This is a genomic window from Rhodocytophaga aerolata (assembly GCF_030503435.1).
Lineage (GTDB): Bacteria > Bacteroidota > Bacteroidia > Cytophagales > 172606-1 > Rhodocytophaga > Rhodocytophaga aerolata.
Genome location: NZ_JAUKPO010000013.1, coordinates 1 through 57,671, shown reverse-complemented (window position 1 = coordinate 57,671; position 57,671 = coordinate 1). Strand labels below are relative to the sequence as shown.

The window sequence follows — 57,671 nt, the reverse complement described above, 5'->3', positions numbered from 1 at the left end:
CGTCTACAAGGTGAACAATTAACCGGAACGATGACTATGCCAAATGGCAACAAAGTAAACTGGACTGGTACCCGTGCCCCATCTTTACGTAGAACCGGTACACCTACCTGGGATAAACCCATTACCTTGTTTAACGGAAAAAACCTGGATGGATGGCACGCACAAGGCGAAAATCAATGGCAAGCAGTAGATGGCATTTTACGCAGCCCCAAATCTGGCAGCAATCTGATAACCGATCAGTCTTTTACAGATTTTAAGCTGCACATTGAATTCCGCTACCCCAAGGGAAGCAACAGTGGGGTGTATCTCCGGGGACGTTACGAAGTCCAGATAGCTGATAGCACCACCACACAGCCTTCTAATGATTTGTTTGCAGGAGTTTATGGATTTATTGCCCCAAGCGAAATGGTGAATAAGCAACCCGGCGAATGGCAAACGTTTGATATTACCCTGGTAGGAAGAATGGTAACGGTAGAAGCCAATGGCAAAATGGTGATCTGTAACCGGGAGATTCCTGGTATTACCGGCGGAGCACTGAATAGTAAAGAAGGAAACCCCGGCCCGCTGCTGCTGCAAGGCGACCATGGCCCCATTGAGTACCGGAATATTGTGCTGACTCCAGCAAAAAAATAAAGCTGGCACTGAACTCGTAGTCAAATAATCCTGTATAGACTTTTTACGTATACAGATTTTTTATATCATATAATTGGATTATGAACGAGTACAGCATTAAAGAACTGATTAGAGAGGATGGGATGGGTAAGGTATACCTGGCTCATCACCTCCCCTCAGCTACGTTGGTCACTATCCGGGTTTTGCCTCCTTCGTTGGTCAATGAAAACGTTTACCAGAATCTGGAAAATTTACAAGCTGCGTTAACCGCTCTAAATCATCCGGCCATTGCCAGATTTTACACCTGCTTGCGACAAGACGATCAAGTATATCTAATCTCTGAACACATCCTTGCTACTCCTCTCTGCCAGTATTTAAAGACAAGTGGCTATACTTTGTCTGAAGAAAAGATTTGGGACCTTTTTTCGCAATTAACGGATGCTTTTCAGTATGCCCATTCCAGAGGAGTTCTTCATATGGCCATCTGTCCGGAAAACATCCTGGTTACACCTGCGGAAGAGGTAAAAATATTAGATTTTGGTATGGCCAGTTTATGGGTTAACCAGGTAGATAAGGCAGTAGAGTTGGAGAACCTGAATATATTCCCTGTTCAATACAGAAGTCCTGAACATGTACAGGGGGAAAACCTGGATGCCAGAAGCGATATATATTTGTTGGGTTTACTATTCTTTGAATTATTAACCAGGCAGTGTGCCTATCCGCCGGTATTATCTACGGAAGAAATAAATAATAAAATACGTCAGCATTCTTTGCCGCCTATAAAACTATATACCAAGGCATTTGGCCATAGTTATACTATGCAAGCGATTATAGATAAGGCAACGGCAAAAAACCCTTTCTATCGTTTCCAGGACTTCCAGGAACTAAAAGAGACCTTTCTGGAGGAAAAAGATGAACGGGAAACGTTAATCGTTCAGCAATTAATGCAGGAAGTTAACGACAGAAGTTTGTTAAGTGCCTCAGAGAATATATCTACCATCAAACTAGCCAGGCGACGGGAACGGGTAAAACGCATTGGGCAATCGCTGGTTGTACTCACGTTAATGGCAGGTGCTTTGGCTCTTGGTATAAATGTAAAGAATACTGCTTCCAGGGAAGCCACTCTCAGCCTGAATGAAGAAGCAGAAACAAGGGATACGCTGGATAAACAACCCGAAACCCCAACAAAACCAGTTGACTCAACAAAACTACCTTCTGCTGTAGTCCCCTCTCCATCAGAGTTGGCGCAGGCAACTAAGGAAGCGGAATCAGAGCAAACAGCAACCATGCATGAGAAGCAGCCTAGCAAAACTCCTCAAACAGCCGTAGCACATGCTGGCTTTTCGATGGAAACCAGTCCGGTAGTGAGTGTGTCGCCGGAACAGCTTCAAAACAGAATTGAAGATTTTTATGCGGCTTTGCGGTCGAAAGAACTAAACCTGGCAACCAATTTTTATGCACCCAGGTTGACTCAGTTCTTTAGTGAACAAAATGTAAATGAAAAGAAGTTACACAAATTGCTTTTAACTGCCTGGAAAAGAACACCTGAGGATAAACATGAGATTCTATGGGATACCTTTCGTTATTCTCAGGATGCGGACGGAATGTATACCCTGGAATTTTATATGAATTATGTATACCGGCGGGCGAATAAAAACTGGCGGAAACGCAAAATCTTCACCCAGATAAGAATGGACCAGAATCTGCAAATCTTTTCTATGACAGGTGATTAGATAAAGTAAAGCAGAAGGGTTTATTATTCATCCTTCGCCTGCACGCTATAAACCTGAAAATAAAAGCCGCTTTTCATTAGAGAAAAGCGGCTTTATATCTGTGGGATGTAAGGGATTCGAACCCATGACCTCCGCCCTGTCAAGGCGGCGCTCTAAACCAACTGAGCTAACATCCCATTAGGTAATTCTCTGCTAAAATAGGAGATTTTGCTTTCCAAATCAATCAACAATTGGTGGAATTTTGCAGTTGAATCTAATTTTTACCATAATCTCAAATGTCCTCTCTTGAGTAACTATTGATTTTACTATTCATGCCATTATTTATTTTAAGTATCTTCACTTTTCAAACCTACAAAAACCAGTGTAATCAACCCATTCATGAAGTATTTACCTTTATTCGTTCTTGGCTGTATGCTGATGGCCTCCTGTACAAGCAAACAAACCGATACTACCCAAGAAACCACTACCCCACCTGTGTCTATGGATTCTCTTGCCACCGCCTATGTACAATTAGTCTTGAATATAGGCCAGTATAACCCCGATTATGTAGATGCCTATTACGGTCCCGATTCCCTGAAGCCAGATCCACAAGGCAAGCAAGCCACTTTTCCAGCAGAAACCTTGGGTAAACAGGTAGAAACATTGCTTTCAAAGCTGGAAAGTATTGAGGTAGGCAACCTATCTGCTTCCGACAAAGCCAGACATCATTCTTTGCTAACGCAACTCATTGCTGTACAGGCAGAGATAAATATCTTGTCTGGAAAAAAATATTCATTCGACGAAGAATCAAAACTGCTCTACAATGCCGTGGCTCCCACCCATACAGAAGCACATTTTCAGCAATTGATCCAGGATCTGGATAAAGCTCTTCCGGGTAAAGGTACAGTTACTGACCGCCTGAATGAATACAAAAAAGGCTTTGTTATTCCCAAGCAAAAGCTGGATACGGTTTTTAAAGCTGCCATTGCCGAAGCCCGCAAACGGACTTTACCCCAGGTAGATTTGCCTTCTAATGAAAATTTCACGGTGGAGTATGTAACCAATAAAGCCTGGTCTGGCTACAACTGGTATAAGGGGAATAGCTTTAGTTTAATCCAGGTAAATACCGACCTGCCAATATACATAGACCGGGCCATAGATCTGGCCTGCCATGAAGGATATCCCGGCCACCATGTTTACAATGCCTTAATGGAGAAAAACCTAGTGCGGGGTAATAACTGGATCGAGTTTTCAGTATATCCCTTATTTAGCCCACAATCCTTAATAGCAGAAGGCAGCGCTAACTACGGAATAGATGTGGCTTTCCCGGGCGAAGAACGGGTAGGCTTTGAACGGGATGTATTATTTCCACTGGCCGGATTGCCCAAAGAAAAAGCTGCCGACTACTACCGCATTCAGGATCTGACGAAAGGTTTGAGCTATGCAGGTAATGAAGCAGCCAGGCAATACCTGGATGGAAAAATAACCAGGGAAGCAGCGGCTGACTGGCTGGTGAAGTATGGGTTAATGGCACCCGACCGGGCCAAACAACGCATGGATTTTATCGACAAATACCGCAGCTATGTTATTAACTATAACTATGGGCAGGATCTGGTAAAGCAATATGTGGAGAAAAATGGCGGAACAGCACAAAACACTGCTAAGCGTTGGGAGCTATTTAAAGAACTGTTATCTAATCCACATACACCATCGCAGTTGCAGTAAGTATTCTTTCTATCGGTAAATACCTGCCGTAGAAGAACTTTATTGAGCAGTAATAAGTATAGGATGTATACGTATATATTATTTATTACATGCGCCACCAACTAAAATTTTTGTTTATCACCATCAGTGTGCTTGTACTAACCGCTTTTGTGCTGTTTGTATTCAATCAACTGATGCAGGTGTATACTTATACCAGTGCGTTTAATCCGTTGCTCGGAAAAGCCGTACTGGCCAGTCTGACCTTACTTTTTCTGGCCTTATTTATTCTGCCGGTCCTTTTGTATTTGCGTTTACCCAAACCCATTACGCCTCCGGCAAATGAAGCAGAGAAGCCGTTGTATCTGGAGAAACTAGGTAAACGCTTATCCAAAAACCCGCTGCTTCGGGAAGGAAACTTTGATTTTAGCAAAGAAGCGGACATACAGCGGGCTCTGGATCTGTTAAGTATAAAGGCTGATACCGTTATCCAGAACACAGCCAAAAGTGTGTTTTTGACTACGTCTATCTCACAAAACGGAAAACTAGATGCCCTAACGGTGTTTATCACCCAATCAAAAATGATCTGGGATCTGGCGCATATTTATTACCAGCGGCCGGCTCCCAAGGACATTGTCGCTTTGTATGCCAATGTGGGAGCTACCACTTTTCTGGCTGCCCAGATTGAAGACCTGGATTTTTCTGAACAGCTGGAACCTGTATTTGGCACTATTCTTCAAAATTCAGCCTTAAAATCGGTACCCTTTGTTAGTTCTATCACCAATGTTATTATGGATTCTTTGCTGGAAGGGACCATTAATGCTTTCCTGACTTTGCGGGTAGGCGTGGTAACTAAACGGTATTGCGGTACGACGGAAACCTTCCAAATGAGGCAAGCCCGGCGGGCCGCTTTCAAAGAAGCGTCTGTTATGCTAAAATCCATTGTCATGCAAAGCTCAGGTCAGGTAGTTTCATCCATTGTGAAAGCTACCAGAAAAGCTGGTTCCAATACCGTAAAAACTGGAATGATTGCTGCCAACAGGGCTACCAGTAATGTCCGTTCCGGCCTGGCAACATTAGCTAGCCGCATCAGAGGGGTGGCTGAATAAGTAAGGCTGTCTAAGTTTAACCTGCCTCTGCCCTTTTGTTTAACAAAAATCTGGCAATTACTAAATAAAAAGGCTGCTCTGCAATGCAGAGCAGCCTAAACTTATATCTTTTTATACTATTCGTCTATCCGTGTGTTTGTTCTGGGCTTTGTAGACCGGATGGCTCTGTTGATCGATTCTGACCGGTGTATTTTTTTCCGGTCATAGATAAAGGGCAGCAAATGCTTTCTTCTTCTTTTTGCGCCTTTAGCTTTTACTTTTCCGGTTGTAGCCATATGCAAAATCATTAATATTGTGCCAATAGTCATAATCACCGCCAGGAAAATAAGCGGCAATAACGATTGGTAATCCATGAGTTTCATTCCAATGGTCACTAAAATAAAAACCACCAGAGCTATTCTCAATATTTTAACAGTAACGCTTTGCATAGTATCAGGTGATGATTGTATCGCTGATTGTATTTTCATAGAAGATAAATATACTAAAAAATTAACAATAATTTAACATTTTCTTAACATTACGAAATAAAAATTTTTATTGTTATAAAAAAACTTCTTTTCTCTCTATTTATTACATAAAAATTGTACCAATATTATCTTGCTATGAAGCTATCTCTTTTTACTTTGCTGTTTTGTACCATTTATTTTTTTGCTCACTCTCAGGAAATTGCCATCACCTTTGATGATGCACCGTTAGGCGATGGCAACCATTACTCAGGCAGCGAAAGGACTGATGTATTAATCAAGAAATTAAAAAAACTTAACATTGCTGAGGTGGCCTTTTTCTCAACTACCAGCCATATAGATAGTGATGAAAAAAAACAACGTTTACTTGCCTATGCCAAAGCCGGGCACTTACTTGCCAACCATACCCATACCCACCGGGGAATTAAAGTACTGGGCACACAAGCCTACATTCAAGACATTCAGCAGGCACATCAGCTGTTAGAAACTATGCCCAACTTCCGGCCGTGGTTCCGTTTTCCTTTTCTGGATGAAGGACGGACCATTCCTACACGGGATTCTCTTCGCCAGGCCTTATCTGCCCTGGGATACACCAATGGCTACGTAACGGTAGATAATTATGACTGGTACATTAATTCCTTGTTTCAACAGGCGTTAGCGCAAAAGAAAAAACTGGATTATACGGCTTTAAAAACTATGTACATTACGCATATCTGGGAAAGTATTCAGTTTTACCATCGCATGGCTATTCAAAATTTAGAAAGGTCACCCAGGCATGTGTTATTACTGCATGAAAACGACCTGGCGGCTTTGTTTATAGACGATCTGGTGAAGCATATCCGTAACCAAGGTTGGAAAATAATTTCCCCTACAGAAGCTTATCAGGACCCCATAGCCTCACACATCCCGGATGTATTATTAAATGGGCAAGGCCGGGTGGCTGCTATCGCCAAAGAAAAAGGATACAAAGGTCCGTTTGTACAAGATTCCGAAGACGAAGAATACCTGGATAAATTATTTAGCCAGATGAACATTGTAAAATAAACCCAACTTTCTCTTGAAAAGAGATAAGAGCATAAAATTATCTATCAAAATAAATTTGATTTATAAAATACAATTTGTAAAGTTGCACTCCTATGTTTAAAAGGCCGGTATTCGATATTTTTTCTTATACAATTTGCCCTTCCGTAAAAAGAGCATCGTCCTGCATTTATACCATCTCCAATCGTAGCTCCATTGGCACGGCAGCTATTATTATCACCATTATTACAACCCTTTAGGGGGTTGGCTGCACACATATCGTCATCTGGGAACTGTCCCGCATTAAGTAAAACCAGGCTTTTGCTTTTTCATTCATAAACTAGTCTATTTTTGTATTCAGGCATACCATTCATCTAATACCTTAACTCTCCCATGAAAGTCTTAAAATTTGGAGGCACTTCTGTAAAATCTCCCGAAATGATCCGCAAGGTAGGTTCTATTGTAAAGGACGCCCTTGCGCAAGAACCTGTTGCCCTGGTTTTTTCAGCCATGTCGGGAGTTACCGATCAGCTGGCAAATGTAGCCATGCTTGCCAGCCAGGGAAACGATACCTATATTCAGAGCTTTAAAGAAATAGAAAAAAGGCATATGAGTGCCGTTAGTGAGTTGCTTCCGGTGCATAACCAGAGCTATGTGCTGGCAGATGTTAAAGTATTGCTCAACGAACTGGAAGATGTATTACAGGGACTTTTCCTGCTCAAGGAACTCACCCCCAAGAGCCGCGATTTTGTGATGAGCTTTGGAGAACGGCTCAACTCCTCTATTATTACCGAATATTTTAAAACCTTAGGCTTGCCAGCCGAACTAGCCGATTGCCGGAAGTTGATCCTCACAGACAATAACTTCGGAAATGCCGCTGTCAATTTCGAGGTAACCTACAAGCGCATCGCCGACCATTTCAACGGAAGCGCAAACCTTCTGATATTTCCAGGATTTATTGGCGCCACTGAACTCAATGAAACTACTACCCTGGGCCGCGGCGGCTCCGATTATACGGCTGCTATTATTGCAGCTGCGATTAATGCTTCCCTTCTCGAAATATGGACCGATGTAGATGGCATGATGACGGCTGACCCCAGAAAAGTAAAAAAGACGTTTACCTTAGAACAGCTCTCCTACAAAGAAGCCCTGGAGTTATCCCACTTTGGTGCGAAGGTATTATATCCGCCTTCTGTGCAGCCAGTGCTGGCAAAAAATATTCCGCTGAAGATTAAAAACACCTTTAATCCATCTGCCCCGGGAACCCTGATAACCGAGCAAACCGGACATAGCAACTTAGCCATTAAAGGTATATCGTCTATTGATTCTGTAGCCCTGGTTACACTTAACGGAAGCGGCATGGTAGGTGTCTCCGGATTTGCTATGCGCTTGTTCAGCGCGTTGGCCCGAAAAAGAATTAATGTGATATTAATTACGCAAGCCTCCTCTGAACATTCCATTACAGTGGCTATTGCTCCAGTAGATGCACCGGCAGCCAAACAACTGATAGAAGAAGAATTCAGCCGGGAACTACAAGCAGGCCAGGTAGAACCGGTAGTAGTGGAAGAAGGCCAGAGTGTGTTGGCTATTGTTGGTGAGAATATGCGAAACACCCCAAATATATCCGGTAGGCTTTTTTCTGCCCTAGGTAAAAATGGCATCAATGTGCGGGCGATTGCACAAGGTTCCTCCGAAAATAACATCTCTTTCGTCATTAGCCAGACAGACAGCAGGAAAGCCTTAAACGTGATTCATGAAGCTTTTTTTCTTTCCGGAACCAAAGTGCTAAATATTTTTCTGATCGGCACTGGCCTGGTAGGTAGCACCTTGTTGGAACAATTGCAAAGCCAGGCAGACTATCTGCTTACCAACCACTCCGTAGAAATCCGTGTGGCAGGCGTGGCTAACCGCAGGAAGATGTTTTTTGAAGAAGAAGGCATTCACCTTTCCGAATGGAAAAAAGCCCTGGAATCATCGAATGAACCTATGGAGCGGGCAATCTTTGCCAAAAAGATGCACGAATTAAACCTTCGCAACAGTATTCTAGTAGACTGCACAGCCAGTGCTGAAATTGTAGAATTGTATGAGGCAGCTCTAAAACACGGTATTTCCATTGTTACCCCCAACAAAGTTGCTTGTTCCGGCCCTTATGATACGTACCGCCACCTTAAACAATTAGCCAGCCGCAGAGGAGTAAAGTTTCTGTATGAAACTAATGTTGGCGCAGGGTTACCTGTTATCAAAACATTAAATGACTTAACCCAGAGCGGCGATAAAATTATCCGTATCGAAGCTATTTTATCTGGTACGTTAAATTTCTTGTTCAATGAACACAAGGCAGGTGTTTCGTTTAGCAGTGTAGTTAAACAGGCGCAGGAACTCGGCTATTCCGAGCCCGATCCCAGAATAGATATGAACGGTGTGGATGTAGCCAGAAAAATACTCATTTTATCACGCGAGGCAGGAGCCAATTTAGAATTTTCGGATGTGGTTTCTGAAAATTTTCTCCCGGACGACTGCCGGAAAGCTACTTCCGTGGAAGAATTTTTCCAGATATTGCCCAGATATGATGAATACTTTGAGAACATCCGCCGGAAAACAGAAAGCGAAGGCAGAAGACAACGCTATGTAGCCGTCTATGAAAATAACACAGCTAAAACAGGTTTACGGACAGTAGATCAGAGTCATCCGTTTTATCAGGTAGAAGGTAATGATAATATGGTATTATTTACGACGGAAAGGTATAAAGCCCGCCCGTTAATTGTGAAAGGTGCTGGTGCCGGTGCTGCGGTAACGGCAGCCGGGGTATTTGCCGATATTATCCGTATTGCTGATTTTTAATCACTTACTGAATCCCTGCCACCCTAGTGGAAAGGCAGGGAGTTAACAATAAATAAGCCATCTGTTCCCATGGAAAAAGAAATAAAGCTTTTTGCTCCTGCTACGGTTGCCAATGTGGCTGCCGGTTTTGATATTTTGGGTTTTGCTTTAGAAAAACCCGGCGATGAAATAATTATTAAAAGGAGTAATACACCTGGTATCCGAATCATAAACCAGAGTAGCTTTACTTCAATGCCTTTGGCTCCTGAAAAAAATACGTCGGGTGTAGCTCTTCAGGCTTTTTTGAATCATCTAGAAAGTAAACAGGGCTTCGAAATTACCTTTCTGAAAAAGGTAAAACCCGGCAGTGGCATTGGAAGCAGTGCCGCCAGTTCTGCTGCAGCCGTTTTTGGAGCCAACGAATTGCTGGATAGGCCTCTTTCAACCAAAGATCTGGTAATTTTTGCTATGGAAGGGGAACGGTGTGCCAGCGGGTCTGCGCATGCAGATAATGTAGCCCCTGCCCTACTCGGTGGTTTTGTGCTGATCAGAAGCTACCGCCCCCTGGATATTGTGCCTCTGCCAACCCCTGAACAATTATATTGCAGCATTATTCATCCGCAGATTGAGTTAAAAACCGAAGATGCCCGGAAAGTTCTCCGGAAACAAATTACGCTGCAGGATGCCATAACCCAATGGGGAAATACCGCCGGGCTTATTGCCGGATTATTTATGGAAGATTATGGATTAATTGGCCGCTCTCTGCAGGATGTTATTATCGAGCCTATCCGTTCGGTATTGATTCCAGGCTATGAAAATATGAAAGAAGCAGCCATGACTGCCGGAGCCCTGGGTTGCAATATTTCAGGTTCTGGCCCTTCTTTATTTGCCTTCAGTACCTCATCTGATAAAGCCACCCATATTGCCGAATCTATGCAAAAAGTTTGCAGCTCCCTGAATATTGATAGTGATATTTATGTGTCCAGGGTGAACAAAAAAGGCCCGGTAATTACCGGATAACAAAACATTTTTTTCAAGCATCGCCATATACCTACTTTTCTTATTATGCAATACTACAGTACCAACTTACTTACACCTCCTACCACCTTTCAAAAAGCGGTAATTGAAGGGCTTGCCAAAGATAAAGGCTTATTTATGCCCGAACATATTCCAACCTTGCCAGATGATTTTTTTAAGAGGCTGCCAGACATGAGTTTACCCCAGCTTGCCAAAGAGGTTGCCCTGCCCTTTATTGGCGATGAACTGGTAAAAGAAGAAATATCCCAGATTATTGAAGAAGCCTTAAACTTTGATATTCCGCTGGTACAGCTTAATGAACACACACACATTCTGGAGCTCTTTCACGGGCCAACAGCTGCCTTTAAGGATGTAGGTGCCCGGTTTATGTCCAGGGTAATGGCTCACTTGCTAAAAGATGTAGGTAAAAAAGTGTATGTTCTGGTGGCTACATCCGGCGACACTGGCAGTGCAGTAGCCCAGGGATTTTATAAAGTTCCCGGAATTGATGTGGTTATTCTCTACCCATCCGGAAAAGTAAGTAAGGTACAGGAAATGCAGTTTTGCACCTTAGGCGAGAATATTACAGCCCTGGAGGTAGACGGCACCTTCGATGATTGTCAGCGGCTGGTCAAAACCGCTTTTTCTGATGCTCACTTGCGGGAGAAATTATATCTGACTTCTGCAAACTCTATCAATATAGCCAGGTTATTACCACAGTCTTTTTATTATTTTTATGCATATGCCCAGCTCCGCCGCAAAAGCAGCGATCCGGTAGTATTTTCTGTACCTAGCGGCAACTATGGCAACCTGACTGCCGGTTTATTTGCCCAGCAAATGGGTTTGCCTGTACATCATTTTATTGCGGCCAGCAATGCGAACGACACCGTGCCTCTTTACCTGAATGGAAACCCATATAGCCCCAAACCTTCCGTGGCTACCATTTCGAATGCCATGGATGTGGGTGATCCAAGTAATTTTGCCAGAATGCGGACTTTGTTTAGTGATTCTCTTCAGAAAATGCAGCAACACATTACTGGCTTTAGTTTAAAGGATGAGGAAACCAGGCAAACAATGCAGGATATTTTTGAGCAGTACCAATATATTATTGATCCTCATGGAGCAGTAGCGTATAAAGCTTTTCAACTGTATCAGCAACAAAATACACAAGCCGTGCAAGGTATTATTTTAGGCACTGCCCACCCGGCTAAATTTGGGGAAGTAGTGAAAGACACCCTGCACATTGACCCTCCGATGCCCTCCCAGCTTGCCAGTTGTCTAGGTAGAGAAAAAAAATCAATACCGATGGCTGCCAGTTTCGAGGAGTTGAAAGCCTTCCTCTTAGAACAAGTGTAAGGTAATGCTACATCCGTTAAAACCTCTTCTGTGAGTCTAACACAGAAGAGGTTTTCATTTAGAAAGAGGATAGCACAGGTGCAATTTTCATTTTCAAATAATGAGTATTCAACCTTTTTGCAGTATAATTTATCAAAATTCAGTATTGAGGTAAAAATTAAGGGCAGCAAGTATGAAAACCAGCCACGCCCCAGCAAAACCCTTTTAGTCAAAGGCCCGTAAACAAATATTCCCCCTTCTTTTTTTACTTTGCTCTTTCAACTATCACCTTCCAGATAACATCAGTTTATATAATTTTTTTAATATAAAAGCTACAAAATACGTTTTCCATAATTTGCTCTTTTCTTAAGTAAACTACAGAATAGATCTGCAATTTTTATATAAAACATAAAAATTGGAAACATACTCTATTGAATTTACGTAAAAAATAGCGATTTATACTAATCAATATGAGAAGGTAATAAAAATTGACGAATATCATTTTTTTATTACAATTCTAATATTATGTTTGCATAGATAAAATGTGAAAGAGCTATGAGAAAGATATTTACCAGTTTATGTATTGTAACTACCCTTGGGCTTTCTGATATACAGGCGCAACATGAACATGAAATCTGGAGAAATGACCCAACGTATTCTGTAAATAATTACAAACACCCGAATAAAGCTGCGGCTGCCAAAAACATTCAGCAGCCAGGAGGAGTGAAAGTGCTTACAGTACACGAGCCGGTAGAAGGGCTAACCACCCCAAAAGTAATGATCCCTGCCAGAAGAATTCTAGCAACTGATAAAACTAAAAACGGCAAAATAAAAACTCCATTAGCCATCCGGAGAAAAGCTTCAGAAAAGCTGCCCGACTTTGTTATGGAGTCTGAAACAGATCAGCAACAAATGGACGACTAAGTGATTGACATAAAATTATTTCCTGCTAGCCTCTGGCATTTTTTGGCAGGTTTTGTATAGAAAAGGCATCCCATAGGATGCCTTTTACCTTTTATTCCAAAAAATATTCTCTTTTTTATTGTTTCAACAGAAGCGGATGTATACATTCGCCTTTTGCCTAAACACCTATGAATATACTAATCATTGGAGCCGGAAATATGGGAGGCACGTATGCAAAAAGCTTCCTGGCTTCTCATTTTGCCACCCCTGAAGAACTTTTTATTCTGGAAAAGTATCCTGTATCTCAGAAACAATTTCCTGAACTACTCCAAAACAATATTCACCAGCAACCTGGTGATTTCATTGGTGAGGCCGATATTGTGGTAATTGCCGTAAAACCACAGGATTATACAGCTTTGTATCCAGCTATCCTCCCCTTTATTCATGCCGAGCAAATCATGTTATCTATTATGGCCGGGGTAAGTTTGGCTACGCTATCCTCCACATTAAGTGTCCCAAAGGTAGTCCGGGCCATGCCTAACCTTCCTGCCCAGATTGGCATGGGCATGACCGTATTCAGTTGTAGCCCTGATTTGTCACGCAAAGAATTATTTATTATCCAAAACTTGCTGAATGCCACAGGCAAATCATTATATGTAGAGGAGGAAAAGTTGATAGATGCTGCTACCGCTGTATCTGGCAGTGGTCCGGCTTATGTTTATTATTTTATGAATGCGATGATCAAAGCCGGTGTAGAGTTAGGTTTTACACCTGCACAGGCGGAACTGCTCGTCAACCAGACATTTATGGGATCGGTACACTTGCAGAACAGAAATGGGCTTACCTGTGAGGAACTCATGAAACGGGTTGCATCCCGGGGAGGTACCACAGAGGCTGCTTTCAATGTATTTAACGGACATAACCTGGAGACTGAAATTATGGATGGTCTTTTTGGTGCATTTAAACGTTCGGTGGAATTGGGGAGATAATCCTACTATACACATAGCTGGGTGGAGTAACAAATTACTGAATTATTTTTCTGCTCTTCAAGCTTGACAAATAAAATGAGCCTTCGTAAAAGCCTATAAATTCCTTGAGTCTTAATACATTTGTATAAACAATAGAAGAAATAGCATTATTCCCTTCCAGTTAATTTTTTACGTCAAACTAGTTGTTGCCCTTTGAGAAAATATATACTTAGTATCCTTTTTTTTCTTTTAAGCCTATCGATTTTTGCCCAGAAAAAAAATGAAGCCTATCAGCTGAACATACAGCGGACTACCCAACCAATGGAAATTGATGGGATTATGGATGAACCGGGATGGCAGGAAGCCCAGGTTGCTACCGATTTTTATATGGTTCTTCCCATGGATACCAGTTCTGCCAAGGTCCGTACCGATGTAAAAATGACCTATGACGACCACAATCTTTACCTGATTGCCATTTGTTACCATGCCTTGCCAGGTAGGTATATGGTAGAGTCGCTCAGAAGGGATTTTGCCTTTGGAAAGAATGATAATTTCCTGCTATTCATGGACCCATTTGACGATCAGACGAATGGTTTCTCGTTTGGGGCGAATGCCGCCGGTGCTCAGTGGGATGGCCTCATGTATGAAGGAGGCAAAGTAGACTTGAGCTGGGACAATAAATGGACGTCTGTTGTAAAAAACTATGAGGATAAATGGATTTTTGAAATGGCCATTCCATTTAAAACCATCCGATACAAAAAAGGCATTACCAAATGGGGAATAAACTTCAGCCGGTTGGACCTGAAAACAACAGAAAAATCAAGCTGGGCCCCGGTACCCAGGCAGTTTCCAACAGCTTCTCTGGCGTATTCTGGTATATTGAACTGGGATCAGCCCCCTCCTGCTGCCGGTGCTAATGTTTCTATTATACCCTATGCGTTAGCCGGCGTTACTAAAAATTATGCGGTTGATACTAAAAATACTTTCCGTCGGGATGTAGGCGTAGACGCCAAAATTGCCGTAACATCTTCTCTTAACCTGGATCTAACTGTAAACCCTGATTTTTCGCAGGTAGATGTAGACAGGCAAGTAACCAACCTGGACCGTTTTGAGCTGTTTTTTCCTGAACGCAGGCAATTCTTTATAGAAAACGGCGATTTGTTTACCAATTTCGGCTATCAAAATTTACGTCCTTTTTTCTCCCGGCGCATTGGCCTCGGCACCCCTATTCATTTTGGGGCCAGGTTAAGTGGCAAGCTTGATAAAAACTGGCGGCTGGGTGTTATGGATATGCAAACCGGAGCAGTGGATGAACTCAACCTTCCGACACAAAATTTTGCCGTAGTAGCATTGCAGAGACGGATTTTCAGCCGTTCCAATATCGGCGCAATCATTATCAACAAAGAATCTATCAACTACGAGCCTATAGCAGATATTACCAAACCTAGGTATTCGAGATACAACCGCAATGTTGGGTTTGAATATAATCTGGCTTCATCCAATAATGTCTGGACTGGCAAAGCCATGGTTTTAAAATCGTTCAGCCCAGGTGTTTCCGGTGAGGATATGGTATATGCCGGCAACTTGTTGTACGCTGGTAAAAGATGGAATATAGGAGCCCAGTATGAATATGTGGGGAAAAATTTTAATCCGGAAGTGGGCTATGTTCCCCGCCGCGGATACATGAAATTGAATACACAAATCAAACATTTATTCTTTCCTAAAGGCACCAAAATTCTTAGCCATGGTCCTACCTTGAACTCTACCAATTTCTTTAATACTTCATTTCGAGCTACTGATAACGAAAATTATTTACTTTACTCTATAACTTTCCGCGATCAGAGTGTGTTAGGTGCCTGGGTTGCACACGATTATGTGCAAATTTTCGAATTATTTGATCCAACTAGATCAGGTAAGGATAGTCTTGCTCTATTCTCTAGACATAGCTGGAACTCTTGGGGAACTGAATTTATTTCCAAGCCACAAAGTCTATTTACGTATGCTTTTAGAACTAGATATGGGGGATATTATGCTAACGGTACCCGTCTCAATATCACTGGAGAAATAGGCTACCGGTTTCAACCTTATGTAAGCCTTTCTGTTAGTTCTAGTTACGATGATATTAATTTGCCTGAAACCTGGGGCCGCACTGATTTCTGGTTGGTTGGGCCGCGCCTGGATGTAACCATGACTAATACACTGTTCTTTACAGCCTTTTTGCAGTACAATGAGCAAATAAAAAATGTCAATGTAAATACAAGGTTGCAGTGGCGGTACAAGCCTGCGTCCGACTTGTTTATTGTTTATACCGACAACTATCTGCCTGCTCCTTTTGCAGTGAAAAACCGGGCTTTGGTGCTTAAGTTAACGTATTGGTGGAATCTGTAACCTGTAGCATATTGTACAGGGCAGTTCATATAATGTTACTTCATAACAAATGTAATCTGGATAGCATAATACGCATAGGTATTCCTTAGTTACTCATATAATTAATTTGTAGCCAATACCCCGGATATTTACAATCTGAATTTTAGGATCTTGTTTCAGGTGATGGCGGAGGCGGGTGATAAATACATCCAGACTGCGGCCATTAAAAAAACTATCGTCTCCCCAGAGTTCCAGCAATACAGCAGTGCGTTCCAGTACCTGGTTTCTGTTCTGATAAAGCCGTTTTAATAACTCTGACTCTTTATAAGATAAAGCACATTCCTGGGTTTTGAAAAGGAGTTTCTGTTTAGGATAATCAAATACATACTGACCAATAGAGTAAGATTCTGGTTCAGGACAAGGAATGCCAGATTGGCGGTTCAGCAACGCTTTTATCCGGACAATCAGTTCGTCCATGCTGAATGGCTTTTTAAGATAATCATTGCCTCCAAGTTCAAAGCCTTTTACTACATCTACGGTTTGTGAACGGGCAGTAAGGAAAATGATAGGAACGAAGGCATTCTGTTCCCGGATTTTTTGGGCCAGAGAAAACCCATCCAGCTGTGGCATCATCACATCCAGTACTACTACATCAGGTTTTTGTTGAGCAAAAAAAGTTAAGCCCTGCATTCCATCGGTTGCATGTTGCACCTGAAAGCCTCTTACCTCCAGACTATCCTTAACTATCTGCCCGAGAAACACTTCATCTTCTACCAGTAATACATTCGCCATAGGTTATTTGCTATAAAACTTGAATTCAGTTGCCTAGTGGGAACCAAAGCACAAATTCACTGCCCTGAGTAGGCTCACTGTGCACTTCAACATACCCCCCATGTTTTTCCACCACTTGTTTGACATACGACAAACCCAGACCAAATCCCTTTACCTGATGCAGATCACCGGTTGGAACCCGGAAGAACCTATCAAAAATAGCTTTCTGGTAGCTTTTGGGAATGCCAATGCCACTATCTTTCACCGATAAACACCAGGCGGTATGCGCCTTCCGGCTGCTGATATGAATGGTAACTTGTTCATAGGAATACTTAATCGCATTATCTATAAGATTCGTTATGGTGTTTCCCAGATGCACCTTGTCAAGAATTACAGTGTCTTCTTCCTCCGGTAAGTCCATGACAAAGTGGATGGGCTTGGCGGCCTTTAACTGGTATTGAGACACAATTTCTTTAATCAGGATAGAGGGAAACAGCGGTTCGGGGAGTAATTCAAATTCCTTTTTTTCTTCTACCGCAATATTCAATACTTTCTCCACCAAATCGGAGAGCCGTTGCAATTCATTTTTAGAGATGGTAAGGTACCGCTGGGCCTTCTGCGTATCTTGAAGGGCACCAAAAGATAACATACCTTCTACAGCTGCTGATACGGTGGCAAGTGGGGTTTTCAGCTCATGTGTCATGTTATTAATAAAATCATTTTTTACCTCCGAAAGCCTTTTTTGCTGAAGTATGGTAGAAAGCATATACAGGAAACACCCAGTAGTAAGCACCAGCAGCAACACTGAACCCACTAATAGCCAGCCCATTTTCTTGAGAATATAAGGAAAAGGCTTTTTAAAAGAAGCTTGCAGGTATACCTGGTGAATTGGATTAACCAGCACTGGTTGTAATTGCACTGGAAAGGCAGCGGCAGCCTGGCTGACAAACTCCGGATTCCCATAAGAATTAGTTACCGGATGGATAGTATCAAGTTTAAAAGTGGCCTCCATGCCCCGTAATTGAAGCTCTGCGTTGAACGTAGAATCCATTTCTGGCAAGTTAACCACTGAATTGCTTGTCCAGTTAACAATTATTCTATTAGAAATACGTCTGGCAAGTGTATCTGCCGGAACAAGCTCCATGTTTAGGGGAGGAGCCAATTCTTGCCGGAACCTGAGCACATCTCTGGTTTCCCGAATATCAGTAGGTGTCTGGGCTAACTCTTTTTGGGTACTATCCACCCGTTCATAGATGATACGTACATTTGATCCTGGCCGCCTTTCACCCAATTCTCTGTAAATCGTTCTGGGACGTCCGGAAGCTGATTGTCCATGGGCAAAAAGTTTATCTGCATCCATTTCCTGCCTTTTTTGCAATGATACCAGTAAGGTTTCCATAGCCGTGCGGGTAAACTGCTGATGCTGCAACCTATAGGTAGTATACAGCCAGTAGCCCTGGAAAATATTAATTCCCAGTATGCAAGCAGTCATCAAAATGAAGATGGAGCGTATCCGGCGTTTCATGTTTTATAAGCTGTAAAGTAAATATACTATCCTTCGTGCAGCTTTTTGAAGGCCTTAACACTATTTAACACTAGATAACAGTACTTAACCACCTAGGTAAAAAAAACTTTTCACCTTTGCCTTACTACGCATTGCCAAGTATCCACCTTATCTCATAAAGTTTAACCTCTATTCCTATGAAACAAACAAGCACATGCTTATGGCTCATGCTGATAATTGTCAGCCTGGGCACTCCCCTATTTGCTCAAACTACCTCTGGCATCATAACGTATGAAGGAATGCGCAAACTAGATCCTTCACAAATCAGAGTGGTAATCAATGGTGATGTTGTGCAACCAGGCAGCCCAGATGCACCACCAGATTTGCCAGATGTGGTAAATTTCTCGCAACAATTAGTATTTGACAAAAATGCAGCAAAAGAAATCCGGGAAAATTCTGGGCCGGTAATCCGGCGATTTGAAGGCGGCCCTGGAGGGCCGGCTACCCGGGAAACCATTAAAGTAGAACCACCTTTTACTGAAAACACCTACATAGATTTAGGTACTCAGAAATACATTCGTTTGCTGGAGATCAAAAAAGATGCTCAGGTACAGACGTACCGGACTGAAGAACCCTTTAAAAAGACTGCGGGTTGGCAGGAAGCCGGAAAAACCAAGAAAATTGCCGGATATACCTGCAAAAAAGCTACCTGTCCCTGGAAAGGCGAAACCTATACGATCTGGTATACCACGGATTTACCCTTTACCTATTCTCCTATCAATGGACTTGCTCCGGAAAAGGGAGTAGTACTGGAAATAGAAGGTTCAGGCGAAGCTTTTAAAGCTACCAAAGTAGAAAACAAATCAATTCCTGAACGTAAACTCTCATTTTCATCCGATGCCCAGGTACTCCCTGCTGATCAATACGAAGATGTACGCAACAAAGCAATGGCCGATTTCCGCCAAAAAATGTTCTCCGGCGGCTTGCCTGGAGGTAATTAACTATTTGTTGGCAGGAATGTAGTTAGCTGCATTCCTGCTCCATTCCTGTATTACAAAACCCCCACCTACCTTTTCACCTTTGCTTCCACTCCTATGAGATGCGGCCTTCTATTCCTATGGTGTTATTTTACCTCTGCTTTGCTGTTTGCTCAATCAGTTGGCACAGGAACAATTCAAGGTACCGTTATTGACTCTACCACCAGGCAAGCTGTACGGGAAGCAGCGGTTTCGCTACTCCAAGCCAAAGATTCTTCCTTTGTTACCTATACCATCACAGGGGGTGAAGGGAATTTTTCGTTTACAAAAATCCCTTTCGGTCAGTACCGGCTGTTAATCACTTTTCTCGGGTATAAAAATAGCTCAACCCTGGTAACCCTAACGCCAGATAACCCACTTGTTGACTTGAACAATCTTTTACTAGTGCAGACTTCTATTGAATTAAGAGAAGTAACGGTTTTGCAAGAGAGAGCCCCCATTATTATTAAAAGTGATACAGTTGAATTTAATGCAGGCTCGTTTAAAACGAAACCTAATGCACAGGTTGAAGAGTTGTTGAAAAAACTTCCCGGCATAGAAGTTAGCCGCGATGGCACAGTTACCGCACAGGGTGAAGAAGTTAAACGTATTCTAGTAGACGGAAAGCCTTTTTTTGGAGACGACCCAAAAGTAGCTACCCGGAATCTTCCGGCAGAGATTATTGAAAATATACAGGTATTTAACCAGCAATCTGATCAGTCGTCTTTCTCTGGGTTTGATGATGGGAGCCGTGAAAAAACAATTAATCTGACAACGAAAAAGGACAAACGGAAAGGCGTATTTGGACAAAACAGTCTGGGTATTGGTACAAAATCCCGTTACCAGGGAAAACTAAATGTAAACCGGTTTAATGACAAGCAGCAAGTTTCACTTATTGGCTTAGCCAACAATATTAATCAGCAGGGATTTACTATTCAGGATATGTTCAACTTTGGTGCTGCTTCCAATAGCAGCCAGAATGGCTTTTATGGAGGTGGCGATACACCTGGGGGTATGGGTGAAACAGTATCGGTGATGCCTGGCGGCCGCTTTAATGGTGGAGGAAATAATGGCGCAAATGCAAATGCTATTACAGAATCGTGGGCTGGCGGTCTGAATTTTAGAGATACCTGGGGGAAAAAAATAGACATTACGGGCAGCTACTTTTTAAACCGGTCTGCTGTTGCTACCAAACAAACAAGCGTACGGCAAACAATGCTACCAGATACCTCTTTTCTCAATCACCAGGAAAATCAGTCTGACAATGTAACGACTGGTCATCGTCTGAATCTGCGTGTAGATTACCAAATAGATTCCCTTAATTCCATCCGTATTACGCCTGGTTTTACCTGGCAACAGGCCAAGTTTACAAATTTTAGCCATTCCCGGGCTTTTACATCGGATAATCTTCCGTTGAATCAAAGCGACCTACAAAATCAGGCAAATGGCGTTGGCATCTATGGGACCAACAACCTCCTCTACAAGCATAAATTCCGAAAAAAAGGGCGTACATTTTCATTGAATCTGCAGACCGTAGTAAATAATCAGGACAGAGATGGAATAAACAAGTCAGAAAATCTTTTTTTCAACGCATCACCAGGACAAGCAATTGGCAGATCATTTAATCAGAAAGCAAATCAAGCATCTACATCTGTGAGTAATACAGTCAATGTATCCTATACTGAGCCGCTTTCCATTCGCAAAACGTTGGAATTTCATTATGTAGTTGGCAACAACACCTCTACGAATACTAAAGATGTAAACGACTATTCGGAATTATCTGGTAACTATGATCAGGTTAATGATCAACTCAGTAACCGTTTTTCTAATGGCTTTATGACGCAACGAGGCGGTGTGGCGTTACAAACCCGTAGACTAAAATACACATATGCTCTTGGGCTTGACCTGCAAAAAACAGATGTAGATTCACGTAATCTTTCTAAAGAAAATTCCCTGAGTAAACACTATGTAAATCTGCTGCCTAATGCATTGTTTACCTATAACTTTGGAAGCAACCGCACCCTGCGTATCAATTTTAGAAGCCGTATCAATGCACCTTCCATTTCCCAGCTACAACCTGTACCAGACAATACCAATCCATTAGTTATTTTGGAGGGAAATCCGGACTTAAAACCTGAATATATGAATACGGTGATGGCCATGTATAATCAGTTTAACCCAAGTAATTCCCGCAGTACCATTGGCGTAGTAAATCTGAGTCAGACATTTAACAAAATAAGCACGGCTGCTCGTATTTCTCCTGACGGCTTACAAAATACCAGTTTTATCAATACAAATAGCTATGTTCAGGCAAACGGATTTATGTCGGTCAGCCGGCGCATCAGGCCACTAAAGTCAAGTATTAGTTTTAACTCCACCATCAGTTATACTACCGGGCAGAGTTTTATTAACAACCAGGCGAATCAGGCCAAACGCATGTTAGTGGGCCAGGGAGTGGTGCTTACTTCAACATTGAGCCAAGCCTTCGATTTTAGTATTTCAGGAAAAATAAATTATCAGCGGGCTGGGTATTCTTTACAAAGAACACAAAACACATCGTTTTTCAATAAAACCCTCTCTCTGGATTTATTTTACCAATTACCCTGCCACTTTGCTTTTACGACTGAAGTAACCTACAACAATACCAGTGGCCGCTCAGCCGCCTATAATCAGAATTTTATTCTATGGAATATGGGTATTGGCAGGCAATTTTTCAAACAAAAACAAGGAGAAGTAAAGCTAAGTGTATATGACTTGCTCAACCAGAACCGGAGCATTGTCCGCAATACAAGCGACACCTATATTGAAGACGTGCAAAGCCACGTGTTGCAGCCATACGTTATGCTAAGCTTTACCTATAACCTTCGCAAGTTTGGCGGCAATTCAGTTTTTGCACCTTCCAGATCTGGCTTATCCCCGCTTAATACCCGGCAAAAGTAGGTTGACCTGTATACTCTACCCAAACCTATATTTTTATAAAACTAAATAGCTTTTGTTTGCCAAAAAATAAATGCAAAAGTAGTTGCAACTTTATAACTAAATAATTAGTTTTATTACTAAACATTTAGTTATATGAAAGCATTCTTTTTCCTTTATCTTCTGGAAGCTAATGCAATGGTTGGGATATCGGTTATTGTTTATCTGATCTTTCTCCGCCACGAACATCATTTTCAGCTTAAGCGCCTATATATAGTAGGCATGCTTTTTTTATCTATTGTGTTGCCTTTTTTTCAATTCAGTATTCAGTCAGATACGCTTCCGGCAATTTCACAGTTTATTGAAGCATATACCTTACCTGAGGTAACTATAACCGCTTTGCAAAATTCATTGTCTTCGGCAGAAAGTTTCAGCGCTTCTTTTCAACTCCTGGATGTATTAACTTATGTGTATATAGCCGGTCTGGGTATTTTCTTTATAGTATTTTGTATCAGGCTGACTACCCTTTTATGGCTACTAAAAAATACGCCTGTTTCTTTCCGGCAAGGCAACTACCGGATTTTGGAATCTACCAAACCTATCGCCAGTTTTTCATTTTTCCACTATGTGTTTATTAGCCGGGTACACGGATTTGGCCACCAGGAAAAGGATCCTATTATTACCCATGAACTGGCCCATGCGTCCAAGTATCATTCATTAGATATACTCTTTATTGAAATAGTGAAGATCGTATTCTGGTTCAATCCATTTGTTCATCTGTCAAAAAATATACTTACAGCTATTCATGAATACCAGGCAGATCAGCAAACGGTACAATCCTACAACCGGGAATACTATTGCCAACTTTTAGCTAGGGAAGCGTTGCTATCAGCTAATTTTACGCTTGCCAGCCATTTTAACCAATCTCTCACCATAAAACGTATTGCCATGATTAAATCTGTAAAGAAAAAATTGAACGTGTGGAAGCTGGCTGTCGTAGTACCAGTACTCACCGGAAGTGTATTTGTGGTTGCCTGCCAGGACCAGGCCATGAAAGAAGTAATGGATACCAATAAAACACTTTCCCAGGTAAATGAATCAGAAATTCCAGCCGAATTACAAGCAGAGGTGAATAAAATTAAGCAAAAAGATCCCAATGCCAAGTTTACGTATATAGAAGGCGATCAGAAAGAAGTAGCTGACCTGGTAGAAAAATATAAAGAGACTAAAAAACCGTTGGCTATCCTTGCTGATCCGAAAAAAGGAACCACAGGCATTTTACTGCAAGATGTGAGCAACCATGCAGAAGCGTTAAGAGATACCAAGGGTGTATATTCCGTTGTAGAAGAAGCTGCTTCCCCGGTAGGTGGCATGGCTCAATTAATGAACTACTTACAAACCAATATGACCTATCCGGCAACAGCCAGAGAGGCTAATATTCAAGGGAAAGTATTTGTTCAGTTTGTGGTGCAGGAAGATGGTACAGTAACAGATGTTGAAATTTTGAAAGGAATAGGCGGCGGCTGCGATGAAGAGGCTGTCCGGGTAGTAGCTTCTTCAAAATGGAATCCAGGCAAACAAAAAGGTGTACCTATAAAACAGCGGATGAGTATTCCTATTCAGTTTTCCCTTGGAGAAAATACCACGCCCAATCCGGTTGGTAAAAGTTAACCTACTGGGTTCGTTTAGCTTTCGTTACTACTATCTTCAACTTTAAAAGGTGTACAATCTATACGTTTGTACACCTTTTCTTTTATGCCATCCTCTTAAAATCTGAGTAGATAATGGGATACGTAGCCGGATAAGCAGCATCACATATGTTCAGGAAACAAAACCTGTATATTTAAAGTATATTTCCCAGATTACTTGCGATTTTTCTACTACTTCACCTTACCTTAGTTACGTATCTATTTAGTTGTTTTACCTGTTACCCTATAAACTTAACTACTTATCCAATTTATGTAACCTAACTTTTATCTAACCATGAACCACCCACATCAATTAACTATCTGTGCGGTATTCCTAGCGTTGCTAGCCTTTATTCCCGGATATACCCAAAGTTTACAAGGAAAGGTAACCGATTCACAAAGTGGAGAGCCTTTGCCGGGGGTATCGGTAGTAGTGCAGAGTAGCAATCAAGGTGTTAGCACGGATGCGCAGGGTAACTATACCTTGAATCTGGCAGCAGGTACCTATCAAATACAATTTTCTTATGTAGGGTATGATGCGCAAACCAGAAATGTAACCATTGCAAGTACGGATGTTACATTGAATGTTGGCCTGGTAGAAAACATACAAACCCTTTCGGATGTAGTAATTGTAGGTTCCCGGTCCACCCAAGTCCGCTCCAGTGTAGAAACGGTAGCCCCGGTAGATGTAATTTCAGCTCGGGAACTTCAAACTACCGGGCAGATTGAGCCTACTCAAATGATAAATCTGGTAGCTCCTTCCTTCAACTCTGCCCGGCAGACCATTGCCGATGGCACAGACCACATAGATCCAGCTACCCTGCGTGGCTTAGGACCCGACCAGGTATTGGTGCTCGTTAATGGGAAACGCCGCCACAATCAGGCATTGGTTAACGTTAATGGCACTGTAGGCCGGGGGTCGGTAGGAACCGATCTTAATACCATTCCTACCTCGGCCATTGACCGGATAGAAGTACTCCGCGAAGGAGCAGCCTCCCAGTATGGGTCAGATGCTATATCTGGGGTAGTGAACGTAGTATTGAAAAAAGATACCGGTACTACAGCCAATCTGCATGTTGGGCAGTTTTATGAAAGAGATGGTAGTAATGCTCAGTTTGGCGCTTATCATGGATTTAAAATTGGTAAATTAGGTGTTATTGGAGCGGCTGTGGATGTTCGTTTCCGGGAAGGCACCAACCGGGCTGGAACGTATACCGGGCCAGTGTATGTAAACTGGAATGCAGCAAGAGGAGCCAATGAAACGGAGGCAGACTGGCTTGCCCGCCGGCAAAACCTCTATCTTCAGGATGAGGCACTCATTGAAGAACGGGGATTTAGCCGGGAAAATAATATGCAAATTGGTAACTCAGCTGTAAACAATTTTGGAGGTATGCTTAATGGTGAACTTCAGGTAACACCCAAAACCCAGGTTTACTTTTCCAGCATCCTGAACCACCGGAAAGGGCAAGCGGCCGGGTTTTACCGCTATCCTTTTCAGACTACGCAAGTAATTCCTGAATTATACCCAAATGGCTTTCTGCCAGAAATTCATTCAACTATATGGGATTTATCTTTTCTGGCTGGTGTCGGGGGAGAAATAGGAAATGGCTGGCGTTGGGATGTGTCTAGTGTATTTGGAGGAAACTCTTTCCGCTTTGACGTAGAGAATTCAAATAATGCTTCTCAGTTTGCCAGGGGAGCCAATGCGCAAACTGAATTTTATGCAGGTACCATCAAGTTCAATCAGAATACGACCGATGTTGGAATTTCTAAAGATTTTGGAAAAGCAATAGGGTTGACCTCTTTTAATATAGCTGCAGGCTTGTCATACAGGTTGGATAATTATGAGATTGAACCGGGAGAAGAGGCTTCCTACCGCAATTATGATTTAAACGCAAGTCCGTTACGGGCAGGCGGCGCACAGGTATTTCCAGGTTTTCAGCCAGAAAATGCAGTAAACGAATCGAGGAACGTTTTTGCAGGCTACCTGGATATTGAGACTGATATCACTGAAAAACTTTTGCTGAATGCTGCCGGCCGGTATGAAAATTACAGTGACTTTGGAGGAAATTTGGCCGGAAAGTTAAGCGCCAGGTATAAATTTGCTGATTTTCTTTCGTTACGGGGTACACTTTCTAATGGATTCCGGGCTCCCTCTATTCATCAACGGTATTTCAGCGCCATTTCTACCGTTTTTGTTTCCGTTGCCGGGCAAGGGCTGCAACCACGGCAGCAAGGTACATTTCCCAATGGAAGCCCTGTGGCGCAGGCTTTTGGTATCCCTTCATTAACGGCAGAAAAATCAATTAACTATAGCCTGGGAATTACTTCTCAACCGGTGTCAAATTTAAGTATTACTCTAGATGCCTATCAGATTGATATAGATGACCGTATTGTACTCACCGGACAATTTGCCCGGGGCACCAGTGGCATAGGACCTCAGGTAGCACAAATCCTGGACGCTGCCGGACAAACCGAAGTGAATGCTGCCGTTTTCTTTACAAATGCTGTCAGTACCCGCACGCAAGGCATTGACGTGGTAATTTCCAATGATATTACTATGCCCACAGGCATACTAACCCTAACTCTGGCTGGCAACATTAACCAAACCAAGGTGCAGGGTGAACCAAAAGTCTCTGAGACATTGCCGGCAGATGTATTTGGCAATGCCTTATTTAACCGGCAGGAACGTTCACGGCTGGAGTGGTCGCAGCCACGAAATAAATTTACCTTTGGCGCCAACTACAGAGCAGGAAAATTCGGTGCCAACGCACGCATCACAAACTATGGCGTAGTAAAGGCTTTTGACATCAGCAACCCAGCCTTGGATGAAACCTACAGACCCAAAGCCCTTACTGACTTGAGTGTTAGTTATCAGGTAACTAAATTTTTGCAAGCTACCCTGGGAGCGAATAATTTATTCAATGTCTATCCAGATGAGATACAGGTTAGACAATATCCTACTCCCGGCGATCCTACGAATTTAGACAATTCTTCCTTTGGCCGGTTTGTATATAGCCGTGCCGCTACACAATTTGGGTTTAATGGTGGCTATTATTTTGTGAATCTTTCTGCCAGATTTTAAGTAGTTCAGTTTCTCAAATAAAAGCCTGACACATAGTAGTGCCAGGCTTTTATTTGAGAAACGATTGAGCTTATAAAGAAACCTTTTCTTCTGCAGCTAATAGTACGGTTGTGTAGGGAGTTGTCAATTCAACTTTCCCATTTTTCACCTCTACCGGTTTACCCGAATAGTATTCTATCAGCTTTGCCCCATTCTGAAAAACATTTCCTACTGATATACTTTTGTTGCCTGCCGGTGCATCCAGGGCTACAACCACCTGATCCTGATAGCCATTCTGGGCATATGTTCTGGAAAATGTATACGGAGTGTCCTGTAGTTTGGTATGTTTACCATCGCCAATGGCTATATGTTCTTTTCTGAATCTCCCCAATTTAGACCAATGATCAAAGGTTGCTTTGGCCAGTGAATCTTTTTCCAACGCCTCCCAGTTCATCACTGACCGTAAGTTAGCGTCCCCTTCGGCTCCTGGAATGACCAATGGCCGGGCTATTTCGTCTCCATAATAAACTTGAGCAGCTCCGCCAGCCAGCAAAAGTTTAGTACCAGACTCAAGTGGTTTTTGCCTTTGTTTGTCAAACGGATCGCCATCGTCGTGGGAGGCCAGGTAGTTCAATACATTTAGTCCTTCTAGTGACCCTCCGTGCAGAACTGTATCATATTTTGTAAACAAACTGTCATACACACCTTTTGCATCGTATTTAAAAGCAAAGTTGATCATAGATTCAAAGCCATTGTCATAAAAGTCTACTTTCTTGTCGCCATAATCATAGGCTCTGCCGGCTCCTGCGCTGAATCCATATACCTCTGCCACCATAAAAAAGTCAGTATCATCCAATTTGTTTCCAGGATTATTTGCTTTCCAATCATCAAATGCTTTTTGTGCTTCTTTCTCCAGTTCTGCCCAGATGCTGGCTTCCGTATGCTTGGCCGTGTCTACCCGAAAACCATCTATTCCATACTTACGCACCAGATCAGTGAGCCATTTAATAATATAGAATCTGGGTGCTCTTGGATAATTGGTTTTACTAAAAAATTCATCCAGCTCTTTAATTTCCTTTTCTAGCCTGCCTTCTTGTTGCCATTTTTGCTTCAAGCTTTCAGGCAATTCTACCGGCTGATTGCTTTCAGTATGGATATCGGGTAAGTTTTTTACTAATGTACACTCAACAGTTGTTTGATAATCTTTGTAAGAACAAACAGGGCTTTGTCTTACCCATGAATCTGGCCACGCCGGATCTTTATCTGTTACTGGTCCTGTATGATTGATCACTACATCAAACAAAACCCGGATTCCATGTTCATGTGCTACATTTACCAGCTCAAGCAATTCCTGCTCCGTACCAAAGTTGGGATCTAAGGAAGTCCAGTCTTTTGCCCAGTAACCGTGATAGCCATACGTTGCCCCAGTTCCCTCATCTGTTTTACCATGAATTTGTTCTACCAACGGTGTTAACCAGAGAGCGGTTATCCCCAACTTATCGAAGTAGCCATCTTTAATTTTCTGCGTAACTCCGGCTATATCTCCTCCTTCAAACCCACGCAAATTTGCTGCTTTTGAGGTACGGTTAAAGTTTACATCATTCTTAGGATTACCATTATTGAATCTGTCGGTAAGCAGAAAATAAACAGTGGCATTACGCCAGGAAAATGGCTTCTCTTTGGCTACTGACTGAATAGTGTCTTCTGATTTTTGCTTAGCTGACTCTGTACATTGTGTAAGAGCAAGAGCAAATAAAACTGGCAGGATTAGTTTATGGCTCATGTTGTGTGGTAGACTGAAGTGATCGTTGGATAAGTTTGGGAATAACAAAGATACTACAAGTATCCATATCTCCCAGACCACATCGGTTCCGCAGATGAGAATTTAGAGAACATATACAGTGGCTTTATCGGATAAGAAGCCAAGCTTTACGTTATGAGCCCAAAGACTGTTTGCACTGGTTTTATGCTGGGATTTTGCTCGGTTATTTCAAAACAACTCCTGCTAATTAACACAAAAAGTGCTTTTGTCAGATCGTTGACCTGACAAAAGCACTTTTTGTGTTATTGAATTAAGGTACGAATTACATAATAGATGAAGGTACCCGTTCTACCCATGACTGATATATTTCAGTGAAAGTAGTAGACAAATCTTTAGTAATACCCCAGTTTGGATAGTGGCTTTTCATTTTGCTTAAATCGGAAATGTAACACATATGGTCTCCCTGCCTGTTCTGGTCTACGTATTCGTAAATCATTTTCTTACCAGAAATATTTTCAATAAGACTAAAGGCTTCCAGAATAGAAATTGAGTTTTCGCGGCCACCCCCTATGTTGTACACCTCTGCTACCCTAGGTTGAGCAATAAACTCTTCCATAAACCGGACTACATCAAATGAATGAATATTATCGCGTACCTGTTTTCCTTTATAGCCATAAATATTGTATTGACGCCCTGCCAGGTTGCACTTAATTAAGTAACTAAGGAATCCGTGTAATTCTACCCCAGAATGGTTTGGGCCTGTCAGGCACCCTCCTCTTAAACAACAGGTTGGCATATTGAAATACCTTCCATATTCTTGCACTAATACATCGGCAGCAACTTTGGATGCACCAAATAACGAATGTTTCGACTGATCTATAGTAAACGTTTCTTTGATGCCATTGTAATAGGCGGAATCAGCAAAATCCCAGCGGGTGTCTTTTTCTACAAGTTTCAGATTATTGGGTGCATCCCCGTAAACTTTATTAGTAGACATATGCACAAATACAGCTTCGGGACTGGCTTGCCTGGTTGCTTCAAGTAAGTTGAGTGTACCTACGGCATTTACATCGAAATCGTCGAAAGGACGGCTGGCTGCCAGATCGTGACTGGGCTGGGCTGCCGTATGAACAATAGCATCCGGGCGTATCTCTTTTAAGGTAGACAATACCTTGTTTCTATCCCTGATATCCAGTTCGATATGTTCGAAATTCGAATATTTTGCCGATAATTTTTTCTGATTCCAACGGGTATCGCCATTAGGGCCAAAAAAATCTGCCCGCATGTTGTTATCTACTCCAAATACTTTCCAGCCATTCTGGCAATAATGTTCCACTACTTCACTTCCAATAAGCCCACTAGACCCTGTTACAATCAACTTTTTCATTCAGCTATTAAATTTGTATAAAAAATTTTAATTAAACCGTATCAGCCCGAGCTTTTGCTTCAAACACAAGTAAACAAATTGAGAATTTGTAGTTAAATACCGTTTCCATAACCGGTTGGGTTCCAGATATAATCTATATACCCATTCCAAAGAAAGGTCTCTGGCCCATTGTGGAAGCCTTTTCTCAAGGCCGGCATACACCAAAAAAGCCTGGCCAACACCCAGCATACAGGCATTAACTTTGTTTTTATGGGCAGCCATCCATTTTTCCTGTTTAGGGCAACCCAAGGCTACAAAAACCAAATCTGCCTTTGATTGATTAATTGTCTGTACTATATGCTGATCTTCCTCTTCGGTGAGCGTACGGAATGGTGGAGAATATGCTCCGGCAACCCTAAGATTGGGTAGTTCGGCTTCAATACGTTTGAGCATAGCATTTAATACATCCTCTGTAGATCCATAAAAGTACACGGATTTATTTCTTTTGGCTGCTTCCCTCAGTAACACCGGCAGTAAATCCATTCCACACACGCGTTCCTGCTTGAATTTATCTATCAGCCACATAACTTTAGATATAGGTGCTCCATCTGGTGCAGCCAAATCTGCTTCATTGAGTATGCTATTAAAATTTTTGTCTTTATATGCTTCAATTACCATGTGTACATTGGCAAAGCACACATATGAAGATTTTTTTTCTTCTGTTAACCGAAAAATAGTCTCTGTAAAATCATTAAAAGTGCCTGTTGAAATCAAAGAAGTCAACACTTTTCTTTTTTCCATAGTAATCTGCTGAGGTCTGTATAGCTAGGTGTCTGACAAAATTGCTTTTATCTAGTAGAGGTTTGATGCATTGTATATATCTTCTTAATATGCATTTTCCTCACCTTTTATCATATTCCATACAGTAAGGAAGATGATTTTTAAATCCAGGAAGAAACTCCAGTTTTCCATATACATTACGTCGTACTCCACCCGTTTTTGCATCAGTTGCACCTGTTTGGTTTCTCCCCGGTATCCATTAACCTGAGCATAACCAGTTATCCCTGGTGAAACAAAGTGCCTGACTGCATATTTATCAATTATTTTTGAATATTCTTCCAGCTGGGTAATCAAATTAGGTCGTGGACCAACTACGGACATATCCCCTAACAGTACATTAAAAAATTGGGGAAGTTCATCTAAACTTGTCTTTCTCAAGAACTTACCTACTTTAGTTACCCGGGGATCAGCTTTAGTAGCCTGTAATTCTGTTTGGTTATTAACCCGCATAGTCCGGAATTTATAACACTCAAAAAGTTTGTTTTTCCTACCTGGGCGAAGCTGTTTAAAAAATATTGGGCCTTTGGATTCCAGCTTAATCAGAAAAGCAATGACAGGTACGATAAATGGGAATATGAAACAAATAACCATTAATGAAAATGCTATATCAAATGCCCGCTTAACTACCCTATTAAAAGCTATTCCTAAAGGTTCTCTGCGGAAGGTCATGATGGGAATATTTTCATAAAAATCAATATTCACCTTTTTCTGAACAAGCCCTCTGAAATCCGGCGCAATCTTGAAATAAATGAAATTGTCATCACAAAAATCTGCTAGATCTTTTATTAGATCATTAGAGGTAAGTGATAATGCATAATAAATTTCATCTATATTTTCTTTAATGCAATAATCCTTCAAATGCTTGATTTTTCCCTTAATCATCAGGCTTGGAATTTCGGGAGCATCATCGAAAAAACCCATAAACCGGTAACCCAGGCTTTTGTCTTTTATAAAATAGTGATACAACTCGTTTCCTGCGTAACCGGCACCTACAATTACTACCCTTTTCTCATTGATACCAGCCATTTTAAAATACTTCAGGAAAAGAATAAAAATAATCCGGAAGAAAATTATGGCATCAAACGCTAGAATATAGGAATAAAATAAGAATAACCGGGCAAAGTCATGTTCTTTGAAGCTTATTATATAAGAGAACATAAGCAATGCATGGAAAACGAATGCATAAAAAATCTTCGTAAGCAGTACTTTGAATTTAAAAAGTGTTTCCAGATTGTACACATTATTGAATAATGCTGAAGCAATCCAGGCCAGATTAAAGATTACAAAGAGAGATACATAGTAATCTTCATGATTCGTATTACTCCCGAAACGTAGATAATAAGCCAGCTTACATGAAAAATCAATGATAATAAAATCAGCTATCAACAAAAAGATACCTACAAACTGAGAATATGGTAAGTTTTTTTTCATATATTATTCTTATATCTTTTACTGTTCCTAAGCATCGTCTGCTATACTTTTTTTAACCTTTTACGTAAAGGGCAATATTTGCGAACACAGGATATGACAGCAGGATTTTATTCTAATATGTTACACATGCAAGTGACGAATAAGTGGTATAATTGCCAAAATTATTACATATATAATATATACCTACTTGGTGTAATAAGTAAGCTTAGCTGAGATGAATCTAATTTATTTTTTTTATTAGAAGTGATAGTACAAACTATTCTATAAACACATTTAATATTCAATGTTACTACTAATTTTCATTTTTTAATAGTATTTATTTTTTTAAGAAACGAAAAAAAATATAAATCTACATTCTTATTCATTCTCCAGCCAATCTACGTATGACTAAATAATTTTACATGAAAATAAAAAAATTAATATTTACTTTAATGAATTTATTTTCAATAAGAGTTATTACCTTAGGTTTTATTATATTCTTTTACAATTACTTAATCTACCTAACAAAGGGTTTTTAACTCAAACCAGATGCCAGTGATCTCTCATTATTTTTATTAATATCAAGTAATGCCAAACTTTATTTCTACAATTATCTATAGTAGCCAAATACTATCTTGTTTTATTTATATATAGTCTGTAAAATTTTAAAAACTCTACTAGTAACATACCTAACCCACAAAACTACGACTCAAAAATGTCAAAACTGTTATTCACTTTAATTTTATTACTATCCATATGTTCGTGTATATCCAAGAAAAAACTTACATACTTCCAAAGCAATAAGTTCTCCAAAAATTCGCCTACACTCATTGAAAATAAACGACCTGAATATAAAATACAGCCCAATGACATTTTGTCCATAAGAGTTGTCTCTAATCTGGATAATACAACACCAAATATTTTTAACCTGGACGCTGTGGCTGCTGGTGGAGGCATAAACCCAGCTGCCAACTTTTACGTAACTGGCTACTCAGTAGATGAACAAGGATTTATTACTATTCCAACAATTGGACGTTTAAAAGTGACCAATCAAACGGTAAGCCAGGTTTCAACGCTGGTGCAGCAAAATGTAGATAAGTATCTGAACAATGCCACTGTTGTTATTAAACTGGTAAGTTTTAAAGTCAGTGTATTGGGTGATGTGAGGAGTCCTGGGTATTACTATGTATACAATGAACAGGTCACTCTGCCCGAAGTACTTGCCTTAGCCGGAGACCTTACCCAGAATGGCAGTAGAAAAAACATTAAATTGATTCGACAGAATCCCAATGGCCTGGAAGTAGTTTTATTAGATCTAACAGACCCTAATATCATTAAATCTCCGTATTACTATCTGTTACCCAATGACGTTGTATATATTCAACCCATGAAAGCGGCGATTTCCAGGTCGAATTTAGCACCACTTGGCACTTTCTTTGGTGCAGTTTCGGCTGTAATCCTTGTGCTAAACTACTTTAACCCCAACAGATAAATTTAAGATTAAAATGAAACAACGCCCTGAAACACAGATAGATTTAAAAAAACTGTTTTTTAAGTTCGTAGCAAAATGGTATTACTTCCTGGCTGCTCTTATACTATGTGTAGGCATTGCATATATATATAATAAAATACAGAACCCGGTTTACGCGGTGAATGCGACCATATTGCTGGAAAATGAAAATGCCGGGCAGCGTGGGACAAGTGAATTACTTGGGGTGGTAGAAACTCAGAAAAAAGTGATAGAAGTAGAAGACCAGATTGGCTTGATCACTTCCTTCGATATGATTGAAAAAGCCATTGAACGGCTGGATTATGGCGTTTCCTATTACATCGTTCCTGATGCCTGGATCAATACTTTTGGGGATTTAAAAGTAGAAGAGCGGATTTCTGATAACTATCCATTCAAAATTGTACTGAATCCGGAAGCAAATCAGTTACTGAATACGCCTATTTATATTCGTATACTATCAAAAAACAAATTTCAACTGTCTGTAGAAGGTGGCCAGACAACAAAGTTGTACAATATTTCAACCAACAAAACTTCCGCTGAAATAGAAAGCCCTGAAATTAACAAGATTGTTACCATTAACGAGCCTTTTCAAGATAAGCATTTAAATTTCAAACTATTTTTGAATGAAGGCCATGAAGAATATACTGGCAAAAAATTTTATTTTGAAGTAAACAACAAAAACAATCTGACCAAAAATTACCAGAAACGACTAAAAGCCAAAGCCATTAGCCGGGAGTCGCGCATTATAGATCTTCAGTTAGAAAGCCCGGTGGTAGACAAAGACATGAAGTTTTTGGATACCCTGGTAAGTGTATTTACAGAAACTGATTTGATTGAAAAAAGACAAACCAGCATCAAAACCATTGAATATATTCAAACGCAACTGGCAGATGTATCCAAACAACTAGCCACCGCTGAAAATGACCTTACATCTTACCGTTCTAACCGGCAAACAGATGTAACAGTAGACCGGATGAACGTGTATGATAAAATTGATCAGTTTAACGCCGAAAAACAGCAAATAGCATCCAGGATCAGAACCTATACCGATGTATTGAATTACATGGAGAGGAATCAGGACGTGGCTACTAATGCTGTTCCTGCCACCTCAGGTATAGACAGTCCGGTAATTATTACGCAGGTAAACGAGCTTGCCAACCTGTACCAGCAGAAACAAAAATTGCTTCTTACTTTAAAGCCCGACCATCCCAGTATCCAGCCTGTAGAAACTGAAATTGTATCCCGGAGAAGATCCATCATTAGCAATTTGCGGGAAGGCTTGGCCGCCAGAAGACAAGACCTGCGCAGTGTAGAGCAGCGCATAGGCGCCTTATATGGAAATATCAACCGCATTCCCGAAAACGAAAGCCAGTTAAGAAATTTGCAACAGCGCTACGAATACAACGACCAGACACGAAATTATTTACAAGAAAAATTAGCGGAAGCGCAAATCCTCTTAGCTACGAATACAGCCAGCAAACGGCCTGTAGATAAAGCCAAGGTAGGTGAAAAAACAGCACCAAAAACAAATGCGATTTTTCTTATAGCTATTTTAGCAGGTTTATGTCTTCCGGCAATTGGCATTACTGTAGCTGATATGTTTGACGATACGATCAAAACGAAGGAGGAGGTTAAAAATGCTACTAATATCCCAATCCTCGGTATGATTGGCCATAGTGATGGGAAGAATGCCATCCTGGCTCGTACAGACAATTATAAATCTTCTGTATCAGAATCTTTCCGTTCGCTGCGGGTAAATTTGCAATATCTGGTGGCAGGAACCGAACACAAAACAATTGGCATTACCTCGTCTGCAAGTGGCGAGGGTAAAACTTTTTGTGCAATAAATTTAAGTACGGTGCTTGCTTTATCAGGCAAGAAAACGATTCTCATCGATACAGATTTACGAAAACCGAAAGTAGCTTCTTACCTAGGTATGAAAAATATGGCAGGCTTGTCTTCTTACTTAATACGCAACAGCAAGCTGGATGAAATTGTACAGCCTACCAAAATCAAGAATTTCGATGTAATTACCTCTGGGCCAACGCCACCTAATCCAGTTGAGTTAGTAGAGCTGGATGAAATGCGTGAATTGATTATGCGGTTGAAACTCGAATATGACTATATCATCATTGATACTCCCCCAATTTCCTATGTTGCCGAATATATGGTATTAAAAGAGTATATGGATGCCAATATTTTTGTAATCCGGGCCAATTACACCCGCAAACCTGTACTTGAAATGGTGAATGAACTATACGAGAGCAAAACGTTACATAACTTAAGCATCGTATTAAATGATATTAATTTCTCTGAGATGTATGGATTCGACTACCGGAGCAAAACACGAGGATACTACCAAAAAGCATAAGTAAATGCACGTAAACACAGGGCACATATACTATGTGCCCTTTTTGTTGCCTTCAGTAGTTTGTAAATGTGTTATCCTGATAACACCACGCCCAACTTTCTCCAGGCTCTGCCGAAATTACTACCGGATGTCCGCTTCTTAAAAAATGTTTGGTAGCATGTTTATTTTTCGAACTATCGCAGCAGTGCACTCCTCCACATGTTTGGCAAATACGCAAATGGACCCATGTATCGCCCAAGGCCACACATTCATCACATTGATATATATCAGACCGGATAATTTGTAAATTTTCTAAATGTGAACAAACTTTTGTTGAAATAGCCATAACTGCTTCAAAACTAGTTAACAATCGAATACTGCTTGTTTCAGGAATTGTACCCTCCTTGTATAGATTTTCTTCTGATTTATTCCCATGTATTTTACACGTACTGCCAATACGTCGTTCTTGGTAATTTCTACTGACCCTACCTGACATTATTACTGCAAAAATCAACTGGAAATAAATTTGCCATAGATGCAACTATAGATGGTTCATTACTGGGTAGTAAAAACCTGAAACAACAAACACTTAATATTAAAACTTATGGATGAATTTTCAAACATTGTTATTCATGCGGTGAATAAAATCAAGAATGCAGTGGTTAAAATAGATATACTTAAAAATAAACAAAGTAAGTTATCTCCTGCTGGCTCAGGGTCTGGTTTTATTTTTTCGTCCGATGGCTTCATCTTCACCAATAGCCACGTTGTAAGAGGAGCCGATAAAATTCTAGTCACCTTACTGGATGGCACAGAAGCAGAAGCATTTCTTCTGGGTGATGACCCTGACACGGATATAGCAGTCATTAAAATATATGCAAGTGGTTATTCTACTGCCCGTCTTGGTAACTCAGAAGAATTAAACATTGGGCAACTGGTTATAGCTATTGGCAATCCCTATGGATATCAGCACACCGTTACAACGGGTGTAGTTAGCGCATTGGGCAGAACATTGCGAACCACTTCGGGCCGCCTGGTAGATAACGTCATACAAAGCGATGCAGCATTAAATCCTGGCAACTCAGGCGGACCTATGGTAAATGCCGAAGGCGAAGTTGTTGGTGTAAATACGGCAATTATCCGTGGCGCTCAGGGATTAAGTTTTGCTGTTGGAATTAATACAGCCAAAGATATTGCCGGCTTTTTGATTAAAGACGGCAAAGTTACCAAAGCGTATCTTGGCGTAGTAATGCAGGAGATTACGATTAATCCAAGAATTGTCAACTTCTACGGTTTGAAACACAACAAAGGCCTGTTTGTGGTATCTATTGAGAAAGGCTCACCGGCTGGTAATTCTTTGCTTAGAGAAGGGGATATCATAATTGGCTTTGAAACCAGTATGGTAAGCAGTTCCAATGAATTATTTAAGCTTCTGACTCAAGATAAAATAGATAAACAATCAACATTAACAGTTTTACGCAACACGCAAAAACTGGATATAAACATTCATCCGACCTTACATAAAGCTGCCTGATGATCATAATTTTCATTCAACAATTTCTGCTTTCAGGAAAACTATCCATTTTTACTGAAAGCAGAAATTGTTTCTAACAAACTCAACATTTCCTCTGCTTTAAATTCATATTTTCAGTCTGTCTCCTTTATATTTCTTTTGTTATAAGGGATAGCCACACCTTGGCTACTTTATAAACTCAGATTATTCTTTAGTTATTACTGGATCTACCACTGATGGCGGCAAGAGGTTACTCTTGTTGAATTCCTGTTTACCAGAACTCCCATATAAAGATTATCCATTTCTTACGTGAATGTATGAAGCAAAAAATAATCGTATTTGGGAGATACTAGATTAATAATCAAATTGCTTACAATTGCAGCAGAATAAGTAGAAAGGCAGTTTTTTATCACTTATTCGGCAGCTTTCTACTCGCATCACTTACTAATTGAATAACACATATATGAACAAATTTGTGAAGGCTAGAGCAGCCTTTGTTACATTAGTTGCATTAAGCACAACTAATTTTGGTTTATCATTCAGGAAAATAGTTACTTTTTTAAAACCCTTTTCCTTCTCTCCCATTTCTTACCGCCTGACCCCTGTATCCCTAGCCATTACTTTTGTTATGCTTGTTTCTTGCCAAAACAGCGGTACTAAAACAGAAGACAAAATTGCAATAACCGAACAGGAGGTGGCCGTAGTAGACTCATCTACTCTTGCCAGCAGAGCCGCAACGGCAAAAGTTGATTCTGTTAAAAAAGATACATTGGCTACCCTGGCAAAAAAAGATACATTAGCAAAAGTTTACCCCATAGATACGGCTTCGTCAAAGCCAGTAAAGTGGCCGGAAATGCCAGAACCGTTGCCAGGATCTATTTTACCGCACAACCGGATTATTGCATTTTATGGCAATCCGCTTTCCAGACTCATGGGTATTCTAGGCGAACTGCCCCCGGATCAAATGCTGTCTAGGTTAGATGAAGAAATAGAAGCCTGGAAAAAAGCCGACCCTACTACCCCTATTATGCCTGCCTTGCATGTAATTATGGTAACAGCCCAAGGAGCTCCCGGCCGGGATAGCAAATACCGTTTACGCATGACCGATAAAGTAGCCGAAGATGTAATAGCCTGGGCGGCCAAACGGAATGCCATCGTTTTTATTGATATTCAAGTAGGTCATAGCGATTTGCAGGCTGAATTGCCCAGATTTGCACACTTGCTTGCCCGGCCTAATGTGCATTTAGGTGTGGATGCTGAGTTTGCTATGAAAGACGGCGCTGTTCCAGGAAAAAAGATGGGAAGCTTTGATGCAGCAGACCTGAACTTTGCTTCTACCTTCCTGGCTAACCTGGTAGATCAGCACCAGATTCCGCCTAAAGTGTTTATTGTACACCGCTTTACACAAAAAATGATTACCAACTACGACCAGATAAAACTGGATCCCCGCGTACAGATTGTAATGCATATGGATGGATGGGGTGCTCCTACCTTGAAAAAAGATACGTATCGCCGGTATATTGTAAAAGAACCAGTGCAATACACAGGATTTAAAATATTTTACAAAAATGATATAAGAAACGGGTCACGGTTGATGAAGCCCGAAGAAGTATTGGCGCTTAATCCAAAGCCTCTTTATATCCAATATCAATAATTATAAACAAAACTAACCACAAAAGGCTGCCCAATAAGGTAGCCTTTTGTAGTTATATAATCTTTAAAATAATCTCTTTAGATAAGTTCCTATCTCAATTTTTATAACATCGGTTTATAGAGTTTCTATGCTGATGATGTATCCTATGCCATATCTGCCAGGGAAACTAAACATTTAAACTGAATGTATCAGGACTGCAGATAAAGATATATGTAGATCAGTAAACCACATGTTTACATCTATCTTCTATCCATTAACCAAGAGATGTTCTTCTACATTTAATCCAATGTGCTTTGTACGATTATTCTTTGCCTGTATACGACAGCTTTGTGAACAAAAAGGTTTGTATAATACCAGATGGCTATTTTATTATAGTCATCTTCCATCTTCGGATACAGCAAACTGAACCAAGAAAGACATATAGTTTCTAAATTAAAGGCTATAAAGAAATCTAGTCAGCCAACAAGTATATTCCTTATAAATAATAAGCGCTTACTGTGATTAACAGTAAGCCCTTTGTAAGCAAAATAGCTTTCTTTTTATTTAACTACAGGGATCTGAAAATGATAAACCTTTCCGGGAGTTACTTCGAAGCGGTACGTATAATCGTCTTTGGAATCAAACTTTATCCACGGGTTATACAGTTTGAGTTGTTTATAGTTGATCTTATTATCTAAAGCAAATTTGGCAATATTATCAATGGTACGGTCTACTTTTACTGTTGTAGTAGCATAAGGTTGGTATTTATCTTTGTCTGTCAAATAGAATCCATACTTTTCGGGATTTTCAATGATCAGTTTCATGGCTAAAATCCGGAAGACGTATCTGGCTGTTTCAGAAGTCAGGTACAGATCATAATAATTATCCATCTGCTGGTAATTTTTTACCCGTTTTAAAGTGGGTAACCCCAGATTGTAGGCGGCGGCGGCCAATGTCCAGTTACGCATTTCGGCATAGTTACTTTTTATGTGTCTGGCTGCTGCCTTAGTAGAAAGTAAGGGATCACGGCGCTGGTCTACATATCTGTTCATTTCCAGATTTTGCCCTCTTGCTGAACCTTCTGTAAACTGCCAGAAACCATGTGCTTTTCCAGAATCTGCGTAAGGCTCCAGTTCACTTTCAATAACAGCCAGATAGAAGAAATCCTTAGGAACGCCTTCTTCAACCAGCATGGGCTCAATTTTATCACGCCACCGGTTCACTCTTTTTAATATGATAAATGTGGTTGCGTGCTTATAGGTATTAATAATCAGTTCCCGCTCCAGTCGCTCGCGTACTTCAGGATCTTCTAAAGGCACTTTTTCACCAGCAAAATATACTTCCTGGGGAATATAAACATTCGAAACTTTCTGAAAAATGGCATTTCCATTCTGGGCAAAAACCTGGCTCCAGGTTGCAGCTAAAATAAAGGCAAAAACAACAGCGTATTTCAATTTTTTACTAATTAAAGTGTGTACATCTCAGGCAATGATACTATAATATTTAATTTTAAAAAACACAGAAAAGATAAAAAAACAACGTCTTACTTTATCTAATTTTTGCCATTTCTCACACCGTAACAGGTCCTTCTGGCATCTACCCTGCTTCATTTTCCATTTTTTTTGCTTCCCACTCAGGTTGGCTTCACGCCTCAAAAGTTTCCTGTTTACCCATTCAGTTCCCATTCTTGCAGGATGGTGTATTTAGCGCCAGCGGGATTAAGTTCAGATACCCATAAGCCAAAGGAACGCACTACCCATGAATGGCTTGCAAAGACAGGAAGCTGATTCTCATGAAGCTTCACCTTTTGTCCTTTTCTTACGCGGGCCAGTGTAACATGGGGCAATGGAGAATGATCTGGCGGGTGATTCAACAGGCTAGCTAGTTGAGTTGCAAAGCGTACAAATTCCTGGCTTTCCGCAAATCCTGCCCATAACATTGTAAGTCTTCCTCTTTTACTTACTGGTACAAGGTGGGTGCATTGGAGCTGGAAAGGTTTCAGGTTAGATAATGTTTGTAGCTTTTCTTGGATGGCCGGAATGTCTGCTTCAGCTATATTCCCTAAGAATAGTACAGTAATATGCAGATTTTCCTCTCTAACCCATGCCAAGCCAAATATAGGCAAAGTAGCTCTACAGGCTTCTAACGAGTGTTTTAACCGTTCTTTGATGGATAAAGCAACAAACAATCTTTTAAAGGCCATAAGGAAAAATACAGGTAGATTCTCTAAGAAATTAGCACCACTACAAATAAAACGTCTATCCTGAATAAATAGTCCACTGGATTATTAACCTAATACTGATAAGCTCGTATAGACAGAAAATAAATTACCTAAACAATATTTTTTATGGCTAAATTAAAAAACTTAGATGACTTGCTAGAGCACTCTATTAAAGACTTATACAGTGCTGAAAAACAAGCTCTGGAGGCTTTGCCTAAAATGGCAAAAAAAGCAAATGACCCTCAGTTAAAAAAAGCATTTGAAACCCATTTACAAGAAACAGAACAGCAAAAAAGCCGGCTGGAACAAATATTCCAACTAATGGGTATGCCTACAAGCCGGATGAAATGCGAAGCTATGGAGGGTTTAATTAAAGAGAGTGAAGAAATGATAGATGAGAATGCAACTCCTGAAGTAAAAGATGCCGGACTAATTGCATCTGCACAGAAGATGGAACATTATGAAATTTCCGGCTATGGTACTGCAGCTCATTTCGCACAACGCCTGGGCAAGAACGACATTTATAAACTTTTGGAACAGACGTTAAACGAAGAGCAGAAAACAGACACCCTTCTGAATAATCTGGCAAAAGGCTACATCAACCAGAAGGCAATGCCTGGCAGCGCCAAAAATACCTAGGTAATTAAGGTACTTCACAATAAAAAGAGGCTATTTTGTAGCCTCTTTTTATTGTAACTTATAACTCATAAGTATATGGCAATCTATTATTGATCGTAATTTAATTGTTGGTTGTGTCAACAGAAGCAGTAAAGCCAGGCGTTAGCAGCAATTTTTCATCAATCATCTCCAGAATTGAAGCGTCCACTGTTGTGTCAAATTTGCGGGCAAAAAGCTTACTGGATTGCATTAATTCTTCCAGATGCTGAGAAGTCAATAAGACAGGATTCAATCCTCCTTTTTCGCTCCACTTGCTGAAAATCATATTATTATTAACCATCTTACTGGCAAAATACGGATGATTCATTGCTGCCGTAACCAGATACATTTCGTCCGCACAAAAAGCATATTGCATATACTTATTGAAATGAGGGTGCTGGTCGTAAAAGTTTATTAAATACTCAGCAAATTCGAATGTAATAATACCAAAAGTAGCTCCGAAATATGGCCTGAACCCATCAGGAAATTCGCGTTTAACAATTTTCCTTAAAAGGAACTTAATCTTGTTTGAAACAAGGCTTCTCAAACTGGTAGCATCTGGGTTTGGTTCTCCGGGGAGTAATAGATACTTCCGGCTATTGAGTCTCCAATAAAAAGAATCAATCCGGTGATGTTGTGGCCGTGTAGTTACCCTATCGTTCACCGGATGTACATACGGCTTGTTTTCACCCATATCTGGCGTAATTTCAAAATGCCTGTAGAATATTTTTTGTGGATGGCTTTCCAAAAACCGTTTGATTTCTGTATTGCTCTTGATAGGATAATCCTGGCCGCTTAGAATAACGGCATGATCATATTTTATATCCAGCGACTTCGCTTTTTTCAAACTATTAACAACTACCTCCATTAAAGAAAAGTGTCCCCAGGCAGTTTTAATTCTGTCTAAAAAAAACACGTGTAGATTACTTTGGAATTTATCTCTCAGCACAGCAAACTCTTCGTTGCTGGATAATTTATTGTAGTGGAGAATTACATAATGTTCATTGGCACTAAGGGTTTCTACTAATTTTATGACTTGAGAAGGCTCTTTATGGGCAAGAATAATATACAGTATCTTCATAAGGGATTATTGTCTTGGTAAGATATTCAAATGCCCCAAGGACAACATTAAAATCATATTAAAATTAGATTAAAAAAGGAAGCTATTGGAAAGTTTAGTGAAGTGTAAGAGCTACTATAATAAATTCAACTTTTAAAAATTGCTTGCCGTATACTAGACACATATACTATTTACGATACAAAATGATTGCATGGGATAAGCCAAAATTTGCAGTTTTTAAATTGCATTTATTTTTGAAACAAAGTTGTTATTACTCGTATTCTCTGACAATATTTACGTACTTTTTCTCTAGAATCCGTATGATTTAAAGCTCACAAAGGTTGGGCCAACAGAGAAAAGATTGCATAAATAACTATTCTGATTGCTACGTAACATAAAGCCTTAACCCTGATAGAGCGTTCAGTGTGATGCCAGTATATTTCTGAAGACGTAGCAAGCTACATGTAACCTAAAGCAGAATCTATTCTTTAAAATGAGTCAGAGTTTAACAGCAAAAACCCTAAATGGCGTAAAATGGACTTCTATTGCTACAGTATCTAATTCTGTTATGCAGATTGGCTATTCGGCAATAATGGCTCGTTTGCTAGGTCCTACTGAATTTGGTTTGGTAGCTATGTCTGCGGTAATTTTACGTTTTGGTGGTTACTTTGCCAACATGGGGATGGCACAGGCGATTATCCAAAAAAAAGATCTGTCAACAGAAGATATACGTGCTGCTTTTACCTCCGGCTTGCTCTTAGGCGGCTTTTTCTTTGCCCTTATCTGGGTACTGGCTCCTTTTTCTATCCTCGTATTTGACAACGCCAAAGTTATTGAAGTGGTCAGGATTATGGCCGTAAGCTTTTTAATTGGCGGGTTTGCTTCTACTTCAAACAGTCTGTTGCGGCGGCAAATGGAATTTAAAGTGCTGTCAATTGCAGAAACTTGTTCATACATCGTTGCTTACCTGGGAATAGGGATTGTACTGGCCTACGTTGGCTTCGGGGTATGGAGTTTGGTACTGGCCACGTTGAGCCAGTCAATAATTATGGCCATTATCTCTTATTCGTATGTCAGACACAACATTCAGTTGTTATTTAGCTGGCAGCAATACAAACCCTTGTTTGCGTATGGTAGCAAGATGTCGTTTATCAGTTTTCTGGAGTTTTTGTACAGCAATATGGATACCTTGTTAATAGGCCACTTTCTGGGATCAAGCAAACTAGGTATTTATAACCGGGCCTATAATTTAATTTACTTACCGCTCTATTTTCTAACAACCAGTCTGGCTAAAGTTATTTTTCCTTCGTTCAGCAAAATACAGCTTGACCGTGAAAAACTTACTACCATTTATCTGTCCAGTATCACAATTATTGCCACAGTATTAATTCCGGCCAGTGTAGGAGTAATTATTTCAGGCAGAGAATTGGTGTTGATATTATTAGGAGACAAATGGACTGAAAGCATTCCAATTCTTCAGATTATTTGTATTGCTATTCCACTAAGCTTGATTACCATGTTTGCGGGTATAGTTTGCGATGCCACAGCCAGCCTCAAAAAAAAGATAATTCTGAATGTCATCTATATCCAGATAATATTGGTGCTTTTCTACTTTCTGAGAGACTACGGATTGAAAGGCTTTGCTTCAGCCATTGCCACAGGAGAAGTCATCAAAACGTTTATGTACATGTACTTAATGCGGCAGATATTGTTGGTTAATTATAAACAACTCTTTGGCAGCTATATTCCGGGAATTATTAATGGTGTAGTGGTTGGAGGTATTTTGTATCTGGTTACTTCTTCGCTTCGCTCTGCAGAGTCTCCCCTTTGGTTAATATTCAGTTGCCAGGTGATTACTGGAGTACTTATATTACTACTGCTGATTCTCATTATTCCGCACCCTGTTCTTAAACAGGAGATAGCCAGCTTACTAATTAAATTCAATTTGACGAACAGCAAATATTATGAGCGGGTTATTCTGCCTTACCTTACTTTTCTGAATATCAAAGAAAAAAAACCACATTAACCTGTCTCAAACTTTTACAGCTATGAAAATATTGATTGTTTCCTATATGATTCCTGAAGCCCCCAGCGGGGTAAGTGTTCATTATATGAATCTCGCTAAAAGTCTGGAGCGTGCCGGTCATCAGGTACAAACGCTTAGTGTGGCAGATGCTCAACCGATTATCCGGAAAACCTCGACAGCTGCATCGAAAATACTATCGCTGTTTGGAGGGTTGGGAAAAGAACTAGCAAGAGAAAGTCAAAACTTTATCCGGATATATACAGCGGTTCGTCAGCTGATTCGCAAAAAAGATTTTGATATTATCAATGCCCAGGATTTAGGAAGTGCCTATGCTGCAAAACTGGCATCCAACGGACGCATACCTGTTTTACTTACTTGCCACTTCAACGATGATCCGGCCACTGAAACTATTAAACGCAGGAATTTAACTGGCCTGGCAGTCACTTTTACCCAAAAGTGGCATCAGCATCTTTTCAAAGCCATTACCTATTACAATGGTGTTTCTTCCTACGTAATCAAACGTTCCAGGCACTTATTCAACATTGATGCCATTGTAGAAATCATACATAATGGTGTAGATTTTAAAGCGGTTCAGCGTACGTCGCCCTTATCTGTTTTACATTCGCAGTATCCTGGAAAATATGTACTTATGAACATCGGACACCTGGAAAAACGAAAAAATCAGGATTTGTTTCTGGAAGCTGCCTATTACTTAAAGAAGCAAAGAAGTGATTTCGTATGTGCTATGGTAGGCAATGGGGAAGATTATGCGTACCTGCAAGACCAAATTCAGAAACGAGACTTAGCAGATTGTGTAGTTATGTTAGGTCATCATGAAGATGTCATTCCCGTATTGAAATCGGCTGATATATACATGCATACCGCTTTGAATGAGAATTGCCCACTCGTTCTCCTAGAAGCCATTGCTTCTAGCGTGCCGGTGTTTGCTTTAGCTGTAGGTGGTATTCCCGAATTACTTAAACAAAAAGAAGCTTTGTTTTCTCAGGGTATTACAGCTGAATTTCTGGCAGATAAGCTTTCTGCTGCCTTAGATGATGAACAGTTCAGAGCCAAACTCCAACATCTTCAGTATGATGATGGCTTGAAAGGATTCGATATTTATAGAATGACACACAAATACCTGGCATATTATCAACGGATTATCAGACACTTTGAAGAGCAGAAAATTAGCGGAAATGCTACACTAAAAACAACAGATGCGAATGAAATTTCTACCCATAAACCTGTACCTAATAACTAATTAACAAACATGATAAATATTGCAATAGATGCCTTTAGACTGGTTGGTAATCCCTATAGCAGCCATGCCATCTACATCTATGAACTGGTAAAATCTTTATTAAAAAATGATGAGATAACTCATATCTATTTGATCATACCAACCAAGCCCCATGATCATCATATGTACGACGAGCTGGCTGCGCAGCCGAAAGTTACATTCGTGACACCCAATAAAAAATATATTATCCAACGATTTATTCATGAAGTAAGGTGGATTCAGCTGGGTGTGGTTGAAGCCTTAAAAAAAATTTCTGCGCCTGTTCAATACCTCATTTGCCAGTATCATCAATGCCCGTTGCGGGTAAGCCGGCAGATAAAAGTGATAACGATTGTGCATGATCTGTGCGGACTAAACACGTTTTTTTATCCCCGTCTTAAAAAAGGATTGTACCGGCATTATACAAACTTCTTGGTTTCGCTGGTCCGGACAGATTTGTTCATCCCCATATCTGAATTTACTAAGTCGGAACTCATACGTATTTTTCCTTCTTCCAAGTCACGGGTGTCAAAGGTTGTACACAACAATCTGTCCATTGAAACAGTATCGGATCAGTTGATGCTGGAAACATTGGAAAAATATGACTTACAAGCTCAAAATTATTTTTTCGTTTTTGGAAACAACAACCTGAGAAAAGGATTCGATCTGGCCATTGCTGCATACAAAATATATAAAAGCCGGGGTGGCAAAGCCAAGTTTTTGACAATGGCCCCATCAGGCGAAGTGGAAGCTATCCGCAAAACACTGGATGATGTAGAGGTACCAGATGTAGTACTGGTAGCCGGTATCAGCAACGAAGAACGGGATGCTTTGTATAAAGGGGCTGCCGCGTTGCTCTTTCCAAGCCGTTGCGAAGGATTTGGCTATCCGGTATTGGAAGCGATGATGCAGGGCTGCCCTCCTATTGCCTGGGTCAATAGCCCGGCACTTGAAATAACAAACTGCCGAGAACTTTTGCTCCAGACACTTGACCTGAACGAGATAGTAGAAAGTATGTTTACCTATGATACTATTTCTGAAACCGACAGAAAACAGTTATCGGCTAAGTTAATTAAGCGGGCAAAAGAGTTCACGGACTTCGACTTTGGTAAAAAGTTTTATGAATCTATGGTTGGTATGCACTAAATTAGTAAACGATGAAAGTTACATTTGGAAAATACGAACTCAGTTTTAAATATTATTATCTGCTGGCTCTTATTCTGATTATGCTGACAGATAGCCTTCTGTATGAGCTTGTTTTCGGAGAAAAACATGGGGATGAAGGATCAGCATCTACAGAAATAGTTCCTGTTGAAAAATACCTCATACTCCTGGCCTGTGCCCTAAGCATGGTATTTATCAACAGATTAAATTCTTTTACCAGAAACTGGGTCATTTTCATTTTCGCATTACTAGTTATCTACATGCTGGAGTCGTACTATACCTATTACTCCTTTATGATGTACCCGCACGTTTTTGCAAAAGTCATGATTTATTTCCTGATCCCTTTTGCCTTTCTTGCTTACAAAGATCCTAAACCAGAACTTCTGCTCTATACGGCCTATTTTATTATTGTTATATTTTTTGTCCACCTGATTCTTTATAAAACAGAAGTACTCAGCCTGCAATCGTTTGTTGATACTAACCGTGGGTTTACGGCACAATCAACGTACTTTATTTTGCTTCCTGGCATTTTCTTTTTGAATGTTTATTTGCGAGACAGAAAAATGGTCTACCTAATATTATTCATGGTTATCATGTTTTTTATTCTTTACCTTCAGCACCGGACTGTATGGTTGTCTACCTTATTTGCCCTTTCACTTAATTTTTTGTTAATCCGAAAAGCTGATTTCAGTTTTCCGCTAAGTGCTTTTACACCATTTATTGTTATTCCACTGGTGGCTGGGTTCCTGCTTTTTTCTTTTGTATTGTCTACCAACCCAGAAGTAGTAGACAAATTTGTTGAACGGATAGAAGATATACAAAATGTAGAATCGCAAGGAACTGGTAATTGGCGCCTGGAGCAGTTTAAGTCTTACTGGCCCTATATTGAAGACAACTTAGCCCTTGGCATGCGGTTAAAAGGGTTCGAATTACCCATTCAGTTTTATCATGCAGAAGCTGGCATTGCCTTTTTTGATGACGGCACAGGCCACCATTTCCACAGTTTTTATGTTGACCGGATGTTTTATTTTGGTTTACTTGGACTTGTAATGGTTTTGCCTCTGGTGTTTTATTTTGTAAACAAGACCCGGCAAAAATACACCCTCACCGCCGAGCAGTTAACCTTAGTAACTTATGTCGCCAGCGGTTTAGTGTTTGGCATATCCTATAACCTGCCAGGCTTTTATTTCGGCATTGTTGGTATAGCCATTAGTTACATACATCAGACTTATATACTGGAGCCAGAAGAAAAAACATATGCTATATATAGTAATTCCGGTATTTAACAGGAAACAGTTTACGCGTGAATGCCTGTTATCTCTCCGAAAACAAACCAATACACACTTTAAGGTTATTGTAGTAGATGATGGCTCAACTGACGGAACCGGACAGATGTTGAAAGTTGAATTTCCAGAAGTTACAGTCATTGAGGGAAATGGCCATTTGTTCTGGACTGCTGCTACCAATCTGGGGGTTCGACATGCAGTAGATCAAGGTGCTTCGCATATAATGACACTAAATAACGATACGGTAGCCACCCCTGATTTTATAGAAAAAATGTATTTCTGGGGCACCAGGAAGCCAGATGCATTACTAGGAGCATTGGCTATTGATTCTGCTACCCTAAAGCCAGTCTATGGAGGTGAAACCATCAACTGGTTTCTGAACTCCTATCAATCTTTATTAAAAAAAATACCGGTAAACCAGCAAACAGGTATACATAAAGTTACTCACTTTCCAGGCCGGGGTTTATGGATTCCTAAGAGGGTATTTGATACCATCGGATTATTTGATGAAAAAAAGTTTCCTCACTACTATGCCGATTACGATTTTACCTACTCAGCTCTACGGGCAGGATTTGAAATCTATTGTAATTATGATGCTAAACTCCTAACCTATCCGGCTGAAAGCGGTGAACGGAAACTTCGTCAGAAGAAAAGCTTTTCTAATTATTATAACCACCTATTTGGCATCCGGGGCGGAGGTAATCTGGTAAACTTCACGAATTTTACTTTAAAAAATTGTCCACCTTATTATATTCCATTCGTCCTGGCAAATGGCTACATTCGTAGAGTGTTTGGGTACTTACTTAAGTAAATAAATGGACGTAATATTAAATTGAAATTTAGTCAACTATTTTTTATACGTATAACAAAACAGCTAACTATCGTATTAATTTTTTTTTAATATAAAATTAATCCAAGTACTATCGTATTGAATTATCGCCTATATTAACTTACAAAATAATCCTTTTTTATGAAAGCAGTAATATTAGCTGGTGGCTATGGAACACGCATCAGCGAAGAAAGTGGTGTGCGTCCCAAGCCAATGGTAGAAATAGGTGGAAAACCTATTTTATGGCACATTATGAAAATTTATTCGCATCATGGCATTAATGATTTTATTATCTGCTGCGGATACAAAAGCCATGTTATTAAAGAATACTTCGCCAACTATTTCCTGCATATGTCAGATGTCACCTTTGATATGCGGCATAATAAAATGGAAGTCCACAATAATAAAACCGAACCATGGGTGGTTACGCTGGTAGAAACCGGAGAAGGCACCATGACTGGCGGCCGGATAAAACGGGTAAAAGAATATATTGGCAATGAAGCTTTCTGCCTAACGTATGGGGATGGCGTAAGCAATATAGATATCCGCCGTTCCATTGAGTTTCATAAAAGTCAAAATACCCTGGCTACTCTTACGGCAGTGCAACAACCTGGCCGCTTTGGTGCCTTTAATCTGAAAGGCGACGAAGCCATTATTGCTGCCTTCAAAGAAAAACCTCAGGATGATACCACCCCCTGGATTAACGGAGGTTATTTTGTATTGGAACCCAAAGTGCTCGACTATATTACTGATGATTCGACCGTGTGGGAAAGAGAACCGCTGGAACAACTAGCCGCTAGCGGCAACCTTTCTGCCTATAAACATACAGGTTTCTGGCAACCTATGGACACTCTTCGTGACAAGGTAGTGCTGGAGGAAATGTGGCAGCAACATAAAGCTCCATGGAAAGTCTGGTAATACACCAAATACTGCCAAACCTGGTAAGTATCTTTTTTACATAAAATTTACCTGCCATTGAATCTATTTATGCTATTGATAACGTATCCTATAACTTACTATACACACACAATATAACTGCCTTTACTTTATGAAAATACTTATCACCGGCAATATGGGTTACGTCGGACCCGGCGTAGTAAACCTGTTGCGTAAAAAATATCCTGAGGCTATCCTGATTGGTTTTGATATGGGATATTTTGCCAATTCGTTAACCAATGCCGACTTTTTTCCTGAAAGCAAACTCGATCAGCAGCTTTTTGGTGATGTCAGACATATTCCTACTAAGTTACTGGAAGGAGTGACAGCCATTGTGCATCTGGCAGCTATTTCCAACGATCCAATGGGTAATAAGTTTGAAGAAGTAACTTTAGATGTAAATTACCGCTCCAGCGTAGAACTCGCCCGGAAAGCCAAAGAAGCTGGCGTGCATTCTTTTGTATTTGCTTCCAGTTGTAGTATGTATGGCGCTGCAGAAGATAAACCCAAAACAGAAGATTCTTCTTTAAACCCACTGACTGCGTATGCCAAATCCAAAGTATATACCGAACAAGGCTTAGCCCCTCTTGCTGACGATCAGTTCACGGTAACTTGCCTGCGTTTTGCTACAGCCTGCGGAATGAGCAACCGGCTAAGATTAGATTTAGTATTGAATGACTTTGTCGCCGGTGCGGTAGCCAATAAGCAAATTACCATTTTAAGTGACGGTAGTCCATGGAGACCCTTAATCAATGTAAAAGATATGGCCATTGCCATTGATTGGGGTATACACCGGGAGGCTTCTAATGGAGGCAACTTCCTGGCCATTAATGTAGGAAGCAATGAATGGAATTATCAGGTAAAAGATCTGGCTCAGGCTGTGGCGCAGGTTATGCCAGATGTCAAAATTTCTATTAACCAGGATGCTCCTCCCGACAAACGGTCGTACCGGGTTAGCTTTGATCTATATAAAAAATTAGCGCCCGATCACCAGCCTGTTTGCGATTTACTATCCACTATTCAAGAATTAAAGGATAATCTGGAAGCTATGAATTTCAAAGATAAAGATTTCCGCAACTCTCAGTTAATGCGCCTGAAAGTGCTTAATTATCTTCAGGAAAAAGAATTAATTACTGAAAAACTAGAATGGACAAATAAGTAAACCTTTCATTTTACCTACCTGAACATATGATTTTTACAGAAACGGCTTTACAAGGAGCTTTTATATTAGAAGTAAAACAATTAGAAGATGAACGTGGATTTTTTGGCCGTACCTGGTGCAAAAAAGAAATGGAAGATCATGGGCTCAATGGCAATGTAGTACAGGCCAACATGTCTTACAACAAGAAAAAAGGAACCGTCCGTGGGATGCATTTTCAACATTCTCCCTATGCAGAAACCAAACTTATCCGCTGTACCAGAGGTGCTATTTATGATGTCATTATCGATCTTCGGAAAGACTCCCCTACGTATAAGCAATGGATAGGCGTAGAACTCACCGAACAAAACCATAAGATGCTCTATGTTCCTGAGAATTTTGCCCATGGTTTTATTACACTGGAAGATGATACAGAAGTAGCATACCAGGTAACTCAATATTATACACCCGGAGCGGAAGGAGGTATACGTTGGAACGATCCTTCTTTCAACATTCAATGGCCTGTGCCAGTAGATCTGGTTTCAGACAAAGACAAAAACCATCCTGATTACACTGCCTAACCCCGTACCATTCACTCTCAACTTATTTTTACTTGTATGTTATTTATTATAGACAAAGCACTCGAAAAAAGACAAAAAGAAGGTAATCCTATCCGGGTAGGTTTGGTAGGTGCAGGATTTATGGCCAGAGGCATTGCCTTACAACTCTGCCAGTATGTGCCCGGCATGAAACTGGTAGCTATCTCTAACCGTCATCTGGAGGGAGCAAAAAGGGCGTATGCAGAGGCTGGTGTAACCGATTTCTCCGTCGTAGAAACTGTTTCACAATTGGAAGATAGCATTTCCCGCGATACGTATGCTGTAACAGACAATGCCTTGTTGCTCTGCCAGGCTAAAGGAATTGATGCGATTATAGAAGTTACGGGTGCTATTGAGTTTGGCGCTCAGGTAATTATGAAAGCCATAGAGCATAAAAAGCATGTAATTATGATGAATGCTGAAGTAGATGGCACGGTTGGCCCTATTCTGAAAGTATATGCAGACAAAGCAGGTGTTATTTTAACAGGAGCCGATGGCGATCAACCAGGGGTGATGATGAATTTGTACCGGTTTGTAAAATCAATTGGTGTAAAGCCAGTATTGTGCGGCAATATAAAAGGCTTGCACGATCCTTATCGTAATCCAACAACGCAAGAAGGCTTTGCAAAGAAATGGGGGCAGAATCCAAGTATGGTTACGTCTTTTGCCGATGGTACCAAAATTTCTTTCGAAAATGCTATTGTGGCTAATGGTACTGGCATGCGGGTAGCTAAACGTGGAATGTTTGGTCCTACTGTTCCTTCTGGTACTCCTATAGAGCAAACTGCCAATCTTTACCCATTGGAAGCACTAACCCAGGGTCCTGGTATTGTCGATTATGTTGTGGGTGCTGTGCCTGGGCCTGGAGTATTTGTATTAGGTACGCATGACAATCCTACGATGCAGCATTACTTAAATCTGTATAAATTAGGCCAAGGACCATTGTATTGCTTCTATACCCCTTATCATCTTTGCCATTTCGAAGTACACCACACCATCGCCAGAGCTGTGTTATTTGGCGATGCTACACTGGCTCCAATTGCAGGCCCTTGCGTAGATGTTGTTGCTGCAGCTAAAATTGATCTGAAAGCTGGCGAAAGTATTGATGGTTTAGGTGAATATATGACCTATGGCTTGGCTGAAAATCATGAAACTGTGAGAGCTGAAAATCTGCTTCCCATTGGTTTAGCCGAGGGCTGCCGGTTAAAACGGGATATACCAAAAGACCAAGTGCTTACCTATGATGATGTTATATTGCCAGAAGGTAGATTATGCGACAAATTAAGAGAAGAACAGAACATGTACTTTTCTCATGCTGAATCAGAAATAGTTAATTAACGGTAGGATTATATCCGAGATTTTTTCAAAAGCAGCTACTTGTAATCATCAAGTAGCTGCTTTTTTTGGTAGTTATCTTTTATGAAGTCATATTTGGAAGAGTCTGTGTTAGTAACACGAGCAGGTAGCCTGAAAATACATAGAATACACCTTTTTTATCGAATAACTTCCGTTAACCAAGTTGAATCAAATTTACTAATCTTAGTGCCAGGGGCATCAATTTTCGTGGTTCAAACAATCTAATTACTACAATTTCTAACTCAAATGTTTGCTTATAGTATAGCAATGGGTTAAATCAATCTGTAATTAGATAAAAACAGTATTTAAAAATGGCCTTTCTTGCTATTCTTGGCTTAACTAAACATCCTTTTTAGTATAACTCTAAAGAGAAATACAGAAACCTAGAAGGGTTAAATATTTTTATGACCAACATTAAATATATCAAATAATTTTTGATAGTTGATTAGTAATATTTTGCAATAAAAAGTCTTAAATTTAGTCATCAATCCCTCTTATTATATATTCTAATAGTTAGTAAAGTATTGGAATATTCCATTTTAATTTTCAAAGCAAGTTGTATCTATTGTAGACATAACTTGAGTGAAGAAAAATAATTATGCTCATTTTATTGGATAAATAGAGTTTCTCAATAAAGTATAAATTAGTACCGACTTACACATGAAACCATTTATGTGAGTGGATTAATTTGTAGTTTGCAACTACTATTAAATGTCTTTCATAGTAAATCGCTTTTAAGGATACATTTTAAGTGATTTTTTTACATAAAATGTATGGAGAGAACCGTTGACATCCATTAGGAAATTTCATCCATTTTTATGTAAAGTGAAGCTTTATTAAATAGTATTACGTTAATACCACCAGAACTTAAAATTGATAAATTCGGCTATTATGAGAATTTTACTGATACATAATAAATATCAGCAAAAAGGCGGAGAAAACGTTGTTTTTGAGGCTGAATGTGAATTGCTTAAAAAAAATGGCCATACTGTACAAAAAGTCCTGTTTGATAATTATATCATTCAAAGTGGTTGGGATAAATTTTTAGCAGGAGTTAAAAGTCTGTATAATTTTGAGAGTGCACATGTGTTAGAAACAGCCATCAGGAAGTTTAATCCGGATGTAATGCATGTACATAATATTTTTCCCATTGCATCTCCGGCTGTTTTTTACGTAGCCGACAAACATAATATACCCATAGTAGCCACTTTGCATAATTATAGATTAATTTGTCCGAGTGCTACCCTTTTTCATGATGGAAAAATATATGAAAAAAGCATCCATTCCATTTTTCCCCTCGATGCAATAGTTCAGGCAGTGTACCGGAATTCAAGGATTCAAACAGCTTCCGCAGTTTTAATGACTGGAGTTCATAAGTTACTTGGAACATGGAAAAATAAAGTAGACCAGTATATTGTGCTTACTGAGTTTGCTAAAAATAAATTTTTAGAATCCTGCCTGGGTGTTCCTGGAGAAAAAATGGTTGTAAAACCTAATTTTACAGCAGATTTAGGGTCAGGCCATTATCCACGTGAAGACTTTTTTCTGTTCATTGGAAGATTAACCGAAGAAAAAGGCATTAGAACCATACTGGAATGTGCCAAACTAAGTAAGGCGAATATCAAAATCATTGGAGATGGGCCGTTACGGGAGGAGGTCCAGAAAGAAGCAGCTCTCCATACAAACATTCAATATCTTGGATTTCAGGATAAAGAAACTATTGCTGATATCCTAAAACGAGCAAAAGCCCTGCTGTTTGCTTCTCTATGGTATGAAGGTTTTCCGATGACCATTCTTGAGGCTTTTGCATCAGGTACTCCGGTTATTTGTTCCAACTTAGGGGGGCCGGGTGAGATTGTGGAAAACAATATATCTGGCCTGCATTTTACACCAGGAGATGCAAAAGACTTGGCACAGAAAATGCTTACACTCTCCCTTGATAAATCATTAGTGTCCTTACTTGGCAAAGGAGCAAGACAGGTTTTTTTAGAAAAATATTCCGAAGAATCTAATTATCAAACTCTCCTGAACCTATATATAGAAGTTATAAGATTAAAAAACCAACCTATTCAAGAGCTTAATATATACAATCAATAAGTAATAGATCTAGTGCAGCTCATGTAAACTTTCATAGGCTTTACGATGAGATAAGCCTTTTTTATGCACTGGCTTCAGTAACTTTTTATAAATATTACACACTAGCCTGGTTAATCTATTGATTGTAAGTGCTTACTAATGAAGCTATTTTGAAGATCAGTATCTGCAAGTTGTTAGAAGTTAAATTGATGAAGTATAAATATACGGATGCCTATAATCGAGTAAGGCTCCTATTTTTGGATGAATACTTACTGTAAATAAGCGGTTTGTTAAGCCATGTAATGTTAGACATCACTTGCTTCAGGTATACCCCACTCATTCCCCTTTGTTAGCCTATCAGGTAAATGAATGTATGTAAAAAATGGCAAAAAGCTAACGTATTTAAAAGTCAGTATGTAGAAAAGGTAACCGCTTGTCTTTCACAACTGATGTAACAGACCAGTAAAACAAATTACTTATTAATCATAAATGCACCGGATTGCCTATATCATTGCCCAATGATATAAGGACATTGCAATTTTGGTTTCTGCACAACCTATTAAATAGCTATCTCCCCTAGCCTTAGTATTACACATCAAATTATCCTCTGTATTCTTCTATTGCATTTGTCTCTGCTTAGTTAATAATTTCATATTATCTCACGTGTATTAATCAAGTAGGTTTTTGGAAAGTAGAAAAATGGTAAATGCAGTTCTTTGCATGAAACACTTTTTGCAATGGAGAGGAATTTACAATACTTGGTTTATGCAGCTTTTGTTTGGCTTAGCCTAAATATCGTATCTTCTTTACAAGCTCAGACACGCCTGGGCTTACATGTAACCAAGGAAGAACTCACCATCTGGCGCCAACGGGCTGCCTCTGGCCCCTACAAAACCCGCTCCGATGTCTCCGAAAACTCTCCCGACGATTGGAACCGGATCGAGAAAAATGCAGAAGCCTTCAAGGCATCGCCTGCTTCCTTCCGATGGGGGGGGCCTACCTTACTTGAGGGTTCTGGTGCAGTTAAAACTGGTGGTGGCGACGATGTGCGGTTACAGAATGAACCCAATGGCAAAGCCCTGGCTCATCATATCCGCGATGCGGCTTTTGTAGCTTTAGTCGATGAGAACCGCTCGGACCGCAAACAACTCAAGCAAGCCGTCAAAGCCGAACTGTTGCAGGCCACCTCTATCCGCTCCCTGGACTTTACTAACCGCACTTTCTGGCCTACTACACGATTTCGTGATCTTAATCCCTTGTTCCAGACGATGAACTGGTTCAACAATTACCTGTTTGCCTATGATTATATTGACATCTCCGATGATCTAACTGGGGAAAACACCTTTAGCAGCGAAGAACGCAAACGTATCGATAACTGGCTGCTGGCTGCCGCTGAGTTTGCTCAACACGAACAGGATTGGGATATCAACCGCAACTTCACTAACCGCAGTTCCTCCTCGGCTGATGCCGCCTACACCCCTGCCCGCAAATGGTCGCCTTCCCAACGGGGTGGAACTGACCTGCTCACTCACTACTCGGCTTCCGGACCGGGTCATACGGTCTATGGCATCATGCAAACCTTCAACAACCGCCGCATGGCTTGCTACCGCTATGCGGCTTTGGTGGGCATCAAACTAGGCAAGACACAGCTGGTGGAATCGGCCAAACGTTAT

The 57,671-nt window shown here is 40.4% G+C and carries 42 protein-coding genes and 1 tRNA gene (1 of these 43 running past the window's edge); 31 read left to right on the top strand and 12 right to left on the bottom strand.

Features of this window, described 5'->3' with window-relative positions; translation table 11 throughout:
- Positions 1 to 633, top strand: partial view of a 3-keto-disaccharide hydrolase gene (locus Q0590_RS20415; RefSeq protein WP_302039452.1) — the 3' portion only. It extends 348 nt beyond the left edge of the window; the window shows 633 of its 981 coding nt (coding positions 349-981); its start codon lies beyond the left edge, outside the window; it ends in the stop codon at positions 631 to 633.
- An 80-nt stretch (positions 634 to 713) separates the two neighbouring features.
- Positions 714 to 2,345, top strand: coding sequence for a serine/threonine protein kinase (locus Q0590_RS20410; protein ID WP_302039451.1), 1,632 nt, complete (start codon positions 714 to 716; stop codon positions 2,343 to 2,345).
- A gap of 101 nt (positions 2,346 to 2,446) precedes the next feature.
- Here Q0590_RS20410 and Q0590_RS20405 read toward each other — a convergent pair.
- Positions 2,447 to 2,521 (bottom strand) — tRNA-Val (locus tag Q0590_RS20405).
- Positions 2,522 to 2,723: 202 nt separating this feature from the next.
- On the opposite strand from Q0590_RS20405, the gene Q0590_RS20400 reads away from it, so the two are divergent.
- A complete protein-coding gene (locus Q0590_RS20400) occupies positions 2,724 to 4,049 on the top strand; it encodes a hypothetical protein (RefSeq protein WP_302039450.1) in 1,326 nt (441 codons plus the stop codon).
- A gap of 89 nt (positions 4,050 to 4,138) precedes the next feature.
- On the top strand, positions 4,139 to 5,134 hold the full coding sequence (locus tag Q0590_RS20395; protein WP_302039449.1) for a DUF697 domain-containing protein: 996 nt from the start codon (positions 4,139 to 4,141) through the stop codon (positions 5,132 to 5,134).
- A 116-nt stretch (positions 5,135 to 5,250) separates the two neighbouring features.
- Here Q0590_RS20395 and Q0590_RS20390 read toward each other — a convergent pair whose 3' ends face one another.
- Entirely contained in the window at positions 5,251 to 5,601 is a 351-nt protein-coding gene (locus tag Q0590_RS20390; RefSeq protein WP_302039448.1) for a hypothetical protein, read from the bottom strand.
- Between the two features lie 135 nt (positions 5,602 to 5,736).
- On the opposite strand from Q0590_RS20390, the gene Q0590_RS20385 reads away from it, so the two are divergent.
- From Q0590_RS20385 to Q0590_RS20355, 7 genes are all read left to right on the top strand, one after another.
- Entirely contained in the window at positions 5,737 to 6,642 is a 906-nt protein-coding gene (locus tag Q0590_RS20385) for a polysaccharide deacetylase family protein (RefSeq protein WP_302039447.1), read from the top strand.
- A 369-nt stretch (positions 6,643 to 7,011) separates the two neighbouring features.
- Entirely contained in the window at positions 7,012 to 9,459 is a 2,448-nt protein-coding gene (gene thrA / locus Q0590_RS20380) for a bifunctional aspartate kinase/homoserine dehydrogenase I (protein WP_302039446.1), read from the top strand.
- Between the two features lie 69 nt (positions 9,460 to 9,528).
- Positions 9,529 to 10,458, top strand: coding sequence for a homoserine kinase (locus tag Q0590_RS20375; RefSeq protein WP_302039445.1), 930 nt, complete (start codon positions 9,529 to 9,531; stop codon positions 10,456 to 10,458).
- Positions 10,459 to 10,503: 45 nt separating this feature from the next.
- Positions 10,504 to 11,811, top strand: a complete 1,308-nt coding sequence (gene thrC, locus Q0590_RS20370) for a threonine synthase (protein ID WP_302039444.1) — start codon at positions 10,504 to 10,506, stop codon at positions 11,809 to 11,811.
- Positions 11,812 to 12,345: 534 nt separating this feature from the next.
- The gene (locus Q0590_RS20365; protein WP_302039443.1) at positions 12,346 to 12,714 is read left to right on the top strand and encodes a hypothetical protein; all 369 of its coding nucleotides are present in this window, start codon (positions 12,346 to 12,348) and stop codon (positions 12,712 to 12,714) included.
- 167 nt (positions 12,715 to 12,881) lie between these two features.
- Positions 12,882 to 13,682, top strand: coding sequence for a pyrroline-5-carboxylate reductase (gene proC / locus Q0590_RS20360; protein ID WP_302039442.1), 801 nt, complete (start codon positions 12,882 to 12,884; stop codon positions 13,680 to 13,682).
- A gap of 192 nt (positions 13,683 to 13,874) precedes the next feature.
- Positions 13,875 to 16,049 carry a carbohydrate binding family 9 domain-containing protein gene (locus tag Q0590_RS20355; protein WP_302039441.1) on the top strand — a complete coding sequence of 725 codons (2,175 nt, stop codon included), beginning with the start codon at positions 13,875 to 13,877 and terminating at the stop codon, positions 16,047 to 16,049.
- A gap of 93 nt (positions 16,050 to 16,142) precedes the next feature.
- On the opposite strand, the gene Q0590_RS20350 is transcribed toward Q0590_RS20355, so the two are convergent.
- Both Q0590_RS20350 and Q0590_RS20345 read right to left on the bottom strand, forming a co-directional pair.
- Complete coding sequence (locus Q0590_RS20350) at positions 16,143 to 16,820, bottom strand: response regulator transcription factor (RefSeq protein ID WP_302039440.1); 678 nt, start codon at positions 16,818 to 16,820, stop codon at positions 16,143 to 16,145.
- Between the two features lie 25 nt (positions 16,821 to 16,845).
- A complete protein-coding gene (locus Q0590_RS20345) occupies positions 16,846 to 18,324 on the bottom strand; it encodes a sensor histidine kinase (protein ID WP_302039439.1) in 1,479 nt (492 codons plus the stop codon).
- Between the two features lie 176 nt (positions 18,325 to 18,500).
- Here Q0590_RS20345 and Q0590_RS20340 point away from each other — a divergent pair, with 176 nt between their 5' ends.
- The 4 genes from Q0590_RS20340 to Q0590_RS20325 all read left to right on the top strand — a co-directional run bounded on the left by Q0590_RS20340 (position 18,501) and on the right by Q0590_RS20325 (position 27,008).
- Positions 18,501 to 19,304, top strand: a complete 804-nt coding sequence (locus tag Q0590_RS20340) for a GLPGLI family protein (protein WP_302039438.1) — start codon at positions 18,501 to 18,503, stop codon at positions 19,302 to 19,304.
- Between the two features lie 93 nt (positions 19,305 to 19,397).
- On the top strand, positions 19,398 to 22,259 hold the full coding sequence (locus Q0590_RS20335; protein ID WP_302039437.1) for an outer membrane beta-barrel family protein: 2,862 nt from the start codon (positions 19,398 to 19,400) through the stop codon (positions 22,257 to 22,259).
- Between the two features lie 132 nt (positions 22,260 to 22,391).
- Positions 22,392 to 23,906: a TonB family protein gene (locus Q0590_RS20330; RefSeq protein ID WP_302039436.1), complete on the top strand. Its 1,515-nt coding sequence runs from the start codon at positions 22,392 to 22,394 to the stop codon at positions 23,904 to 23,906.
- Positions 23,907 to 24,218: 312 nt separating this feature from the next.
- Positions 24,219 to 27,008, top strand: coding sequence for a TonB-dependent receptor (locus tag Q0590_RS20325; protein WP_302039435.1), 2,790 nt, complete (start codon positions 24,219 to 24,221; stop codon positions 27,006 to 27,008).
- Positions 27,009 to 27,078: 70 nt separating this feature from the next.
- Here Q0590_RS20325 and Q0590_RS20320 read toward each other — a convergent pair whose 3' ends face one another.
- The 4 genes from Q0590_RS20320 to Q0590_RS20305 form a co-directional block, all read right to left on the bottom strand.
- On the bottom strand, positions 27,079 to 28,770 hold the full coding sequence (locus tag Q0590_RS20320; RefSeq protein ID WP_302039434.1) for an alpha-amylase family glycosyl hydrolase: 1,692 nt from the start codon (positions 28,768 to 28,770) through the stop codon (positions 27,079 to 27,081).
- A gap of 301 nt (positions 28,771 to 29,071) precedes the next feature.
- A complete protein-coding gene (locus Q0590_RS20315; RefSeq protein WP_302039433.1) occupies positions 29,072 to 30,136 on the bottom strand; it encodes an NAD-dependent epimerase/dehydratase family protein in 1,065 nt (354 codons plus the stop codon).
- Between the two features lie 27 nt (positions 30,137 to 30,163).
- Positions 30,164 to 30,916, bottom strand: coding sequence for a WecB/TagA/CpsF family glycosyltransferase (locus Q0590_RS20310; RefSeq protein WP_302039432.1), 753 nt, complete (start codon positions 30,914 to 30,916; stop codon positions 30,164 to 30,166).
- An 84-nt stretch (positions 30,917 to 31,000) separates the two neighbouring features.
- A complete protein-coding gene (locus tag Q0590_RS20305) occupies positions 31,001 to 32,386 on the bottom strand; it encodes an undecaprenyl-phosphate glucose phosphotransferase (protein WP_302039431.1) in 1,386 nt (461 codons plus the stop codon).
- 694 nt (positions 32,387 to 33,080) lie between these two features.
- Between Q0590_RS20305 and Q0590_RS20300 the strand changes: the two genes are divergently transcribed.
- Positions 33,081 to 33,857 carry a polysaccharide biosynthesis/export family protein gene (locus Q0590_RS20300; RefSeq protein ID WP_378411306.1) on the top strand — a complete coding sequence of 259 codons (777 nt, stop codon included), beginning with the start codon at positions 33,081 to 33,083 and terminating at the stop codon, positions 33,855 to 33,857.
- A gap of 13 nt (positions 33,858 to 33,870) precedes the next feature.
- Positions 33,871 to 36,246 (top strand): polysaccharide biosynthesis tyrosine autokinase, encoded by a 2,376-nt coding sequence (locus Q0590_RS20295; protein ID WP_302039430.1) that lies wholly within the window; start codon positions 33,871 to 33,873, stop codon positions 36,244 to 36,246.
- Between the two features lie 52 nt (positions 36,247 to 36,298).
- Here Q0590_RS20295 and Q0590_RS20290 read toward each other — a convergent pair whose 3' ends face one another.
- On the bottom strand, positions 36,299 to 36,571 hold the full coding sequence (locus Q0590_RS20290; RefSeq protein ID WP_302039568.1) for a UBP-type zinc finger domain-containing protein: 273 nt from the start codon (positions 36,569 to 36,571) through the stop codon (positions 36,299 to 36,301).
- 258 nt (positions 36,572 to 36,829) lie between these two features.
- Here Q0590_RS20290 and Q0590_RS20285 point away from each other — a divergent pair, with 258 nt between their 5' ends.
- Complete coding sequence (locus Q0590_RS20285; RefSeq protein WP_302039429.1) at positions 36,830 to 37,759, top strand: S1C family serine protease; 930 nt, start codon at positions 36,830 to 36,832, stop codon at positions 37,757 to 37,759.
- Between the two features lie 442 nt (positions 37,760 to 38,201).
- Positions 38,202 to 39,392, top strand: coding sequence for a hypothetical protein (locus Q0590_RS20280; protein WP_302039428.1), 1,191 nt, complete (start codon positions 38,202 to 38,204; stop codon positions 39,390 to 39,392).
- 539 nt (positions 39,393 to 39,931) lie between these two features.
- On the opposite strand, the gene Q0590_RS20275 is transcribed toward Q0590_RS20280, so the two are convergent.
- Both Q0590_RS20275 and thpR read right to left on the bottom strand, forming a co-directional pair.
- Complete coding sequence (locus Q0590_RS20275; RefSeq protein ID WP_302039427.1) at positions 39,932 to 40,825, bottom strand: lytic transglycosylase domain-containing protein; 894 nt, start codon at positions 40,823 to 40,825, stop codon at positions 39,932 to 39,934.
- A gap of 212 nt (positions 40,826 to 41,037) precedes the next feature.
- On the bottom strand, positions 41,038 to 41,574 hold the full coding sequence (gene thpR, locus Q0590_RS20270) for an RNA 2',3'-cyclic phosphodiesterase (RefSeq protein WP_302039426.1): 537 nt from the start codon (positions 41,572 to 41,574) through the stop codon (positions 41,038 to 41,040).
- Positions 41,575 to 41,718: 144 nt separating this feature from the next.
- Between thpR and Q0590_RS20265 the strand changes: the two genes are divergently transcribed.
- Positions 41,719 to 42,231 (top strand): YciE/YciF ferroxidase family protein, encoded by a 513-nt coding sequence (locus Q0590_RS20265; RefSeq protein WP_302039425.1) that lies wholly within the window; start codon positions 41,719 to 41,721, stop codon positions 42,229 to 42,231.
- A 100-nt stretch (positions 42,232 to 42,331) separates the two neighbouring features.
- Here Q0590_RS20265 and Q0590_RS20260 read toward each other — a convergent pair whose 3' ends face one another.
- Positions 42,332 to 43,330, bottom strand: a complete 999-nt coding sequence (locus Q0590_RS20260) for a beta-1,6-N-acetylglucosaminyltransferase (protein WP_302039424.1) — start codon at positions 43,328 to 43,330, stop codon at positions 42,332 to 42,334.
- A gap of 472 nt (positions 43,331 to 43,802) precedes the next feature.
- Between Q0590_RS20260 and Q0590_RS20255 the strand changes: the two genes are divergently transcribed.
- From Q0590_RS20255 to Q0590_RS20205, 11 genes are all read left to right on the top strand, one after another.
- A complete protein-coding gene (locus Q0590_RS20255) occupies positions 43,803 to 45,335 on the top strand; it encodes a lipopolysaccharide biosynthesis protein (RefSeq protein ID WP_302039423.1) in 1,533 nt (510 codons plus the stop codon).
- A 22-nt stretch (positions 45,336 to 45,357) separates the two neighbouring features.
- The gene (locus tag Q0590_RS20250) at positions 45,358 to 46,596 is read left to right on the top strand and encodes a glycosyltransferase family 4 protein (RefSeq protein ID WP_302039422.1); all 1,239 of its coding nucleotides are present in this window, start codon (positions 45,358 to 45,360) and stop codon (positions 46,594 to 46,596) included.
- A gap of 9 nt (positions 46,597 to 46,605) precedes the next feature.
- A complete protein-coding gene (locus tag Q0590_RS20245; protein ID WP_302039421.1) occupies positions 46,606 to 47,760 on the top strand; it encodes a glycosyltransferase in 1,155 nt (384 codons plus the stop codon).
- An 11-nt stretch (positions 47,761 to 47,771) separates the two neighbouring features.
- On the top strand, positions 47,772 to 49,064 hold the full coding sequence (locus tag Q0590_RS20240) for an O-antigen ligase family protein (RefSeq protein WP_302039420.1): 1,293 nt from the start codon (positions 47,772 to 47,774) through the stop codon (positions 49,062 to 49,064).
- Positions 49,036 to 49,875: a glycosyltransferase family 2 protein gene (locus Q0590_RS20235; RefSeq protein ID WP_302039419.1), complete on the top strand. Its 840-nt coding sequence runs from the start codon at positions 49,036 to 49,038 to the stop codon at positions 49,873 to 49,875. The genes Q0590_RS20240 and Q0590_RS20235 overlap by 29 nt, the downstream gene beginning before the upstream one ends.
- A gap of 159 nt (positions 49,876 to 50,034) precedes the next feature.
- On the top strand, positions 50,035 to 50,811 hold the full coding sequence (gene rfbF, locus Q0590_RS20230; RefSeq protein ID WP_302039418.1) for a glucose-1-phosphate cytidylyltransferase: 777 nt from the start codon (positions 50,035 to 50,037) through the stop codon (positions 50,809 to 50,811).
- A gap of 130 nt (positions 50,812 to 50,941) precedes the next feature.
- On the top strand, positions 50,942 to 51,991 hold the full coding sequence (locus Q0590_RS20225; protein WP_302039417.1) for an NAD-dependent epimerase/dehydratase family protein: 1,050 nt from the start codon (positions 50,942 to 50,944) through the stop codon (positions 51,989 to 51,991).
- A gap of 26 nt (positions 51,992 to 52,017) precedes the next feature.
- Positions 52,018 to 52,548 (top strand): dTDP-4-dehydrorhamnose 3,5-epimerase, encoded by a 531-nt coding sequence (gene rfbC, locus Q0590_RS20220; RefSeq protein WP_302039416.1) that lies wholly within the window; start codon positions 52,018 to 52,020, stop codon positions 52,546 to 52,548.
- A 36-nt stretch (positions 52,549 to 52,584) separates the two neighbouring features.
- Positions 52,585 to 53,904 (top strand): NAD(P)H-dependent oxidoreductase, encoded by a 1,320-nt coding sequence (locus Q0590_RS20215; protein ID WP_302039415.1) that lies wholly within the window; start codon positions 52,585 to 52,587, stop codon positions 53,902 to 53,904.
- A gap of 891 nt (positions 53,905 to 54,795) precedes the next feature.
- Positions 54,796 to 56,019: a glycosyltransferase family 4 protein gene (locus tag Q0590_RS20210; RefSeq protein ID WP_302039414.1), complete on the top strand. Its 1,224-nt coding sequence runs from the start codon at positions 54,796 to 54,798 to the stop codon at positions 56,017 to 56,019.
- Positions 56,020 to 56,735: 716 nt separating this feature from the next.
- A partial coding sequence (locus tag Q0590_RS20205) for a hypothetical protein (protein ID WP_302039413.1) occupies positions 56,736 to 57,671 on the top strand: 936 nt, incomplete at its 3' end.

Coding starts and splice junctions, on each gene's coding strand:
- Q0590_RS20410 (WP_302039451.1), top strand. CDS start 714: ATGAACGAGTACAGCATTAAAGAACTGATTAGAGAGGATGGGATGGGT.
- Q0590_RS20400 (WP_302039450.1), top strand. CDS start 2,724: ATGAAGTATTTACCTTTATTCGTTCTTGGCTGTATGCTGATGGCCTCC.
- Q0590_RS20395 (WP_302039449.1), top strand. CDS start 4,139: ATGCGCCACCAACTAAAATTTTTGTTTATCACCATCAGTGTGCTTGTA.
- Q0590_RS20390 (WP_302039448.1), bottom strand. CDS start 5,601: ATGAAAATACAATCAGCGATACAATCATCACCTGATACTATGCAAAGC.
- Q0590_RS20385 (WP_302039447.1), top strand. CDS start 5,737: ATGAAGCTATCTCTTTTTACTTTGCTGTTTTGTACCATTTATTTTTTT.
- thrA (WP_302039446.1), top strand. CDS start 7,012: ATGAAAGTCTTAAAATTTGGAGGCACTTCTGTAAAATCTCCCGAAATG.
- Q0590_RS20375 (WP_302039445.1), top strand. CDS start 9,529: ATGGAAAAAGAAATAAAGCTTTTTGCTCCTGCTACGGTTGCCAATGTG.
- thrC (WP_302039444.1), top strand. CDS start 10,504: ATGCAATACTACAGTACCAACTTACTTACACCTCCTACCACCTTTCAA.
- Q0590_RS20365 (WP_302039443.1), top strand. CDS start 12,346: ATGAGAAAGATATTTACCAGTTTATGTATTGTAACTACCCTTGGGCTT.
- proC (WP_302039442.1), top strand. CDS start 12,882: ATGAATATACTAATCATTGGAGCCGGAAATATGGGAGGCACGTATGCA.
- Q0590_RS20350 (WP_302039440.1), bottom strand. CDS start 16,820: ATGGCGAATGTATTACTGGTAGAAGATGAAGTGTTTCTCGGGCAGATA.
- Q0590_RS20345 (WP_302039439.1), bottom strand. CDS start 18,324: ATGAAACGCCGGATACGCTCCATCTTCATTTTGATGACTGCTTGCATA.
- Q0590_RS20340 (WP_302039438.1), top strand. CDS start 18,501: ATGAAACAAACAAGCACATGCTTATGGCTCATGCTGATAATTGTCAGC.
- Q0590_RS20335 (WP_302039437.1), top strand. CDS start 19,398: ATGAGATGCGGCCTTCTATTCCTATGGTGTTATTTTACCTCTGCTTTG.
- Q0590_RS20330 (WP_302039436.1), top strand. CDS start 22,392: ATGAAAGCATTCTTTTTCCTTTATCTTCTGGAAGCTAATGCAATGGTT.
- Q0590_RS20325 (WP_302039435.1), top strand. CDS start 24,219: ATGAACCACCCACATCAATTAACTATCTGTGCGGTATTCCTAGCGTTG.
- Q0590_RS20320 (WP_302039434.1), bottom strand. CDS start 28,770: ATGAGCCATAAACTAATCCTGCCAGTTTTATTTGCTCTTGCTCTTACA.
- Q0590_RS20315 (WP_302039433.1), bottom strand. CDS start 30,136: ATGAAAAAGTTGATTGTAACAGGGTCTAGTGGGCTTATTGGAAGTGAA.
- Q0590_RS20310 (WP_302039432.1), bottom strand. CDS start 30,916: ATGGAAAAAAGAAAAGTGTTGACTTCTTTGATTTCAACAGGCACTTTT.
- Q0590_RS20305 (WP_302039431.1), bottom strand. CDS start 32,386: ATGAAAAAAAACTTACCATATTCTCAGTTTGTAGGTATCTTTTTGTTG.
- Q0590_RS20300 (WP_378411306.1), top strand. CDS start 33,081: ATGTCAAAACTGTTATTCACTTTAATTTTATTACTATCCATATGTTCG.
- Q0590_RS20295 (WP_302039430.1), top strand. CDS start 33,871: ATGAAACAACGCCCTGAAACACAGATAGATTTAAAAAAACTGTTTTTT.
- Q0590_RS20290 (WP_302039568.1), bottom strand. CDS start 36,571: ATGGCTATTTCAACAAAAGTTTGTTCACATTTAGAAAATTTACAAATT.
- Q0590_RS20285 (WP_302039429.1), top strand. CDS start 36,830: ATGGATGAATTTTCAAACATTGTTATTCATGCGGTGAATAAAATCAAG.
- Q0590_RS20280 (WP_302039428.1), top strand. CDS start 38,202: ATGAACAAATTTGTGAAGGCTAGAGCAGCCTTTGTTACATTAGTTGCA.
- thpR (WP_302039426.1), bottom strand. CDS start 41,574: ATGGCCTTTAAAAGATTGTTTGTTGCTTTATCCATCAAAGAACGGTTA.
- Q0590_RS20265 (WP_302039425.1), top strand. CDS start 41,719: ATGGCTAAATTAAAAAACTTAGATGACTTGCTAGAGCACTCTATTAAA.
- Q0590_RS20260 (WP_302039424.1), bottom strand. CDS start 43,330: ATGAAGATACTGTATATTATTCTTGCCCATAAAGAGCCTTCTCAAGTC.
- Q0590_RS20255 (WP_302039423.1), top strand. CDS start 43,803: ATGAGTCAGAGTTTAACAGCAAAAACCCTAAATGGCGTAAAATGGACT.
- Q0590_RS20250 (WP_302039422.1), top strand. CDS start 45,358: ATGAAAATATTGATTGTTTCCTATATGATTCCTGAAGCCCCCAGCGGG.
- Q0590_RS20245 (WP_302039421.1), top strand. CDS start 46,606: ATGATAAATATTGCAATAGATGCCTTTAGACTGGTTGGTAATCCCTAT.
- Q0590_RS20240 (WP_302039420.1), top strand. CDS start 47,772: ATGAAAGTTACATTTGGAAAATACGAACTCAGTTTTAAATATTATTAT.
- Q0590_RS20235 (WP_302039419.1), top strand. CDS start 49,036: ATGCTATATATAGTAATTCCGGTATTTAACAGGAAACAGTTTACGCGT.
- rfbF (WP_302039418.1), top strand. CDS start 50,035: ATGAAAGCAGTAATATTAGCTGGTGGCTATGGAACACGCATCAGCGAA.
- Q0590_RS20225 (WP_302039417.1), top strand. CDS start 50,942: ATGAAAATACTTATCACCGGCAATATGGGTTACGTCGGACCCGGCGTA.
- rfbC (WP_302039416.1), top strand. CDS start 52,018: ATGATTTTTACAGAAACGGCTTTACAAGGAGCTTTTATATTAGAAGTA.
- Q0590_RS20215 (WP_302039415.1), top strand. CDS start 52,585: ATGTTATTTATTATAGACAAAGCACTCGAAAAAAGACAAAAAGAAGGT.